The 44,857-nt window shown below is 60.4% G+C and carries 31 protein-coding genes and 1 pseudogene; 23 read left to right on the forward strand and 9 right to left on the reverse strand.

All coding sequences use genetic code 11. From position 1 onward, the window contains the following. The 3 genes and pseudogenes from J6525_RS37425 to J6525_RS37435 form a co-directional block, all read left to right on the forward strand. A pseudogene (locus J6525_RS37425) lies at positions 1-292 on the forward strand (IS701 family transposase); the annotation flags it as partial. Positions 293-669: 377 nt separating this feature from the next. Beyond that, on the forward strand, positions 670-1,752 hold the full coding sequence (locus tag J6525_RS37430) for an IS630 family transposase (protein ID WP_225648382.1): 1,083 nt from the start codon (positions 670-672) through the stop codon (positions 1,750-1,752). A gap of 383 nt (positions 1,753-2,135) precedes the next feature. Next, positions 2,136-4,397, forward strand: a complete 2,262-nt coding sequence (locus J6525_RS37435) for a T3SS effector XopP-like protein (protein WP_225648383.1) — start codon at positions 2,136-2,138, stop codon at positions 4,395-4,397. Positions 4,398-5,270: 873 nt separating this feature from the next. Here J6525_RS37435 and J6525_RS37440 read toward each other — a convergent pair. Both J6525_RS37440 and nopM read right to left on the reverse strand, forming a co-directional pair. Beyond that, complete coding sequence (locus J6525_RS37440) at positions 5,271-5,786, reverse strand: hypothetical protein (protein ID WP_225648384.1); 516 nt, start codon at positions 5,784-5,786, stop codon at positions 5,271-5,273. Between the two features lie 607 nt (positions 5,787-6,393). Next, entirely contained in the window at positions 6,394-8,103 is a 1,710-nt protein-coding gene (gene nopM / locus J6525_RS37445; RefSeq protein WP_225648385.1) for a T3SS effector NEL-type E3 ubiquitin ligase NopM, read from the reverse strand. A gap of 638 nt (positions 8,104-8,741) precedes the next feature. On the opposite strand from nopM, the gene J6525_RS37450 reads away from it, so the two are divergent. The 4 genes from J6525_RS37450 (at position 8,742) to J6525_RS37465 (ending at position 15,463) form a co-directional block, all read left to right on the forward strand. Further along, positions 8,742-10,565: an NEL-type E3 ubiquitin ligase domain-containing protein gene (locus J6525_RS37450; RefSeq protein ID WP_225648386.1), complete on the forward strand. Its 1,824-nt coding sequence runs from the start codon at positions 8,742-8,744 to the stop codon at positions 10,563-10,565. A gap of 1,123 nt (positions 10,566-11,688) precedes the next feature. Beyond that, on the forward strand, positions 11,689-12,063 hold the full coding sequence (locus J6525_RS37455) for a hypothetical protein (protein ID WP_225648387.1): 375 nt from the start codon (positions 11,689-11,691) through the stop codon (positions 12,061-12,063). Between the two features lie 939 nt (positions 12,064-13,002). Then, positions 13,003-14,667, forward strand: a complete 1,665-nt coding sequence (locus tag J6525_RS37460) for an ABC transporter ATP-binding protein (protein WP_225648388.1) — start codon at positions 13,003-13,005, stop codon at positions 14,665-14,667. 616 nt (positions 14,668-15,283) lie between these two features. Beyond that, on the forward strand, positions 15,284-15,463 hold the full coding sequence (locus tag J6525_RS37465) for a hypothetical protein (RefSeq protein WP_225648389.1): 180 nt from the start codon (positions 15,284-15,286) through the stop codon (positions 15,461-15,463). A gap of 178 nt (positions 15,464-15,641) precedes the next feature. Here J6525_RS37465 and J6525_RS37470 read toward each other — a convergent pair whose 3' ends face one another. Then, positions 15,642-16,085, reverse strand: coding sequence for a hypothetical protein (locus J6525_RS37470; protein ID WP_225648390.1), 444 nt, complete (start codon positions 16,083-16,085; stop codon positions 15,642-15,644). Positions 16,086-16,594: 509 nt separating this feature from the next. Continuing rightward, positions 16,595-17,926: an MFS transporter gene (locus J6525_RS37475; RefSeq protein WP_225648391.1), complete on the reverse strand. Its 1,332-nt coding sequence runs from the start codon at positions 17,924-17,926 to the stop codon at positions 16,595-16,597. A gap of 910 nt (positions 17,927-18,836) precedes the next feature. Between J6525_RS37475 and J6525_RS37480 the strand changes: the two genes are divergently transcribed. Beyond that, entirely contained in the window at positions 18,837-22,247 is a 3,411-nt protein-coding gene (locus J6525_RS37480) for an autotransporter outer membrane beta-barrel domain-containing protein (protein ID WP_225648392.1), read from the forward strand. Here J6525_RS37480 and J6525_RS37485 read toward each other — a convergent pair. The 3 genes from J6525_RS37485 to J6525_RS37495 form a co-directional block, all read right to left on the reverse strand. Next, positions 22,231-22,671, reverse strand: a complete 441-nt coding sequence (locus tag J6525_RS37485; protein ID WP_225648408.1) for a HipA N-terminal domain-containing protein — start codon at positions 22,669-22,671, stop codon at positions 22,231-22,233. The two genes, J6525_RS37480 and J6525_RS37485, sit on opposite strands and share 17 nt — an antisense overlap. A 57-nt stretch (positions 22,672-22,728) precedes the next feature. Beyond that, positions 22,729-22,866, reverse strand: coding sequence for a hypothetical protein (locus J6525_RS37490; protein WP_156436316.1), 138 nt, complete (start codon positions 22,864-22,866; stop codon positions 22,729-22,731). A 208-nt stretch (positions 22,867-23,074) separates the two neighbouring features. Further along, on the reverse strand, positions 23,075-23,272 hold the full coding sequence (locus J6525_RS37495; protein ID WP_225648393.1) for a hotdog family protein: 198 nt from the start codon (positions 23,270-23,272) through the stop codon (positions 23,075-23,077). Positions 23,273-24,099: 827 nt separating this feature from the next. Here J6525_RS37495 and J6525_RS37500 point away from each other — a divergent pair. From J6525_RS37500 to J6525_RS37565, 14 genes are all read left to right on the forward strand, one after another. Beyond that, the gene (locus J6525_RS37500; RefSeq protein ID WP_082653865.1) at positions 24,100-24,477 is read left to right on the forward strand and encodes a TIGR02301 family protein; all 378 of its coding nucleotides are present in this window, start codon (positions 24,100-24,102) and stop codon (positions 24,475-24,477) included. Between the two features lie 167 nt (positions 24,478-24,644). After that, positions 24,645-24,851, forward strand: a complete 207-nt coding sequence (locus J6525_RS37505) for a hypothetical protein (protein ID WP_225648409.1) — start codon at positions 24,645-24,647, stop codon at positions 24,849-24,851. 639 nt (positions 24,852-25,490) lie between these two features. After that, a complete protein-coding gene (locus J6525_RS47630; protein WP_225648394.1) occupies positions 25,491-26,189 on the forward strand; it encodes an alpha/beta fold hydrolase in 699 nt (232 codons plus the stop codon). Between the two features lie 426 nt (positions 26,190-26,615). Next, positions 26,616-28,112: a S10 family peptidase gene (locus J6525_RS37515; protein WP_376708612.1), complete on the forward strand. Its 1,497-nt coding sequence runs from the start codon at positions 26,616-26,618 to the stop codon at positions 28,110-28,112. Positions 28,113-29,302: 1,190 nt separating this feature from the next. Continuing rightward, positions 29,303-30,403 (forward strand): dimethylsulfone monooxygenase SfnG, encoded by a 1,101-nt coding sequence (gene sfnG / locus J6525_RS37520; protein ID WP_225648396.1) that lies wholly within the window; start codon positions 29,303-29,305, stop codon positions 30,401-30,403. A 25-nt stretch (positions 30,404-30,428) separates the two neighbouring features. Next, complete coding sequence (locus tag J6525_RS37525) at positions 30,429-31,337, forward strand: ABC transporter ATP-binding protein (protein WP_225648397.1); 909 nt, start codon at positions 30,429-30,431, stop codon at positions 31,335-31,337. Further along, on the forward strand, positions 31,337-32,227 hold the full coding sequence (locus tag J6525_RS37530; RefSeq protein ID WP_225648398.1) for a branched-chain amino acid ABC transporter permease: 891 nt from the start codon (positions 31,337-31,339) through the stop codon (positions 32,225-32,227). Before J6525_RS37525 ends, J6525_RS37530 begins: the two co-directional genes overlap by 1 nt. Before the next feature lie 3 nt (positions 32,228-32,230). After that, positions 32,231-33,274 carry a branched-chain amino acid ABC transporter permease gene (locus J6525_RS37535; RefSeq protein WP_225648399.1) on the forward strand — a complete coding sequence of 348 codons (1,044 nt, stop codon included), beginning with the start codon at positions 32,231-32,233 and terminating at the stop codon, positions 33,272-33,274. Positions 33,275-33,300: 26 nt separating this feature from the next. After that, the gene (locus J6525_RS37540) at positions 33,301-34,632 is read left to right on the forward strand and encodes an ABC transporter substrate-binding protein (protein ID WP_225648400.1); all 1,332 of its coding nucleotides are present in this window, start codon (positions 33,301-33,303) and stop codon (positions 34,630-34,632) included. A 60-nt stretch (positions 34,633-34,692) separates the two neighbouring features. Beyond that, complete coding sequence (locus J6525_RS37545) at positions 34,693-35,481, forward strand: ABC transporter ATP-binding protein (RefSeq protein WP_225648401.1); 789 nt, start codon at positions 34,693-34,695, stop codon at positions 35,479-35,481. Positions 35,482-35,503: 22 nt separating this feature from the next. Continuing rightward, positions 35,504-36,700 carry an acyl-CoA dehydrogenase family protein gene (locus tag J6525_RS37550; RefSeq protein WP_225648402.1) on the forward strand — a complete coding sequence of 399 codons (1,197 nt, stop codon included), beginning with the start codon at positions 35,504-35,506 and terminating at the stop codon, positions 36,698-36,700. Between the two features lie 219 nt (positions 36,701-36,919). Beyond that, positions 36,920-37,741: a prephenate dehydratase gene (locus J6525_RS37555; protein ID WP_225648403.1), complete on the forward strand. Its 822-nt coding sequence runs from the start codon at positions 36,920-36,922 to the stop codon at positions 37,739-37,741. Positions 37,742-38,592: 851 nt separating this feature from the next. Next, positions 38,593-38,748 carry a hypothetical protein gene (locus J6525_RS37560; protein ID WP_225648404.1) on the forward strand — a complete coding sequence of 52 codons (156 nt, stop codon included), beginning with the start codon at positions 38,593-38,595 and terminating at the stop codon, positions 38,746-38,748. A gap of 256 nt (positions 38,749-39,004) precedes the next feature. Continuing rightward, positions 39,005-39,808 carry a glycoside hydrolase family 12 protein gene (locus J6525_RS37565; protein WP_141341482.1) on the forward strand — a complete coding sequence of 268 codons (804 nt, stop codon included), beginning with the start codon at positions 39,005-39,007 and terminating at the stop codon, positions 39,806-39,808. A gap of 700 nt (positions 39,809-40,508) precedes the next feature. Here J6525_RS37565 and J6525_RS37575 read toward each other — a convergent pair. After that, a complete protein-coding gene (locus J6525_RS37575; RefSeq protein WP_225648405.1) occupies positions 40,509-42,068 on the reverse strand; it encodes an ABC transporter permease/substrate-binding protein in 1,560 nt (519 codons plus the stop codon). After that, the gene (locus J6525_RS37580) at positions 42,065-42,865 is read right to left on the reverse strand and encodes an ATP-binding cassette domain-containing protein (protein WP_225648406.1); all 801 of its coding nucleotides are present in this window, start codon (positions 42,863-42,865) and stop codon (positions 42,065-42,067) included. The genes J6525_RS37575 and J6525_RS37580 overlap by 4 nt, the downstream gene beginning before the upstream one ends. A gap of 671 nt (positions 42,866-43,536) precedes the next feature. Between J6525_RS37580 and J6525_RS37585 the strand changes: the two genes are divergently transcribed. Beyond that, a partial coding sequence (locus J6525_RS37585; RefSeq protein WP_225648407.1) for an IS701 family transposase occupies positions 43,537-44,857 on the forward strand: 1,321 nt, incomplete at its 3' end.

The following is a 44,857-nucleotide window of genomic DNA, read 5'->3' on the forward strand; positions in this document are numbered from 1 at the left end:
CGGCTTTCATCATCACGCAACGATGTGCATTGCGGCCTACGGATTCCTGATCTCCGAACGGGAGACGATTCCCCCCTCAGGCGCGCGGCGCGCCCGGCCGATCCCGCTCGCTCGCGTTCCCGCAGATTATAGACCCCGCGGATCCGCCGCTGCGGTCCCAACGTCACATTCCAAACTCGATCGCGACGATGCGACGGCAGCTCGAGCATGGGCTCGTCCGAACGCTGTCGAGATGTCCTTGTTGTGCGATCAAGTTCGACCACTACACAGATCGTCGTTTGTGACGCAGTAAGACTAGATGAGCAGCATCTCGGCTTTTCTATCCTGAAAAGGACTTGCACAACGTCGGTTCTGCTCAATTCGAACACGAGAAGAAGAGTTGTTATGACGGACCGTTCCACATCGAGCCAGATCTACGTATCGTTGGATCGGTAAGCTCTTCTCGTTGGATCCGTAAACTCTTCGGTCGAACAACGGCATCTCTTTCCCGGTTAGCAAGAGGTTCGCTGCTGCCGAAAGTCTGCAAATCGTCATCCTTCCGGCACTTCCTTTGCCGCAGTCCTCCAGTCCGTTCCACGGTTCGGCATGCTAGTGTCCTGAATCAAAAGTTCGGCGGACTCCAAATCGACTCGATGATAGCGGACTCTCCTGATTTGGGGAGGATTGGCGATGGGTCGACGCTTTGCTCCGCTGGAGCTTGATGAGGTGGAACGTGCTGAGTTGACATCGTTGGCGTCGCGTCGAAGCACTGCTCAGGCGTTGGCACTGCGGGCTCGGATCGTCCTGGCCTGTGCTGAGGGCGAGCAGAGCAAGGTCGTGGCGGCCCGTTTGGCTGTCGATCCCGACACGGTCGGCAAATGGCGGCGGCGGTTCTCCGAGCATCGGCTTGAAGGTCTTTGGGACGAGCCGCGATCGGGGACGCCACGCACGATTGAGGATGCCCGGATCGAGGCGGTGATCGTTCGCACCCTTGAGACCCAGCCTCCCGGGGCCACCCACTGGAGTTCGCGCAGCATGGCGCGGGCCAGCGGGCTGTCAGTCTCAACAGTACAGCGTATATGGCGCGCTTTCGGCTTGCAGCCGCATCGGTTGGAGACCTTCAAGCTCTCAACCGACCCCGACTTCGTCGCCAAGGTTCGCGACATCGTCGGCCTTTACGTAGCTCCGCCCGAGCGCGCCATCGTACTGTGTGTCGATGAGAAGTCGCAAATCCAGGCGCTGGATCGCAGCCAGCCCATGCTGCCCATGCGACCTGGCCAGCCGGCGCGCCGTAGTCACGACTACAAACGCCATGGCGTCACCTCGCTGTTTGCCGCCCTCGACGTCGCAACCGGCCGGGTCATTGGCAAATGCTATGGACGCCATCGTGCCAAAGAGTTCCGCAAGTTTCTCGATGAGATCGAAGCTGCGGTTCCAGACAATCTGGACGTCCACCTCGTCATGGACAATTACGCAACCCACAAGACGCCGTTGATCCGCAACTGGCTGGCAAAGAGGCCGCGCTGGCACGTCCACCTGACGCCAACCAGTTCATCCTGGCTCAATCAGGTCGAACGCTTCTTTGCACTCATCACCGAGCGTAAGATTAGGCGCGGCATCTATCGCAGTGTGGCGGCGCTACGGGCCGAGATTGCCTCCTTCATCGACCATCACAACGCTGACCCAATGCCGTTCCGATGGACCAAATCAGCTGACGACATTCTCGGCTCAATCGAACGCTTCTGCGCTTACAATCTGCCCGCCAAGGCATAAAATGCCATGAACTTTTGGTTCAGGACACTAGACACCCTTCGGTATTCGGGAAGGCATTGGCAGGGCTATGCCCTAGACAAGCCGCCGCCATCGCCGAGTCCTTGAGGGATCGCCGTCACTGCCATAACGCGCAGCCTGGCAGCGCGCATTTCTATTGGTCACGGCGAGGCAGCGCCGAACGCGGACACGCGTTAGAACCGAGCGTCCCGCGCCTCATGGGTCATCCCTATTGCTGCCTCCAGCGCCACAACAGCTTCCATGAAATTGGAACTCGGGCGGCTGGGGGGGCTTTGTGCATCCGCAGAGCATCCTTCGTCAGCCAACCGTCAGCCAGGCGGTCTATCCAGGGAGGCTGCGCATTGTTGACCGTATGGGAGATGGACATGACGGGCATTGGCCGACCTGGCGAACCGTATGTTGGGGCTACAGGAGCCGACAGCACGTCGGGATCGAGTAGTACGCCTTCGGCGCCCAATTTTGTCCCTGCGGAAGGCAACCGGGTTTTCGACTCCGTCGTGGAGCGGATGCGCTTAGCGCCTGAAGATAGAATAGCGACGCTCGCGAGCCTGCCCTCAGGTTCGGGTGTGGCAGTCCCCATTTCCTCAAGCGGTGAGGGGATCAACGCAGCGAAACGAAATATGGACGGCCTGCTTGAGGAACTTGATGCTTGCCACAGTGCTGCCATGGGCGCTCAGAGCTCGTCTGAGGCGCAAGAGCTGATCGATCAGGTTGTCAAAGCGGGCGCAGCAGTTCTGGACTACTACGCGAGCCTGCCCCCAGATGTGGCGCGCGGCATTCTTTCCGACGATCAGGCTCGCCGAGTTCGTGACCAGACGCTGGATGCGGGGAACCAATGCAACGCGCTGGCCGCGCCGACTATCTACGCCTTGGAGCAGAGTAGGAAGAATGCAGGAAAGATACTCGAGCGGATGCGCCAATCCAATGCTCCGCCGGACCACCTGATCCGAGCGGCTTCTAGTGCGGCGAAACACTATTTGGCCTGCACGGAGTGGTGGGGAAAAAAGGCATTGCGCTCCGAACGGATGCAGTCCGTCTGCGGAGCCACTGCCAACTTGCCAAGTGCAACGGCCGAAATACGACAGGCCGAGCAGGCGACACTACGGCTGCACACCGGCTGGGCACTGTATACGAAGTGCGTGCATCTGCAGTCGCAGGTCGCTCTCGCGCGGGTCATGATTGAGTCGCAGGCGAGCACGCTCGACCCGGCCGTCAGGCAAATCCTCTTGGGTGAGAACGGTCGGGCACGTCTACTCGGAACCTTCATGGAGGATGTCATTCCGGCGTTCCTCTCAACGGGCGACGCTGTTCTGAACAGCAAAGGGCAAGCCCTCGATGCAGCGCACTGCGCTGTTCTGGAAGGGGTCATGGAGCGCCTATCGGAATTTGCGTCGGCATTGCCCAACATGGTTGCCGAGCTAAGGAATAAGGTGGCAAGTCCCGAGCTTCCGTTGGAATTGTTGGATCAGATCGTGGAAGGAGCGTGGGTCACTGCCCATGAGGTTATGCGCCTCCTGGCAGTGCAGCCGAAGACACCAGCCATCATTGCACCGCCAACGGAGGCTGGCCTTGCGATACCGGCCGACGCCGCCGGCAGGGCCCCGGCGGCCGAAGACAGTCCAGCGCGCAGGAAAGGGAAGGGAAAGCGCAGGCAGGCCGGAGGTGCGGGAAGTTCGGCAGCCGGGCGGCGGCCCGAGCCGCAGCCCGCTATGCCCGACGCCGACACGGCGCGAGCCGCCAAGGTTATTGTGCTCTCGGATCTGGGCACGAAGAAACTCGCGAGTGCGGAGGAGGCGCATGCGAGGACGTCATCGTCGGCGAGGGGACACTTGGCGATATGGCAGGCTCCGCCATCGAAGGAGGCACTGACACGCCTGCTCGAACGGTTGGACGAACTCTTGCAATTCGATCTGGGCAGTCAGCAAAGAGCCATTTCGCAAGCGCGCCACATGAAGCCGGAAGATGCCGACCACGTCGTGGACACCGTGGTCGAGCGGCTGCAGAGCCAATCTGCGGAGATAGAGGCGTGTGTAGCCGCGCTCGACGAACCTCGCCGACGCGGCCTACTCACGCCTGTGCAAGTGCCGGAAGTGCACGACAAAATAGTCCGCCTCAAGGCGATGTTGTCGGAGGTTCAGGGGCAGATACATGCTTTGAAGGCACGAAAGGCGTCGATCGAGATCGATTGTATGAAGACCTACGCGTTCCCCTCGCAGAAGTACCTCGAACGGTTGCAGACGGCCGAAGAGTTGGCTCCCTTGGAGCCACCGCGCGCGTTGAAGGGCGAGCCAGGAAAGCTGTTCGAGATCAAGCTGCAGCCTGCGCCACTGGTCAATGGTGCGGTGCCACATCCGATGTGGGTGCACATCCATACGAAGCGGCCGGTCCATGCATGGCAGTTGGCGACATTGGATGACGCCGAGTTCGCCGCTTGCCACGTGAAATCCAACGAACAGCGCGGCTACAATCGCCTCTGGCAGAACGCTCGAGCTGCAACAGGCCACGATGACGTCGTGATTCACCGCGGCAAGCTCACGCCTGCGTTCTGCAAATCCTTGTTAGGTGCCGCTTTGAGCGGCTACCCAGGCTATCCTTTTACCGAGACGGAGCACGGGATACGCAGGTGACTCGACACGAGACCAGTCAAGGCGTCTCTGCAGAGTGCCGCTTGTGGTGACGGCATCTGTCTTCTTCGCATCCGGATCCAGTGTTCGAATGAACCGCACCTTGGGCCCGCGGGCTCCAACTCCTGGGAGAATCGAGGCGCGGGAAGAGAACACGCGCTCTATCTACACGATCGCAGGCAATCCTTTTCGATGCCGCGCGAGCAAGCCCCCACTACGAAGCGATTCGACCGAGTGCGAAGACCAGCGCTCGGGTGACAAGCGGCCCCATGGCACGGTGTGCTTTAGTTGGAGGGACAAATGTGTCCGGTGCCGACGGCGGTCCGTTCGAATGTGATCACGAACGGCGGCAAAGACCTGTCATATCCTTGCGAACTGGCGGGCAAACCTTCGGCGGGATTTTAGGGCGCTTTTGCATGATCCGCCCCCAGGAAGACAAGTATCCTGGGCCAGTTTGACGAATCGAATTGGCGATGCACAGTGCGGTTGCCTATCCATGCTACTCTTGGATGAGGCTACGATGGCCCCAGCATCCCGGCTTCCACGGCCCCCAGAAGGTGCTGGGGCTTTTCGTTCTTCCTTGAGCGCGTTGCGGCGCGCCCGATCTCGATCCACGCCGGTGCTGGGTCCATGTCCGGACGATCCGTCGTTCGGTGGCGCACCGGCCCGGCGGCATCAATATTCCCACGACCGCTCGGCTGAATATCCTCGGGCACATCTGGCTCGATAACGCCATCCTGTAGGCAGACGCCTATGACGGATGGCGGCTCCCCCCCTGATCGATGCGGGAGGTCAGTAGGCCGCCACCGTTCCGGCCAGGGCCGAGTCGCATCTGGTCGAGGGTCGGGTGGCTCAGCATCACGGTCATCACTTCCTTCATTGATAGTAGCCCGCCACGGATGCTGGCGCGGCAAAGGCATGGCTTCGACGGGCGCGTCGCGGGCTCGTGTGGTCGAGCCCTGCCTTGAAGACGGCGCTCACGGAGGAGCCGCTGAATCGCATTGAGCGCCCTCTCGCAGGTTGCTTCCAGCCGATTGCGCTCGTAGCGTCGCGCAGAGCGATAATGCTTGTGGCGAAATAAAAATACTGTTCGGAATACGGGCGCTCGCGCATCAACCGCTCGACCGGCATGGCGAGGCAGACGCATTCCGCGCTGCCATCTTGATCAAGCTGGCCGGCGTCATATTGACGTGAGGCCGATGGGATTGGGGTGTGCTCGTTCAACGTAACATGGCGACTGCGCTTGGAACGCCGCGCTTGGCTGGCGACGTGGTGATTCTGGAAGATGTCGACCGCGCGATGGCAGGCCAGATGTCCACCTGACGACTGATCAGCCGGCGCGGCGCCAAGTAAAAGGTCTTGTCGACTTTGACACGACAAGCGGGTGCACATTTGCCGTTTTCCATTCGGCATATTCGAATAAGGATTTCGTCGGGAGTGGCGCCAATGGCGCGCTCGATCTCTTCGAACATCTCCCGGCGGGATTTTCCGCCACGGCGCATCGGCCGGCTGGTTAGCGCCTAAAGCAATTCACCAATCGCGCTATTGAGACGGCCTCGCCCAGCCCACGCTGCGAGAACATCGGCAATCCAGGTTCTTGGGTTGACCCAAGTGCGGCTAGCCAGTCATGGCGGGCAGGCTCGCCTGCTACGTATGGTCCCTAGCTCAGTTCTACCGTGCTCAGGCCTGAGCATCTAGCGTCCTCGGGTCTGGCCACATCGCGCCACGTCCGGCAGTCCATAGCTCGACCTTCCAACGCTTGCGAGCACTTCAAGTCTCTTATGCTGCCACTGCGCGCCTTCGATCCCCATTTGTGCCGGCTCGATCCTTGCTCATCACTCGTGAGCGAGCCCGACGTTGCTCGTCGGCGTGCGTTATTCGATCCGCTGACCAATCTCGATCGGTGATGGTCAGCGGCAGTTCGAAGATGATGTCAGTTGACACAACCGATCAGCGCTGCAGAGCAATGAAGATATCTGCGCGGCGGCTCTGAGAAGTCTTATTGTTCGATCCCGCGGTCTGCGAGCAGCCGGTGCATGACTTCGCCTTTGATCTCGCCAGCGATTTGGTTTCGGATTTGAGCTCCGAGCACCCGCTCGGCATCTGGGTCGCCTAGCAGACCGTGCTCGGCCAAGCGCTGATCCAGGCGGCTTTGAAACTCCTCGCCCATGGCTTCGACGAGCCGATCTTGCATTGCTTCATATTCGTCCGGAGCGATGCGCCTCAGCACCGTCTCCCAGGGTTGCCAGCGGGTTGCCATGTAGTCGGTGAATTGGTTCGCTTCCTGCTCCCGAACCAGGTCCAGCGCCCGCGCCGCATCATCCGGGGTCACGTGAGAGACCGACAGGAAACGCATCTCAGGGGCGACGTGACTGAGCTCCAGCGGCTCGCGCAGGAGGTGTTGATAGGCAAGGTAGACTTCGACATCGTCTACGTTCGGGTCGACGCTGAGGAGCGATTCAACCCTGTCGCGCGCGATCCCGTCCAGCGCCTCGAGGCGAAAAGCAACGCGGGCGCGCTGGATCAACTCGCTAAGCCGGTCATCATACGACCCATTCTCGACTTCAGCATTGAGGCGCGCGGTCCGCATACCGTTCCAGTGCAGGGTAATACGATCCTCGCAGCTCGCGTTGGCCTCGGAAGCCTGTGTGAAAAACTGCTCGCGCAGTCTCGGATCCGCCGCCGCCTGCCGCAGATCGTCAGCCACTGCCTGCCGAAACTCGTCGCTGCCCTGGTTTACGGTCCCTCGTAGCCTCTCCAGGAAGCGGGCGTAGTCCTGAGCGCCCGGCTCATCCGCAAAGTGCTGCCATTCGGCAAGCGCTGCGAGGTCGTTCCCGAGCCAGTGCGCCGCAGCCTCGTGCAGAGACCGTTGTTCAAGATGCGGTGCCGCCAGGTGAGCGCGGACCTCGTCTGGGAGCGGGTTGTCGGCGAACGCAAGCTCCAAATTCGGGTAGTTTAAACTCGATAGGAGATCCTCAGGCAGGCTGGTCAGCCGGTTGCCGCTCAGATTGAGCGATTGAAGCCAGCCGGGAAGGGGTTCGGGGAGGCTGGTCAACTGATTGCTGCTGACATCGATTTCGATAAGCCCCGATGGGAGGACGGGAAGCTCGGTCAGCTGATTGCCGCTAACCGCGAGCGAGGTGAGGCCGGTCGGGAGCGCGTCGGGCAGGCTGACGAGTCGGTTATTGTTTGCGCTTAGGATCCCGAGCCCCGGCGGGAGATCTGCCGGCAGACTGGTCAGCCTGTTATCGTTCGCTTCCAGGCGATAGAGGCTCGCCGGGAGCACGTCCGGCAAACTGGTCAACTGGTTATGGCTAACAAGAAGTTCGTTGAGGCCCGGGGGCAGCCGAGCGGGCAGGCTGCCCAGCTCGTTGTGCATGGCGCGCAGTTCCCTCAGGCGGGGCGGCAGGGCGTCGGGCAAAGCGGTCAGGGAGAGGGATGACAGATCTACCAAATGCGATCCAATGTTCTCCGCAGCCCTAATTCGTGAGCGCCCTTGTCGCCGATTCTCGGCTTCGCCCTGGCCCTCTTCGGCGGCCCAGTTTTCCAGGATGCGCGCACGCGAAGAGGCGGCGGTCCGGTACCCAGTCAATGCTTCGACCCAATCAGCCAAGGCTCGGTTGAAGCCGCCGAGGTAGCCTTCCTGCTCCCCTTCTTCAAAAGTGTTCGGGGCGGAATTTGCGCTCTGCTGTGCCTGTCCTGTGTTCATCAACTTGCTTCACTGTTAGAATCAAAGAGTATGCCTGCCGCTTCTCAAGACCGCGAAGCAGGCAGTTGCGTAGCGCAATGATCTTTCGAGCGAGCGCAGATGCGCCGGGGCTAGCGACGCCTGGCCGAGCCGGTAAGCTTCACACGAGGCCCTCCGAGGCAACTGGATCGATCCTGCTGCCAGGCTTGCTGCCACTTCGTTGACCAGATAAGTCCTGAAGACCGTCAACGTGGAAGCCTTCTACCTTAGCAGGCCTACCTGTCGATCAGCTGACGAGTGTTGCTGCAGGACAGCCAGTTCACTCAACTCTTGTTGCCAAAGCAGGTCACACCGACGGCTGAGCGGGTCAACATCTTAAGATGAATCGGCGCCGACTGCTTGTTGCTTGGGGACAGACGCCGCACGCTCGGGGGATTGCAGCGCCTGCTGCTGATGCCCGGAACGTACAGGTAGGAAAGGATCGTATCCTCAGCCAGGACCACAGCCCAGTTTCAGGTCAGGACAGCAATGTCGGCTTTCCGATGCCATCGTTGCCAACTTTTGCCGATCGGACTTGTCAGCTTATGGAAAGCTGGATGTCTTAGGCCCTCCTACATGTCGTCGTGGACTCAGTCTGTTCAGTCTCGTAAGGGGTGGAGATGGATTCTTTTCAGGAACGCCAGATACAGCGCGGCGGTGCCAACCCTTCCGCGTCTTCCGGCCAAGAGGACCGGGAAAACGAAGCGGCGCAGTGGGAGGGAGCTGTGTCAGGCTATGCAGAAGGCCCGGCGGATTCAACTCAGGCGGACGGCGAAATAGACCAAGCGCTTGAGAATTGGGCCGCTGAACAGCAGGTGGGCCCACTCGAGGATCGGGAAGAGGCAGTAAGGCGAGTAAATGCTCGGCATGAGTCCGCGAGACTGGATCTCGAATCGTTATCTCTTACCAGTCTGCCTCGACTTCCGACCGAAATCGTCGTGCTCGAGGTCCCCTTCAATCGGCTGACCAGTCTGCCCGATGGTCTGCCTGCTTCGCTCCAGCGTCTCAACATCAGGGGCAATCAGCTCACTAGTCTGTCGGCTCTTCCGGCCGAGCTCAGAGGGCTTGATGCAAGCTCAAATCGACTGAGGAGCCTGCCCGAGGTCCTGCCTACAGCGCTCCAGTTCCTCGACGTCAGCCACAATCAGTTACCGAGCCTGCCTGAGACTCTCCCTGCTTCGCTCCAGTTTCTCTATGCCAGCCACAATCGGTTGACGGGTCTGCCGGAGGATCTGCCCGCTACGCTCCAGTTTCTCGACGTCTGCCAAAACCGCTTGACGGGTTTGCCGGAATCTCTCCCTGCCATGCTCCGGTTTCTCGACGTCAGCGAAAACCAGTTGGCGAGTCTGCCTGAGGACCTGCTGGCGCAGTTGGGCGCAGGTGCCAGGATAGAGCTGGGTGAAAATCCCCTGGCCGAGCAGGTGCTGACGAACCTGGACACAACCCTCCGCGCCGAAGGGTATACCGGTCCGACCGTCTACCTTTCGCGCGATGACGAAAGTGATTTGTCCGGGACAGACGATGGACAGGCCGATGATCTCGCTGAAACAGTCGCAGCCTGGCTCAGGAGCGATCCGAAGCAGGGCGATCGAGAGGTACTGGCCACTTGGCAGAGCTTTGCAGAAGAGCCGGGCGCCCAAGAATACGCGTTTTTCCTCGAAAAGCTGTTCGACTCGGTCAATTCTGGCAATGAACAATTCCAGCAGTCGGTCGCTGACGATCTGCGCTTGGCGGCCACCAACCCGCAATTGCGCGCGCAGTACTTTCAACTGGCTCTCGACGCCAACCAAAGCTGCGAGGATCGAAGAACTTTGACTTGGAACGGCATGCAAACCGCGCGGCTCATCGCAGACGTCGAGAACGGGGCCTACGACGATACGGCCCGACTTCCCGATCTCGTCGATCTTGGGCGCATCATGTTCCGTCTGGACGCGCTTGAGCGGATTGCGCGCAAAAAGACTCACTCGCTTCAGTCCGCCTACAACGTCGAAGACATCGACGCCGTTGAGGTCTATCTTGCTTATCAGAACAAGCTGCGCGACCGGCTAGGACTGCAACACGTCGCGCCCGCTATGCGCTATTTTGACGTCTCCGGCGTCACCGATGCCGACGTTGACAGTGCGGAGACCTCCGTCCTGACCAAGGAGGCGGCGGAATTCGCCGGCTATTTGGCGACGGACTGGCAACCTTGGGACGGCCTGGTGCGGCGAATCGCTCCTGAAGAATATGCCATGATGCAGGGCCAGCTCATTGATGCAATGGGGGAGGAGTTCGACAACCGGCTGGAGCAACAACTCGCCGACAAAGGCTTGGCCGGGAGTGCATCTGATCTCGTCGAGGATGCCAAGCGAGAATTGGGTGCTGAGATTCGCAAGGAAATCGCCCGCGAGATCAAGGGCGCTCTAAGAGACAAGGTGCTCAATGATCACGGCGTGAAGCTCTGAGGCCGCCTTTGCTACAGCGAGAAGCTAAAGGAAACTTAAGCTGATTGAGCGCGTGGTTGACCGTCGATAAAGATTTCCGCCGCTTTGCCAAACACTTTAGTTTGCCAAAACTTCCTTGTTGGCGCTCTGATTTGCCGCAACTGCAATCTCACGGTTCACTTGGGTGCGGACGCTGGGTCAGACAGAGGAGCGCGATTTAACACGCGTGTTCATAAATCTTTCGTAGACGTCTGGCTCGCCCAAGAGCGATCGCCCTTTTTACAACGCAGCAAATGTCGCAATGGGATCCTCGCCGATTTCCTGAGTGGCGGTTGTCTGGCTTTCGCCGCGCGGTGCTTTTCTCGGCCGCGGCTCAGACTACGCGAACGGCATCAGCATTCATGTACGCAATCCCCGCGCCAACGAAACCACGCCGACTGCCAGAAATAGGCCGTCAGTAAGCCGGCAGCCGATGACAGGGATGTTAGCGATCGCATCATTCCCAGCGGAGGAAGCGGCTCGTATCAAGCCCCCACCGTGCGAGCCGTATGCTGAGAGAAGGAAGGCGCCGAATAGGTTGACGAATAATGCATCAAAGCCCGCAAAGCCAAGGCGACGTCTGGCGGGACAAGGCGCGGGGACCTTATGTGCTGCCGTCCACAGCCCTGCACCTGCGGGAAGCAGGATTGTGCTTGTAAGTGGCGTTCCGACCCGTGCCCGAATCCGGAGCGACCAGATCAGTGCGAAGAAGATCCACCGCCGAACTCCTCAGGCGTTGCTGCAAAGGGGATGGCCAGACTGGTTAGTTGGTTGTCATCGACGGCTAAGCTCCAGAAGGCTCAGGCAGGCTGGTTGCTATGAGCGCGGGGCTCGCGAAGGCAGCCGGAAGGGCGGGAGGACTGATCGATGGGTTGTCGCCGATGATCAGGTAGCCGAACAAACGAACGGAATTCACCGATCTCTGCGGTCATCGCATGCGCCACGAAGAGATCGCTTGCGCACTCGATGGGGGATGTGACGGGACGGCCGGGCGTCACTCGTCCGGTCAAGGAACGCAAGTCACCCGGCCCCGGCCAATGCAGTCACCGCGTTCTCCAATTGCTCCGATTAATGCGTGAGTCCTCGAAGCGCGCGAGAAGCAACCATGATTGACTTCGCTGATTCCGAGCGACTGATGACCAGAGCCGCGGAGATATCCGAATTCATCCATTCCGTAGATGAGCCTGATCAAGAAAATCAATTGTACCACTTATGGCGCCTTCATATATCCGTGGAGGACGGCTTGGGGCCTATCTACGGGAGTGACTCTGAAATGAAAAAATTGCTGTTTGTAACCGCGAGCGCCGCTGCGTTTGCAACGACGGCGCTGCCGGCCTTTGTTGCCGAGGCCGCCGATCAACCCGTCGCCAGCAAGGTGCAGCTAGCCGATACGTCATATCCTCAATGCGCGGAGGACCCGTTGGATGGCATCTGCGATCTGTTTTTTTGTTTGACCGATCCGGCGTGCGTACAGCACTAACGACGGAAGACAAACCAGGCATAGAACGAGGATAGAGGCACCGGCCGCTCGCTGGACGGCGGCCGCGTCCTCCTCCTCCGACTATGCTGGCAGATTGCTAACTGCACCTTCTTCAGCGTTCCCTCCGGCAATAATTCTGCCCCGCAACATTTGGGGGTAGCAATGCCTGCGGATACAGTTACGTGGCATGTTGGTACGCAGCCGGAGCGCGGTCAGGCAGGCCGAGAGCATAGGTGTGCGTAGGTGTTAAGCGGATACTGTTCCGCCGACTGCGTGAACATCGTGGCGAACTTCTGCGCATCGCACTGTCAATGATCGGAATGGTAGCGATACGGCCGGCTTCCTGTTCTTGCCGCGAATGATGCAAACGCTACAAACCTCAATCGCCGTGGTTCCCAATGGTCGTTCCTGCTGGTGGATCGCCGCGATCGACGCCAGCCGGTTGCCTATCACTATGACTCCGCTCCGCCGGATTTTTGGGGGCGCCCGGAAGGACAGCGTGGTTGACAACAATCAGGCAACGCGCGCCGCTGAGCTCCACTTTGTCACCGAGGCCAGGAACGAGATATCAACGCGGTTGAAATCGCTGAGTTAAGACCTCCTGCCTGATGTTGTCTCGGCGCGCTTCAAGGTGAAAACCCATAGCGCTACGTCGAGTTCGCAATAGCCAAACAAAAATCGCAAAATTCGCACTGGTGTTCAGCCAGCACGCCACGAAACATGATCTCTCATGTGAGAAGTCGGACGACAACCTACCAGCCTTGGTGAGTTGATGAGCGTGCTGGATGGTTCGATTTGAAGCCAAGCAATGGTACACGGAAAGTCCCGGCGAGCACTCATCGATCGTTTTTTATGTGAGCTCGCATATCATCATCGTGCAAACGGAGCTATGTCGGCTCTTTCAGCCTAAGCAGAGCTCATTTCCTCTATCCGCTAGATATGTCGAACGACAGCACGTTATCACCGGTTTTCGAAATCTTGCATGCGTATTGGCGCTCCGATCAGTGGTTGCTTCTCGTCGTTGTCGCGGTGGTGCTGATCTCAAGCGCGACCAGCGTCGCAGCGCCCTATGTATTTTCGTGTCTCATTGACCGTCTCCCGCGGGAAGACATGTCGGTGCTTGCGTGGGGGGTCGCAGGCTATGCGGTCCTACTCGGGACAGCCTCCGCATTGCAGCGCATGCTGCAGTATCTGTCCTTCATGACAGCCGAGAACCTGGGCTTCATCGCTGCAACAGGCTTCTTTGATCGCATCCTGAGGAAAACCGCAGCCTTTTTTCTTGAGCACAATCCCGTAGAGATACAGAATGCGGCCGCTCGCGGGCGCAGCGCCCTAACGGCTTTGGTCCAGCTTGGGATCGTCGTGTTCATCCCTGCTGCAACACAACTTCTGCTTACGTTCGCTACTCTCGGTGTGCTCCTCAATATCCAGATCGCTGCAATCGTCATCGTCTATGGCGCAGTTCTGATTACATTGACGTGGAGTTCCACGCGTCGCGCGTACGTGTTCCTGGAACGAGCCAGAGAAGCCGGACAGGACAATGCGCGTTTCGTTGGCAACGTCATGAACTCCATGGACACCTTGCGGTATTTCGGCAGTCATTCCTGGGTGAGCCAGCGCTTTACGATGAAGGCGCGGGAGGTGCGTGACAACTGGCGCGCCTATGTGTTGCAACGCGTCGCCTACATCGCCGTGCTCGGCCCAGCCGTCGCGCTACAATTTGCGGTCACGTTTCTCCTTCTCATACCTGAATACCAGGTTGGGGCGGTCACCATCGGGAATATGGTGCTATTCAACATGCTTCTGCTCCAGCTCAATATGCCATTCGAGATGGTTGCGCGAGCCATTTCTGACGTGGCGCGGTCGCGAGCCGACCTCATCCCTCTAGCTAGGCTATGGGCCGCACCAGAAGAGCGGCGACCATCTCACGCTCAAGATTTTACGCCCTCCGCTGGCCAGCTATCTTTCGAGGGCATTGGTTACGCCTACGACAACGGTCGTGGCGTTACGAACGTCTCGTTTATGGCCGGGCGCGGTGGGATCACCTTCCTTGTCGGTGAATCGGGATCGGGAAAATCGACAATCTTTAAGCTCGTCTTGAAATCGATTGAACCGGACTGCGGTCGTATTTTGGTGGATGGAACCGATATAGCGGGCATCGAACGCGCGGATTGGTATGCCGCAGTTGCTGTCGTGCCGCAGGACGTGATGTTGCTCAATGAGTCGCTAGCCGACAACATCCTGCTAGGACGGCCCCGCAACGAGGTGCGCCTTCGCGCTGCGTCGGAAAAAGCCGCTATTCTCCCCTTAATCGAGGCCTTGCCTGAAGGATTTGACACAGCCGTTGGAGAACGTGGTTTGAAGCTTTCCGGCGGAGAGCGCCAGCGTATTGCTATTGCCCGCGCGCTTTATGGCGAGCCGGCGATCCTTCTTCTTGACGAGGCCAGCTCCGCGCTCGACGAAGAAACCGAGCAGGACATTATGGACCATATCCGTACGCTAGCCAAAGATGTGACCGTGCTGGCGATCACTCACCGCAAAGGCGTGGTTTCTACAAGCGACGTCGTGGTCGACCTGACCGAGTGCGGCTTGTCAGTAACATAGGCGAGGGCAATGATCGGCCCGGCGCGTTGACGCCACACAGAAGGTGCATTGCCGGACGAGATGCGTTCGCAGTTCAAGGAGCGACCCACGTCATAGAGACGATCCTCGGCATCTATGAAGGAGTTGGCGGCCCCGTGCTCCGGTAGACGTGAAACATTCTAGGGTGCCGATTGCCAATATGCGATGCCGGGCGGCAGGGACGGGTGTAAGATTGGCGATCGGCCGGCTTGCGGTCAGAGCAGGCTCCTTCGTCTTGAATTCACGCTGCACCAGACCGGAATTCTGCGCATATGTGCCGAGATTGATGAGTTCGTCGAAGACAGACATCGACTCACTTCCCATTACTTGTGTCCGGACGGCAACATCGGTCACGATGCCTCCGCGGGCATTGGCGAGATGGACATGGTCCTCCGCCGTCACGCTGATCACAGGCGCCGCCCTTGTACGCATACGCTTGACCACGAGCTTGGGTTCGCAACTCAGAAAGGCGGTAGATGCGATCTCTTCCGGAGGGCAGGCGAGTGCTTCGGGGCGTGTCGCCGCGTGCCGACGACGTTTATCTTATCCCGGCGAGCAGCCGCCTTACTCATGGCGTCCGCTTTGCCGATCGCGGGTGTTGTTCAACAATCGCCCGCCGAGATTCTTCAATCGCGGACGGCGCGATGTCGGTCCCGCCACCGACGCGGATTTTCTAACGAAGCTCTGGCAAAACGGGATCGAGTTCTTCCTGCTCAACCGTCTTGGCTCCATCTTCTGCCAGGTACGCTGCCAGCAGCGCGATACCGGACTCTGGTGAGCATCTGGCGGGTCCGGAGTTTTTGGACGGCACTTGTCCCGAGCGCTCGGCAATTTCGACGCTCATCAGGCGGGGGCGGATCGGTCGACCGACGGCGCGCTCGATGGTGTGGAATATCCGGTCCCGTCGGGATCGATGTCCGACCGATGGAAGGTCGGCGTCTGTTCGGATACCGACCCTACGACCGTCCGCAGCGCCTGCTGGGTGGCGAGCGAGGAGTAACCGCCGACGTACGTCGTCGTTCCCAGTCGACGGGGTCCGCCTCGGCAATGTGCCGGTTGAAGCTTGCGAAGTTTTCGATCGTTAGAATGTACGCCGGCGGCTCCCGAAAGCCGACGCGATCTGCTTCCCTGGGAGTGATTCCGAGATAATGTGGAGAAATCCGGGAGAGGTCGGCTCCCTCGAGGTCGAGTTTTCCCGCGAGCAGCAGCGGTGCGCGAAGCGCTCCCGTCCGATTGCCCGCAGTGCCTCGCCCGGGCGGAAACCCCAGGATGCCTCTCAGGAGCCGCACGCCCGCACCCTCGATGCGTTCGAGCGTCTTGCTGTGTCCCACCGTTCGTCGCGAGAAGGTCTTGTAGTCGACGTTGAGATGCTTGTTGTCGAGGATGGCCTGTCTTGTCAATTTGCAGGAACACCTCGGCCTGCCGAAAAGGCACTTACGCCGCGCATCTCGTCAATTTCGAGCTGTTCGAATTGCACCCGTGGCCAGACGCGCCGCAACGCCCCGCTTCTTCAAGGCCATTGCCGAACGGACAGGCTTATAATGGAGCATGCTTTCCTGGCATGTGGTCAAGTAACCGAAGATCCTTGACGAACTGGATCTCACCAGGATCATCTTTGACCACTCTGAGAACCGCGGCTCGGAGCCCGGCTTGGCTTTCGGGCAAACAGGCCACCTCGCTTCGCGGCGGCCGGGTGCTTCGATCGCATCGTGTGAAGCGCTGCGGGCGCCCGACAGTCTGATTGGCCTGATCGACAAGGTCTTGGGTACTCTCGGAGTACTCGGCGCTGTCGCCGCTCTTGACGGTCGCGCGATCGACCTGCGTCAAAGGCAGCAACCTACATTCTCGCCAGACCGCATGAGGCGTCACGCGATCGGCCGGAAGTGACCCGTGACCATATTGTCCAGCCTTATGGCGGGCTTTGCTTGTTTACAGCGCTGTTAATTTTGAGCGGTGCCGTCTCCGGCATCATTAGCATGGCAAGGAGCCCAGCCGCGCTAGCGACAAGCATGTACCAGGCGGGCGCAAGCGCGCTCCCGGTAAGATAGATCAGCCAGGTGACGACTGGTTGAGCTGTGCCTCCGAAGAGCGCGATGGCAAAGGCGTAGATCGTCGCGAAGGCACCACCACGAATGTTCTTGGGCAAACCTTCGGCCATGCTCACATAGAAGGCGCTATATGGAATCGTTCCGATGAGTGTGAGCGCGCCGAGACCCCCGAGAAGTGCGAGGGCACTGCGGCTCTCTGAGATCCAGAAGATCACCGGATAGGTCATCAACAACGCAGCAATCTGCGGCCATATCATGATGTGCCAGCGACCCGCGCGGTCTGCGAGCCAGCCGCCCAGCAGTGCGGCAGCAATTCCTACCGTATTGCTAACGAGCGTGGTGCCAAAGGCGAGAGGTGCGGAAACGTGCAACGTGCTCAGCGCATAGGTGGTCATATATCCCGTGACATAGGTAATGATCGTGCAACTGGCCAAGATGACAAATCCCAAGCTCATGATGCGGCGCGCGGCAGGCGAGTCCCCTACAGTCTGGATGACCGGAGCCGGCGCCTCAGGGCGGTGCAACGTTTCGGGCAGGGAGCTCCGCAACCAAAGTCCGAAGGGCAGCGTAGCGGCGCCGAGCAACAGCGCGATTCGCCATCCGTACACATTGAGCGCCTCGCTTGTCATGGTCAGCGAGAGTATTTCTCCAACAAGCGCTCCGGCCGTCGCAGCGATCTGTTGGCTGGCAGGCTGAAACGAGACAGCAAGACCACGCCCTTCGGCCGGGGCCGCTTCCATCAAATACGCGGTCGTCGGACCAACCTCACCGCCCAGCGCGAAGCCCTGCACCAAACGTGCGAAAATGACCAGCAGCGGGGCGGCAATTCCTATTGTCTCGTATGAGGGCGTAATACCCAACAATAAGATCGCGGCGCTCATCATGGCAAAGCTGACGGTCATCGCGGGCCGGCGGCCGGCCCGATCCGAGTACGAGCCGAGCACGATGGCCCCGATCGGTCTGGTCACAAAACCCGCGCCGAAGGTTGCTAGCGACAGCATGAGGCTGGCGAACGGGTCGCTTGTAGGGAAGAACGCTTGTCCGATCTGGATCGCGAAGAAGCTATAGGTCCCGAAGTCGTAGAATTCGAGAATATTGCCGATCGTTGCACCTAACACGGCGTGGCGGGTCAAGCGTTCGTCTGCGGCATCGAGGACTGGATCCGGCTTCTCCTGAATAAATTGCTTGGCCATCCTCGATCCGTCTGAGGCGCGATCGCCGGCCTGAGCATTTTAAGCAGCCAGGTCGCGCGCGTTGCATTCGGCCTGCTCTACACGTCGTAGAGTATGGGGTAGCCGGCCGCGCGTCCCAGGTGTTTTACATATGCCTGCATGCCAGGACGAAGCTCACGGCGGCGAGTGCAATTAGAATGCCTGCCTCTTGCGGACCCATTCAAACGTTGAACTGATCGCGGCAATCGCCAGTAAAGATGAATAAGGGAACGCGTCGTAACTGGCAGGTGGGGCAATCATTGTGCTCCTGTGCATGGCGAGTGTGCGACAACATTGGTGGGCGCCCAACAAGAAGCGCCTGTTTTCGGACAGAAGGACAGTCGCGCGTGGATGCTGCGTTCAGCTGGTCGCACGCGGGCGGACGCATCAGGCTATTTGGCCCGTCTTTTGCTCCGCTCGTTGTGAGTTGCGCGCAAGCTGCCTGCTTTGTCGGGATTGGTCCGCTGCACACTGCAGGGTCTTTGCGCGATCTAAAGGACAATAGGAGCTCGCATTGTTGGCGGTACCATGAGAACGATCGGCATCGCCTGGCGCCGAGGGCTTCGGGCGGTCATTTTCGGTCAGGCGCTAGCTGCTCGGCGGGTCGCAAATGGAAAGCGTAACGCGCCAGAGTTTGAGCTCCAGCAAGTCGAAATCAAAGTCACGAACAATGGGGAACACACCTGCGTGAGTGGATCTGGTTTCATCGAGATCGGCCCAGGGAAATAGCCTTCCGTATTGAAGTGCTGCCGTCAGGTTTGGGCACCGAGGGCGCGCAGCTGGTGTCTGATCGATGACGGCTGCGCTTTCGCTGTCGCATCTGCCTCCACGCGCGCTCGAAGTTGCACGGCGAAGCACGCCGGCAATCAATGTCTTGAATGGAACGTGTAGCATGAAGACGAAGACAATTACGACCATCGTGCTTGCGGTGGATGCGTTGCTATGTTCGCCGAGTAGGGCCCTTGAAACTTACGATGTTAGCGATTCGAACGGCGTGCCCTTCATCCGAGCACGGATATTCGGTCCCGGAGATGGCCCTTTCTGTTGTGGCGGAGGTGACGAGCCGGCGCATTCAGTTCGGAATCTACCGCAATGGGAAAAGGACCATTCGCTCGCAGCGATCCGCTATTGGGCCGAAATCATAAGGGTCAAACCCGGGCAGTCGCCGGCCGTCGTCAACATCGGCGGAATTCAGGGCAACACGGCATGGGCCTCAGTCCAGATGTCGCCTGATGGCGAGAACAAGATGCAGGCGGCAGTCACCGGTCAGAATCCGGGCGAGTTGAACCATGGCGCACATGGTATGGTTGCGATCGGCGAAATGGGATTTTCATCCGAAGCGTACATGCCATCGCAATTACCAATGACGCCGAAGATCGGCCTGGCACCTGTTATGATTCATGAGTTCGCTCATCAGCTGGGAATGGCCGGTACCATTGACGGCTATGATGGTTGGCCCACCGAGCCGATATCGCCGTACTTCCCTAAAGCGATAAATGCCTGGACTAACCATTTGTATGACGACAACGGCAAACAAGCCAGGCCGGGGCAGGTGATCTATTGCTCCACCTGCCTGAATCCTCCAGCTGATGACGTCTTTGACCTGCGCCGTGATCGTGGCTACTTCGCCGGAAAGCATGTGAGCGAAGTGCTGGCCGGTGCCATGCCAGGTATTCCGGTGCGAGTGAAGGGTGAGTACGGTGGGCTGGATGTCCCCTTTGTCTCGCATAGCGAGCTTAAGAACAGTCTGTTGAGCCACCAGCAATACCGGAACTACACCGCCCCGATGGAGGCGGAGATCGCCGCCTTTCAGGACATCGGCCAAAGCATTGATCGGCGTAATCTGTTTGGTTACTCCATCTATGGCACTGGTCGCGATCTGATAAACGACAATCCGTTCTTCGCTCGGAATGCTGACGGTACCGCCTATCTGCCAAATACGTACAATACGGCTACTCTCGGACTGGGACTGCACGTCTATGGCAGCAGCAACACTGTAGTCCAGCGCGCCGACCTGCTTTCGCAAGGATCAGGGGGCGCCGGCATCCGCGTCGACGGCGAAAACAATCAGATCATAATTCCGCCCGGGACCCGCGTGTATGCCGACGGCGCCTATGGGCGCGGTGTCATGTTCGCCTATGGCAGGGATCACGCGTTTATTCAGCGTGGGGACGTGCAGGCTCTCGGCGAGCATGGCATCGCGGCAAGTTTCGATTTTGGTAACAATGCGATGGGCAATAACTATGAATATCGTGGTTCGTATATTCGCACGATTGGCAATAGCGCGGCGCCGATGCTGAGCGAAATCGACGGTCCGCTCGTCAATAAGTTTGATCTGACCGGCCGCCTGGCTGGCAGTCATGCAGCGATGTACATGTCGAACAATGGTTACGTCGGCGAGATAAATGTGATGCGTGGCGCAATGCTGTCGGGGGATATCCTGTCTGATTACAACCAGGTTGACGAGAACGGTTCTCCGCGTCTGACCAAATTAACGTTCGGTTTGACGCCTGACGCGAGCGGTCACTCAACGCAACAGCCCGATGCAAGCTTTGCAGCCCGCTATGACGGTAATATCATTGGACGCAACAACCTGTCGCTGCAGGTGTCCGGCGGCGTCGTGTCGTTTACCGGCCATCACGAGGTGTACGACGCAACGGTTGCGCAAGGCGCAACTCTATCAGGCAACGGCAGTTATCTGCTCAATGCTAATGGTCGCTTCAAAAACAGCGGTGCTGTCGCGCCGCTCATCGGCGGCCTTGACAACAGCATAATGGTGAACGGCGACTATCTGCAAACCTCGACCGGTGGTTTGCAGGTCGCCGTAAACGATGCTGGCGCGTTCAGCCGCCTCATCGTGAACGGCAATGCAACGCTCGACGGTACGCTCACGATCACCCCGCAGCGCGGTTGGTATGGCAGCGGCTTTAGCGTCTCCTCAAATCAATGGCTGAACGCAACAAATCTTACAGGCTCGTTCGCGAACGTGACGACATCGCTGCAATCGCCAACCTTGCTGGCGAGTGCTACGGCTCAAGGTGATAACATCTACGCCTTGACACTCTCCCGCCCATCCGATGCCTATTCGCGTTATGGGGCTGACGCCAACAGCCGCCAGGTGGGCGCGGCGCTCGATCGAGTAGCTGGCAACGGGGCTACAGGGCTACACCCGCTCGTCGCGGCACTCGACTTTTCCGCGTCGGATGGCACGGCGGTGACATCGGGGCTGCGTCAGCTTTCGCCGTCCATCTATGCGTCGGAGCAGAGCAGACGTGTCAATGACAGTTTCTACGCGCGTTCGGCAGTCTACAACCGTCTTGAACAGGCGTTTGGGGGCGCGTCAACCTCAGCGATGGCGGTGATGGGTTATGGTCCTGAGCCGAGGCGAGACGGCAATTCTGCTTCTGCCATTGGTTTGGTCGGCCCGGCTTCTTCTGATCTGCCATCATATGACCTGCAAGGTTATGCGGCGTGGGCTTCTGCTTTTGGCGGATGGACGACCCAATCGGGTGATAGCAATGGTGCAAGCACCAGATCCACCATCAGCGGCTTTATGACCGGGATCGACACGTCGGCATTTGATGACTGGCGTATCGGTATTCTTGCAGGCTATAGCCGTTCCCTTTTCAAGGTCGGCGCTGCTTCGTCGTCAAGCCGCAGCGACAATTACACGTTCGGGACCTATGCCGGCACCGAGTGGGCCGTGCCGGAAGGGGCCATCGCGTTCCGCTCAGGCATTGCCTATACATGGCACGATCTCGAGATGACCCGCAACGTTAGGTTCCCAGGATTCAACGATAACTTGATCTCGGATTACGATGCAGGCACTTTCCAGATTTTTGGAGAACTTGGCTACAAGCTCCATCTCGGCGACGGGTCGGTGATCGAACCCTATGCCAATCTCGCTCATGTTCATGTCGCGACGGATGATTTCAGGGAGAGGGGACTGAACGGAGCGGCGCTTAGTGTTCACGCTGACACGATGGATACGACGCTTTCCACTCTCGGCGTTTACGCGAGCGCCCGTTTTCAACTTGGCCAGATAGCCACGACTGCGCGAGCCGATATTGGCTGGCGTCATGCCGTAGGTGACCTCATTCCGCTGTCGGCAGCCAACTTTGCTGCTGGATCCAGCCCTTTTGCAGCTTCAGGCCTATCCATTGGCAAGGACGTGGCACTCGTCGAATCCGGTCTGGACTTCCGGTTTTCGAGCAACAGCACCCTTGGCATCGCCTACCAGGGTCAGTTCGGTTCAGGCATCACCCAGAACGGACTGAATGCCACCTTCAACGTGAAGTTCTGACACGCACGCAATGCATTTTGGCCCGGCGTGCTGCACAGCAATGAGAGCGCGTTGATTTCAATCCAGATCTCGTCGACAAGAACCTGGCGCCGTCGATCGAGGTCAGCCTACCTGAGCGCCGGTGCTCCCCGGGCGAATCTGCGTTGGCGGCCATCCACTCGTCGGTGACGATCTGGATCGCGCCCGCGTAGTCCTCTCCGACCTTCGACAGCAGAGCGAACGCCCTGTTCGGCGACACGCCGTAGATCTGTCCCCATTTCTGCGGGGTCCGGTCGTTGTCCGGAAGCAGATTCCAGAGATAGTTGGCCACCTTCGCGCCGGAGTGCTTCTTGGCGGCGAGCGGCAGGGACATCGAAAGCGGAATCTGGACCCTGTCGGCCGCGAGCCAACGATCGGCGTACTCGATGGTCGAGGACGCCGGTATCCTTCTGCTCGAGACGGCCGATCGGGACGCCGCCCATCAGGACGTTCATGAATTTGCTCATCGCCGCCGTCCCTTGAGGAAGCTCGGCTCGTCGAGGGCGAGATCACCGGTGTCTAGGTCGTCGTTCCGGGCGGGATGACCCGGCAAGCTGTCGATATTCAGGTCGATCCCCAACGTGGCGAAGGCCTTGAGCACCGTTCCGAGGCTCGGGTTCTCCAGGCGGCCGGTCTCGAACTGCGAAATCGCTCCTGAGTGGTCCCCAGCGTCTCGGCGAGTTGCTTCTGGGTCAGCTTTCGCCGATTCTATTGGAACGGTCGGACAAAGCTTTTCAGCTCCGTGCCCAAGGACGTAGTCATCAGGTAGGTCTGAGCGGAAGGCATCGAGATATTCAACACAAGCGGGCTTAAGGTGTCAGAGCCGTCCTTCTCCCCCAGCCGGACGCGGTGCTCATTTCGGTGCCGCGACGATCAGCCAGACCTTGGTGATCTGAACAAACTTCGCCGCGCTGGTTGCGCGTCTCGCCGCGGGCGACGACCGTGCCGCGGTCCGGATGCGTACGCGACGGGATGATCTCGACGTTTTCGCTGTCGACGTGCAGCACATCGCCTCGCCGGGGGCCATTCGAACTGGACACCGCGTCCGATCGGATTTGATGTCGTTGAGAACGGTAGCAGCGCTTAGCTCAGCTATCCATTCTGAAAGAACGCGTCGCGTCCGCCCCACTTCGATCATGTTTTGCTTCCGTGCGATGGCGAGTGTACGACGATAATGGTGAGCGCCGCACAGGCAATGTTTGTTCTGACACAGAACGGTCCGCCGCTCGCGCATGCTGTGTTGAGCCGGTCGGGCATCGGCAGAGGTGTCAGGCGAGTTGGTCCGGCTTTTGCTCCGCTGCTCATTGCGAGCAGCCGTCCGGTTGTCGAGTTTGGTCTGCTGCAGCAGGAAACGTTCCGCGATCTGGCGGTAGAATCAGCGCGGAGCCGTCATCGTCACGAACCGTGATAGAGCAACGCGGCCTATTACTGATCTGTCGGCTGGAAACGCTTATGCTTGCTTATGGCAGACGCAGACCGGAGTAGCTGAAGTTACGGCTGATGAGTAACATCGCGAGATTGAACGAATGTTCGCTAGCTCCGGGTGTTGCGGATTGATTGATGGCATGGCCGCCCGGCGCCGATGATGCCGAGACGGCCCGCAACGATTGATCATGACATCGCTCCGCGCCGGGCCTTCGGCGAGCTAATGTTGAATGACGAGGACTACGATTTCAAGCGCCTGGCCCGAAGGCGATTGGCTACTCTAACTGTCACGGCGGACTGCACGAAGTCATTGCGTCCGCCAGAGAGGCCGGCAGGGGTCGTTTCTAGGGCTGTTTGGGCTTCTCCGCCTTGCCTGGGCGCATTGAGGGAACGGACTTCCAGAACGCCTGTGATCAAAACCTTTCTCGCGGTTGCGATTCTGATATCGGCGTTCCTTGCGATGCCGACCCGCGCGCAGGACGCGGCTGCTCCCTTCGATGGCGACCTGCAGCGGCTGGCCGAGATCCTCGGCGCGCTGCACCATCTGCGCGGCATCTGCGGCTCCAACGAGGGGGCCAAATGGCGCAACGAGATGCAGGCGCTGATCGATGCCGAAACCCCCTCCGGTGCTCGCCGCACCCGCATGGTCGCGGGCTTTAACCGCGGCTACAACGTGTTCGCGCAGACCTACCGAAGCTGCACGCCGGCAGCTAACCTGGCGATCAGACTCTATATAGAGGAAGGGCTGAAAATATCACGCGACCTGACGGACCGCTATTCCAACTGATAGGCGGTCTCCTCGGCGTTTGGTCCGCAAGACCCGAAACGAAACAAGCGGCAAAACGCGAGCAGCCGACATTGATTCTCGCGATATGCTGCAAGTCCGACGCCACACATGTCCGGGAGCTCCAAGCGGATGCGAGACACCCATAATCGAACACCAGGATGCGATCCATGCTGCGCACCGTGGACAGCCGGCGCGCGATCACGATCGAGGTGCGGCCCTTCATCAGCCGCTCCATCGCATGCTGGATCAGCGCCTCGGACTCCGAATCGAGGCTCGAGGTCGCCTCGTCCAGGATCGCAGCAATCGCTGCGCAGCCAGATCGCGATCGTGCAGCAGAAGCCGATCCTGTTCCACCGCCGAGCGCTGGCGATTGAGCGCTGACGTCGCTTACCTGCCCTGGACCGATTTCATCGGGCGGGGCAATCACCTGTTGCGCGACTTGACTACCTTTAAAAGGGTGACGTGCCCGATCTGTTCGCGGGCAGCATTAACGTAAAGAGCACCCGCGCTACCTCGCGCCAATCTGGACTCTCAGCATGACACTCGCGTTTGATGCCGAACGCGTGGCGATTACCCGGCGCGACCCTGCCAAGACGAATTATTGTTCGGATAACGTGGGTTCAGGAATGACCGCGGTGCCGTGTTTGGCAGTTTGGTATGAGGCGCTATGCATCTATTTGATGCTCATCTTGCGTTGTGAATTCTCGTTTCGGGCATGTCCCCGTTAAGCGATGGCTGACTGATGTCCGGTCTACCCCATCAGCGGCTCAAGAGGTTTAGGTGCTCCGAGCTCGTAGGTGGGCCAACGGTCGTCACGCGGGACACGGTTGCTCTAGCCTTGCTGCGTTGGAAATCCAACCTTCCAAGCATGTTGCACTACCTATTCATGTACTTGCCGAGCGATGAACCTGCGCGTTCATATGCCGCGTAGCTGTCATCGCAGGCATCTTTGTTAGGTGGCAGTGCTATCCGACGAGTGGTGCACCGGCAGAACTGCCTGGAGTAAAACGCGGATGACGATCGTTCTCGTTCACGGAAATCCTGAAACCGAGGCGATCTGGGACGATCTGGTACCGCTTCTGAGCGACCAGAATATTGTCCGTCTCTGTCCACCCGGATTTGGATCAACTGTCCGACCTGGCTTTGATTGTTCTGTTGATGCTTACCTCAGCTGGCTTGTGGGCGAACTCGGGAAGTTGGCGCGACCAATCGATCTCGTGGGACATGATTGGGGTGGGGGACATGTCATGCGAGTCGCAATGGACTATCCCGCTCTGATACGATCCTGGGCGACCGATATGCTGGGCGCGTTCGACCCCGATTACGTCTGGCACGACCTGGCGCAGGTCTGGCAGACGCCACAGGTCGGCGAGCAAGCGGTCGCGCAGATGGTAAGCATGCCCGCCGAGGCGCTAGCCCGAGGGTACGAGGGCCTGGGCATGACCGCGGCGATCGCACGAAAGGTGGCTGCTGCTGCAAACGGAGACATGGGCAGAGCAATCCTGGCGCTATACAGATCGGCCGTGCAACCGATCATTCGAGATCTCGGGGCCGGCTTGCCGCGGGCAGCCGCCAAACCTGGCCTAAGAAGACCGCTACTGCGGCGGGGAGACGCTCACGCGCCGATGTGCCGAACGCGCCGGCGCGAACATTGCTGTTTTGGAAGGGGGCAGTCATTGGTGGATGTGTCAGCAGCCAAAGCAAGGTGCTGACGCGATCAATTCGTTCTTGGCAAAGCTGAACTAGGAAGCAGACTTAATTGATCGCCAATAGGTGACGATGGCGGCGCGGTGCACAGCCGGAAAGTCTCTCGCACGTTCGCCATAACGGTTGGAACGTATCGGAAACCCCTTGGGCCGGCGGAACTAGCTTCAATAACATTGCGCGCCTCTGTAGCAGCGTCGATTGAAGCTGTGGAGGGGCACTCTGTTGGATCTGTCTGGAACGGCAGGTTTCGCGTCGTGAATGATAGGGCACCCGGCGATGGTGACGACTACTGGATTCAGTAGGTTTGTTGTTCCCGGCCACGAGCTAGTTGTTGGCGCGGTTTTTGATAGACGCGCCTCGCACACACAAGTGCGCGCCGGGACAGGAGAAATTCGATGCACTTGATCGCGCCGCACCGCACCTCGCTTGCGATGATCCTGCTTGCCTGCGGGGTAATGGGAAGCGCTAGGGCCGCAGAGCCGCCGCCGCCCGCCCAAGCCACGACTCCGGCCGGGCAGCAAGGCGGCGCCGGCCAGACGCCGAGCATGCCGTCGGCGGCCGAGCGGCATCGCCTGCCACCAGACTCCAGCACCAAGCACTCGCTTGAGCTCCCTGGGCGGACGCTTTCTGTCGTCGCGACCGCCGGCTCCATCCGCCTGTTCGACGACAAGGGCGAGCCGCTGGCCGACATCGTCTATACCTCCTATCAGCTTGAGGGCACCGATCGCGGCACGCGCCCGGTAACATTCTTCTTCAACGGCGGACCAGGCTCATCATCGGCCTGGCTGCAGCTTGGCAATGCCGGACCGTGGCGGTTGCCGATCAATGCTGACGAGGTCACGCCATCGACGTTTCCAGAGGTGAGGCCAAATGCGGAAACTTGGCTCGATTTCACCGATCTGGTGTTTCTCGACCCCGTAGGCACCGGCTACAGCCGTTTCGTCGCGACCAGCGATGATGCGCGCAAGCAGCTCTATTCCATTGAGGGTGACGTCAACGCGCTCGCGCTGGTGATCCGCCGCTGGCTCGAAAAGCATGACCGGCTGCTATCGCCGAAGTACATCGCGGGTGAAAGCTATGGCGGCATTCGTGGGCCAAAGGTTGTCCACCAGTTGCAGGTGCGGCAGGGCATAGGCGTCAAGGGCCTGATCATGGTGTCGCCAGCATTCGACTACAGTGCGCACAGGAGCCTGCTGCACTACGCCGAAACGCTGCCCAGCTACGTCGCGACCCTGCGTGAAGCCGAGGGTCCAGTAAACCGAACCGATCTCGCTGACGTGGAAGCCTATGTACGCGGCGAGTTTCTGGTCGATCTCATCAAAGGCCAGGCGGATAAGGAAGCGACTACGCGTCTGGCTGACAAGGTCGCGGCGCTGACTGGCATCGACCAAGCGGTCAGTCGTAGGCTCGCCGGCCGCTTCGAAGTCGCCGAGTTCCGCCGCGAGTTCGACCGTAAGAACCGCAAGTTGATCGGCCGGTATGATGCCTCTGTGCGTGGCCTCGATCCATATCCGGAGTCCGATTTCCAACGTTCCGGCGATCCCTCTGGCGATACGCTGGTGGCGCCTCTGACCAGCGCCACTGTCGATCTCCTCACACGCAAACTAAGCTGGCGGCCGGACGGCTCCTATGAACTGGGCAACCCCAAGGTCATGGAGGCTTGGGATTTCGGCCGCAGCCCTCCGGAGTCAGTTTCGGAGCTGCGGCAAATCCTGGCAACGGACCGGAACATGAAATTGCTGGTCGCGCACGGGCTGTTTGACCTCGCCACGCCGTATTTCGGATCACAAATCGTGCTCGATCAATTGCCGCCATTTGCCTCCACTCCGCGCATCAAACTTGTGGTCTTTCCGGGCGGCCACATGTTCTATTCACGAGACGCCTCGCGGCAAGCTTTTCGCGCGGAAGTCGAAGCGATGATGAAGTAACGCCGCCGACGGAGTCGGTAACAAGCAACCTGGCGTTCGCGCAAACATCCACGATTTCTCGAAATGCGGATGGAATCCTGGCGCCGCTCCGATCATCAGACGCCTTCGGCTTCAATCAGGTATGGCTCGAGGCCAATTTCGTGTGTGAACCAGGTATCTCTCAATGGCTTCCAACATGACCCCGTGTTGTGGAACGTAATTGCAGCGTTCCAAGCACAATGCGGCGCCCGATACCGATGGGAGTAGCTCGTCAGGCGCATGAAAAAAATGTCAACTACTTGGTGTCGATTGAGCCCTGGCGACCTCATCTAGAGGAGCGGAAACGATCGTGCGTGAAGGTCGGTACACTGGAACTACCAGTGGCTGGTCACAGTGATTTTGACGGCTTGATATCGAGCCAGCTTAGATCGGCAAGTTTTCTGGCGGCAAAAGGAGCGGCTCGTTCTGATCATGGGAACCGCAGCGCCCAGCGAGCTGTGCAAATGTTAACGACGTGCAGGACATCGTCCCCGGCGCGATGGTGAAGTAGGCGCCGCTCCCTGTATCACCTTTCGACCTCGGGAACGCGATCGTTCCCGAGGTGTTGCGTTCAGCGATCGTCGACGATGCATTTCGACCAGAAAAGATCGCTCCGAGAAAATGTCTCAAGCGTTATCCTGATTTTACGTAGCTGCGCCGGGCGCGCAAACGTTTGGTAAGGAGAAAGCGGTTCTCCTGCACTCATTTTGTTCTCGGATCTTGAGCGGTCGAATCTTACTTGCGCATCATCGTCGACGTGATTTCAGCCGCGCAGGAACAAACCACGCATTTCGTTTTGAAGAAGAGAATACCGCTTTCCCGGACTGGGCAAAAAAGAGTTTGGCTTGGACTCGCTCGCCCGCAATTTCTCTGAGACACTTGATCGTCAGCCGATGGTGCTTGCGAGGGGAAATTCTAATGATTTGCACCGACGTCTTCGACGAAATCAACGCCTGCGCATTGCGAACGTCGTGTCGCACGATCTGCTGTTGACGCAATGGTCGTGCGTCGCGGATCGGAATTGCTGACCGCTCCGACCTTTCAAAAACATCCGAACTGACAAATTGTCAGTCGGTCATTTCCCAACCCGCTGTCCCGCGCAGCGTGAATGCATCCTGCTGCCACCTCCCGTGGCGCGCGTCGTCACATCCCAACCGAATGAGGACATTCGAATGACCGCCAGCAATGATCCGATCAAGTTCGCCTATTGGGTGCCCAACGTCTCGGGCGGCTTGGTCATCAGCAAGATCGAGCAGCGAACCGGCTGGGACATCGACTACAACCGCCGCCTGGCGCAGATCGCAGAGCAGAGCGGCTTCGACTATGCGCTGAGCCAGATCCGCTTCACCGCCGGCTACGGCGCCGAGTTCCAGCACGAGCCGGTCGCCTTCAGCCACGCTTTGCTCGCCGCAACCACGAAGCTGAAGGTGATCGCGGCGCTGCTGCCCGGACCGTGGAATCCGGCGGTCGCAGCCAAGCAGATCGCGACAATCAGCCAGCTCACCGAGGGCCGCGTTGCCGTCAACATCGTCAGCGGCTGGTTCCGCGGCGAGTTCACCGCGATCGGGGAGCCCTGGCTCGATCACGACGAGCGCTACCGCCGTTCCGAGGAATTCATCCGCGCGCTGCGCGGAATCTGGACCCAGGACAATTTCACGTTCCGTGGCGATTTCTACCGCTTCTCCGACTACACGCTGAAGCCGAAACCTGCGCATCCATTGCCCGAGATTTTCCAGGGCGGCAGCTCGCGCGCCGCGCGCGACATGGCCGCGCGGGTATCGGACTGGTACTTCACCAACGGCAATTCGGTGGCGGAGATCAAGAAGCAGGTCGACGACATCAGGGCGAAGGCGCGCGCCAACAATCACTCGGTCAAGATCGGCGTCAATGCCTTTGCCATCGCGCGCGACAGCGAGGCCGAGGCCCGCGCCGTGCTCGACGAGATCGTCGTCAAGGCTGATCCGGAGGCGGTCAATGCGTTCGGACATGAGGTGAAGAATGCCGGCAAGGCTTCGCCGGAGGGCCAGGGCAATTGGGCGCAATCCAGCTTCGAGGATCTCGTCCAGTACAATGACGGCTTCAAGACCAATCTGATCGGCACGCCGGAACAGATCGCCGAGCGCATCGTCGCGCTCAAGGAGGTCGGCGTCGATCTCGTGCTGCTCGGCTTCCTGCACTTCCAGGAGGAGGTCGAATATTTCGGCCGCCGGGTCATTCCGCTGGTCCGTGCGCTGGAGGCGAAAACCGCCGCGCACGCCCAGGCCGCCGAATGATAGGGAGCCTTTCGACGTGACGGCGATGGCAACGAATGCTGACGTCCTTGCGCTGGAGGCGGCTCCAGCGCAAGGCAAGCCGCGTGCAATGGGGGTGGTCGATGCGCCCGAACGGGGGCTCGCGCCGGCCGCCGATCGCGCGGTACGGCCGGTCCTGGCATTGAGCGACATCGCGCTGACATTCGGCGGCGTCGCGGCGCTGCGCGACGTCGACCTTGCGGTCGCGCCGGGTGAGATCCGCGCGGTGATCGGGCCCAATGGCGCCGGCAAGAGCTCGTTGCTCAATGTTATTAGCGGGCTCTATCGGCCCGACCGCGGGCAGGTGTGGCTTGGCGAGCGTGCGTTCGTTCAGGTGCCGACGGCGCGATTGGCTGCGCACGGCGTCGCGCGCACGTTCCAGAACCTTGCGATCTTCAAGGGGCTGTCGGTTTTCGACAATGTCCTGATGGGGCTCGCGCATCGCGTCCGCGCAGGTTTCCTGCGCCAGATCATCGGCTCGCCGCTGGCGCGCCGGATCGAGGCGGAGAACCGCGCCGCCGCCGAGGATGTCATTGGCTTCCTGCACCTCGGCGACGTCCGTGAGCGCGCCGCCGGAACCTTGCCCTATGGCTTGCAGAAGCGCGTCGAACTGGCGCGGGCGCTGGTCGCGCGACCGACGCTGCTGCTGCTGGACGAGCCGTTCGCGGGCGTCACGTTGAGCGAGAAGCTCGAGCTGTCCGAGCACGTGCGCAATGCGCGCGACAGCTACGGCGCCACCATCGTGCTGATCGAGCATGACATCGGCGTCGTGATGGGCCTCTCTGATCGCATCGCGGTCCTCGACAACGGCCGCAAGATCGCCGATGGCACGCCCGACGAGGTGAGGACCGACCAGGCCGTGATCGACGCCTATCTCGGCGTCGCGCATCAGGACGTCACGGAGCTCGCCGTCTGATGTTCGACTATCAGTTTTTGATTGAGGTGCTGGTTGGCGGCCTGCTGTCCGGGGTGATGTACTCGCTGGTCGCGATCGGCTTCGTGCTGATCTACAAGACCTCGGGCGTGCTCAATTTCGCGCAAGGCGCGATGCTGCTGTTCGCGGCGCTGACCTTCGTCAGCCTGATCGAGCGCGGCATCTCGTTTCCGGTCGCGTTCCTGGTCACGCTCGCGATCATGGTCGTGCTGGGCGTGAGCGTCGAGCGAACCGTGCTGCGGCCGCTCGTCAACCAGCCGCCGATTACGCTGTTCATGGCGACGCTCGGGCTTTCCTATGTGATCGAGGGCGCGGCGCAGCTATTGTGGGGCACGCAGGTTCACGGCCTCGACATCGGGATCAGCGACGTGCCGCTCGACATCGCCGGGGTCTTCATCAGCCGGTTCGATCTGTTCGCCGCGGCGGTCGCGGGGAGCCTGGTGACGCTGTTCGCGCTGTTCTTCCGCTACACCCGAACCGGGCTCTCGTTTCGCGCCGTTGCCGACGATCCGTTCGCGGCACTTGCCGCCGGCCTGCGGCTGCCACGGGTCTGGGCCAGTGTGTGGACCGCTTCCGGCATCGTCGCGCTGGTCGCCGGACTGTTGTGGGGCGCGCGTCTCGGCGTGCAGTTCTCGCTGTCGCTGGTTGTGTTGAAGGCATTGCCGGTGCTGGTGCTGGGCGGTTTCGATTCGATCGCTGGTGCGATCATCGGCGGTCTGTTGATCGGCGCCATCGAGAAGCTCGCCGAAGTCTATGTCGGGCCGCTGTTCGGCGGCGGCATCGAAGCCTGGGCCGCCTACGTGGTGGCGCTGGTGCTGCTCCTGGTGCGGCCGTCGGGGCTGTTCGGGCAGAAGCTGGTGGAAAGGGTCTAGGAGATGAGCGCAGCAGCACCGGCAGGATGGCTCGCGCCTGGCGTCGAGACCATTGCGATCGCCACCGCAGCGGGGATCGCCTTTGGCGTCATTCCGGTCGCTGGCTCGGATTACCTGTTGGATGCGGTGCTGACGCCATTCCTTGCGCTGGCGCTTGCCGCGGTCGGGCTCAACGTGCTCACCGGCTATGCTGGGCAGGTGTCGCTGGGCTCCGCCGCATTCCTCGCGGTGGGCGCCTATGCGACCTACAACCTTCACCTCCGGCTGCCGCAGCTGCCGCTGATCGTTGACCTTGTGCTCGCCGGCCTCGTCGCGGCCGCGATCGGCATCGTGTTCGGATTGCCGAGCCTGCGCCTGCGCGGCTTCTACCTCGCGGTCTCGACCTTGGCCGCGCAGTTCTTCGTGCAATGGACGCTCACCAAGTTCGGCTGGTTTTCCAACGACAGTCCGTCCGGCGTGATCGATGCCCCGGTGCTGAGCGTGGCCGGTTTCGCCTTCACCAGCCCGGCCGGGCGCTATGTGTTCTCGCTGAGCGTCGTCGTGGCGGCGACGTTCCTGACCCTGCGGCTGCTGCGCGCGCAGAGCGGCCGCAACTTCATCGCGGTGCGCGATCACGAGCTCGCGGCCAGGGTGATCGGCGTGCCGCTGCTGCGCACCAAGCTCCTGGCCTTCGCCGTCTCCTCGTTCCTGATCGGCATCGCCGGCGTGTTGTGGGCCTTCGCCTATCTGCGAACGGTCGAGCCGGCCGGCTTCAATCTCGACCGCTCCTTCCAGATCCTGTTCATCATCATCATCGGCGGGCTCGCCTCGCTGCGCGGCGCGTTTCTCGGCGCCGCGTTTATCGTGGTGTTTCCGTTGATCCTGTCACGCGCCGGCGCGGCCTTGCTCGGCGGCGTATTCGATTCGGGCGTGCTGGAAATGAGCCAGCGCATCGTTCTCGGCGCGCTCATCATCGCCTTCCTGATTGTCGAACCGCGCGGCCTGGTCGCGCTGTGGGACCGGCTTTGGAGTGCCGTCACGCGGCCGGCCGCCATTAGCAACACATGACGTTTCGCACCACTGGAGAGTTGAAGATGATCAAATCGAGATATCTGAAAGTTGCCTTTGCCGCAGCGCTCGCCTCCGTGGTAGCCGCAACACAGGCGGCGCGCGCCGACGAACAGTTCTTTCCGCTGCAAAGCTACCGGGTCGGCCCCTATGCGGCCGGCGGCACCGGCTTCTTCGGCGGCTTCATCGACTATCTCAATCTGATCAACATCCGCGACGGCGGCGTCAATGGCGTCAAGCTGACCTGGGACGAGGGCGAGACCCAGTACGAGGTCGAGCGCGGTGTCGAGGTCTATGAACGGCTGAAGGGCCGGCCCGGCGTTGCCGCCTGGAATCCGCTCTCGGTCGGCATCGCCTACGCCATGATCGACCGCATCACCAAGGACAAGGTGCCGCTCATCACCATCAATCATGGCCGCACCGATTCGACCGACGGCCGCGTGTTCCCCTATGTGTTTCCGCTGCTGCTCAATCCCTACAGCGAAACCTCGGGAATCGTGAACTACATCGCGAGCCGCGAGGGCGGGGTGGAGAAGCTGAAGGACAAGAAGATCGTCGTGCTCTATCACGGCTCGCCCTACGGCAAGGAAACCATCCCGATCTACAAGCTCTTGGCCGACAAGTACCAGTTCAGCCTGGAGCAGATCGAGGTGCCGCATCCCGGCAACGAGCAGCAGTCGCAATGGCTGTCGATTCGCCGCGCAAAGCCCGATTACGTGGTGCTGCGCGGCTGGGGCGTGATGAATCCAGTGGCGCTGAAGACCGCGCAGAAGGTCGGCTTCCCCGCCGACCACATCATCGGCAACGTCTGGTCCAATTCCGAGGAGGACGTGATCCCGGCCGGCGACGCCGCCAAGGGCTATATCGCGATCACCACGCAGGCCTCCGGCGAGCAGTATCCGGTGCTGCAGGAGGTGATCAAGACGGTCTATGGCGCCGGCAAGGGCAATCTCGACGACAAGAAGCGGATCGGCAGCGTCTACCACAACCTCGGCATCGTGAACGGCATCCTCAATGTCGAGGCGATCCGGATCGCGCAGGCGAAGTTCGGCAAGCGCACCTTGACCGGCGACGAGGTGCGATGGGGCTTCGAGCATCTCCAGCTCGATCCGGCGCGGGTTGAAGCGCTCGGCGCCAAGGATCTGTTCCATTCGATCAACGTCACCTGGGACAATCACGAAGGCGACGGCCGCGTCACCTTCCAGCAGTGGGATGGCGGCAAATGGAAGGTCGTCTCCGGTTGGATCGCACCGGACTGGGCCTTCCTGCGCCCGATCATTGAGAAGTCGGCGGCCGCCTATGCCAAGGAGCACGGCATCAAGGTGCGGACCTCCGGTGGCGAAGCCGTCAGCAATTGAGCCGCGCGCGATGCGGGAGCGATCCGGCCTCCCGCATCCGCCAACGCCATGGATCACGTGATGAGTGAAACCCTGCTCTCGGTCGAAGGCCTGGCCGCGACTTACAACCACGCGATCGCGGCGGTCAGCGACGTCTCGCTTGCCGTGCGGCGCGGTGAGATCGTCGCCGTGCTCGGCGCCAACGGCGCAGGCAAGTCGACCACATTGCAGGCCGTCTCGGCGCTGCTCGCTGCCCGCCGCGGCCAGATCACCGCCGGGCGGATCGTGTTCGATGGCCGCGATGTCGCAGGCACCTCGGCGGCGACGCTGGTGCGCGCCGGGCTCGTGCCGGTGCTCGAGGGGCGGCATTGCTTTGCCTCGCTGACGGTGGAGGAAAACCTCATCACCGGCGCGATGGGGCGCGATGCGCGCCGGGCGGAGCTAGCCGCGGATCTCGAGCGCGTCTATCAGCTGTTTCCGCGCCTGAAGCAGCATCGCCGCACGCTGGCCGGACTGACCTCGGGCGGCGAGCAGCAGATGACGGCGATCGGCCGGGCCCTGATGTCGCGTCCGCGGCTGCTGGTGCTCGACGAACCGTCGATGGGCCTGGCGCCGCTGGTCGTCGAAGGAATCTTTCGCGCGCTCCAGCAGCTGAACGGCGAACAGGGACTGTCGATCCTGATCGCTGAGCAGAACTCGACGGTGGCGCTGCGCTTTGCCGACCTCGCGGTCGTGCTCGAGAACGGGCGCAGCGTGCTGGCCGGCCGCGCGGCCGAACTGCGCCAGCGCGCCGATATCAAGACCCATTATCTCGGCGGATCGTCGCGGGACGATCAGGGCCAGAGCCAGCCACGCAAGGCTGTCGCATGATTGCAACCCGGAGAGACTGACCATGGCCAACGACAATCTCGCACGCAAGATCGACGACGACGTTTATGCCAGGCTCGATGCTGCCATCGACGCGACAGTGAAGGTGAATGCCGACCGCAACGACCGCGAGAGCCGCTTTCCGCGCGAGAATCTTCGTGCTCTGGCGGAGGCCGGCTGGACCGGCGTGCTGAACGAGCCGCAGTTCGGCGGACTCGGCCTCAGCCATCTGGATTTCGCCGAAGCCGCGTACCGGATCGGACAGGCCGATGCCTCCACCGGGCTCATCTACGTCATGCATGTCGGCGCGGCCCAGACCATCAACCTGTTCGGCAACGCCGACCAGAAGGAGCGCTGGCTGAAGGCGAACAATGGCGGCCTGCTCGGCACCTATTCGACCAGCGAACGCGCCACCGGCGGTCACTGGTGGTACAATCTGTCCGAAGCCTCGCGCGACGGCGACGATTATCGTGTCAATGCCGAAAAGTCGTTCACGACAAGCTCGGGCCAGGCCGACTATTACCTGGTGCAGACGCGCACGCCTGGCGCCAAGGACCAGGCCGATATCATCTTCTTCATTGTCGACGGCAAGGCCGAGGGCATCGTGTCCCCGCCCTGGGATGCGCTCGGTGTGCGGGCCAACCATTCCGGGGCGATCCGCTACAGCAACGTGCATGTGCCGCAGCGCGACCGGCTCGGCGCCGAAGGACAGGGCAAGGAGATCATCTATGACGGCGTCTCTCCGGTCTATCTGATCGGGCTCGGTGCGGTCTGGGAAGGCGTCGCACGCGGCGCGTTGAACGCGGCGATCGCACACAGCACGAGCTTCGTGCACAAGGACCGGAACAAGAGCCTGTCCGACTATCAGGCGATTCGCCAGGAGCTCGGCGCGGCCAAGGTGCTGGTCGAGACGCTACGGCCGTGGCGCAACGAGCTCGCCGGCAAGCTCGATGCGCTTTGGCGCGCCGGCAAGCCGCAAAGCGAAATCCTCATCCCGCTGACCGAGTTCAAGGTGCACGCCGCCGAGGTCGCCAACAAGGTCGCGGCGACGGCGCTGACGGTGACGGGCGGGTATGGCTATCACCGCGGCCCGATCGAGCGCGCCTATCGCGATGCCCGCGCGGCGATCGCGATGGGGCCGTCCAATGTCATCGCGCGCGACTGGATCGGAAAGGCGGTGGTCGGCCTGCCGCTGGAACTGTTCTACGAGGGCGGAGAATAGAGGTTGGCCGCGAGGCTGCCCCACAGGTGGTCGAAGCTACCTGGTGGCGCAAAAAGAACGTGCGGAAAACTCTGTCGCCGCGCCTACCAGACCGTAGGGGCTGTCGCACAGCTTGGTATCGTGATATCCAGCTGGGCGGGTCATGACCATGTTGTCGCGGATCGCACAGTTGTTCTTAAGCACACTCCGCTCGTTGCGGCAGCGAGTGGGGCACTGCATGTGCTCACCTTGACAGCTGCGACGGCGGGTAAAACTTGCTATCTTGGGCCAGCCGGATCATGGACACACCAAGCTTGCCTTGAGCTGTTCGGTCCGTCTGACCTAGCCCCTATGTCCCAAGAGGAATTGCTCTCAGCATACCAAAGTGGGAATATCGACCGCGCCTGCCTGCCCGTTACCACGTCCCTGGTGGGAGCTACCCCGTATCTGGATCCGATCCTGGACCTGCCGAATGTAAGGATCGTGGCCGAATATCCCAAAATGCTCGGTTATAGCCTTCTTGTTCGTCATGGAGCGCGTCTGGAGGATATTAGAGAGGTCTTCGGGCATCCGGTTGCCCTTGACGAGGTTAAGCCTTGGTTAGATCACCGGCTGCCGCAGGTTCGACGTACCGCGGTGGCGAGTGGTGGCGCCGCGGCGCAAGCCGTTGCCAACAGCGAAGCCTTGGACAGGGCTTCTATTGGCCCCAGAATTGGCGCGGCGATTTATGGGCTGGGTTCGCTGGTGGCTGGGATTGAAGAAGGCCCGCACAATGTGACGCGCTGGTGGGTGCTAGGCAGGGATATGCCTCGGCCAACCGAGAACGACAAGACGTCGTTGCTCGCGACTGTAAGTGATGCGGATTTTGCCTCCTTGCTTGCTTCCTTTGCTGGTGCCCGAGTCCAAATCCTGACGATTTACGAGCGACCGGCCAAAACGGGCCTTGACAGCCATCGGTATTTGATTGAGGTCGCGGGGCATGCGCAGACGGATAGCCTTGCCGGATTGCTTCGAAAGCGCCCGGACATTCGCGTGCTCGGGTCATATCCGCGCCGGTACTGACAGCTTCTACTTGGCGCGATCCGAGCCCTTTCGGAACTCTTCAGTAGCTCTACGAAGGAGATCGTGGAGCCGCTCATGGGGAAAGCGCCTGCAACTGCCGCGCGACAATCATGAACTGGCAGAATTTGTCGACAATGCGTTGCAGAACTACCTTGAGAATGAGGATAGGCTGCAAGCTCTCGCGCCGCCAGCGGGCCCGCTCGTAGTAGGGACCGAGATCGAAACGACGGGCGCGAACCGCATCACAATCCGAGATAATGCAGGAGAGATCGCAGAAAGTACGAGCGAGCGTTCCGCTCTGCTGCGATCCCCACTGATAGCTCGGGCCTCTCCGAATTCGGATGGGGCAGGAAGAGCCCGGCCTGCTGGTTCTCGCCTCGGTCGTATGTCCGCACGAGCGCTCTTGGCAACTCGTCGAGCGGACGGTCTGGTTTGATATCGACCGCATTGTCAGGGATGACATCACTGAGCTCGTCGGGAGGAGCGCCCGCCGCGCCTGACGAGTCACTTTACAAAGGTGAGGCTCGAAGAACTCCAGCGGCCGCTGATCCGACGTACCGCTGGGAAGATCAAGGGGCACCTGACAGACATCTTCCGCCTCTTCCTGCGGCGGGGCTGATGCAGCTCATCGTGAACGGCCGGCGCCGTACTTCCGCACTCCGGATGCGACCCAGTCATGTGGCGCAAGGGCATCTAGTTCGCACTTTTCCGCCGCTCGCGTTTGATCCAGGGAAGCGCAGACGAAGGCTAGGCGCCGATGAAGGCCAAATAGTGCTCGACAATCTCAATCATTCGGCCGGAGTGCTCAACAGGCCTTTCCCGCCGCCGACGCGCGGCGGATACTGCGCCGATTGGAGTCACCTAGACACGCCGGCTGTCTGAATATTGTTGAGATCGAGATCGGCATTCTCGTCGCCAATGCCTCGATGGGCGTCGACAATTTCCCCGACCTGGTCACCGAGACCGCCGGAGAACGGCGCAATGCCGATCGCGATCGCGTCAAGTGATTGTACACAACCGAAAAGGCTCGCGCAAAACGGCGCTCGACTGTCCGAGGCCCTCAACCAAATCAAACCATCTTCAACGAATCAAAAACCTCTGTGTCGGGGTACTGGTCAGCTTCTCGAAAGCCAACCTTCCTAGCATTCGAACCTGATCTCTAGATGCCGATGCCGCCTATAACTGAACTGCTCACGGACCCAGGATACCCGCTCGGGTGGTTCGGCGAGAGATTTTGTTACTCATCAGAGCAAGGAGAGCATTATGAATTCCAATCGGATCAACGATGCCGGCTCGCCAGGATCCCAAACCGGTTATGTTTCCAGACAGGAGGATCATAATCTATTTAGGCAGGCCGTGAATGAAGCCAAGTCACTGTCTGCCGCGCCTGTACCGGCGAGGGCTCCGATTTGGAGTTCGAGCGCTCCATACGGGAACTTCTCACGCGATGGCTACTCTTGGAACAACGACGTGTGGGGCAAGGGTGCTGGGCCTCAGACGATTTCGGTGCGTGCAGTCAACCAGTGGAGTGTGTGGTCGAACCAGCCTAATACTGCTGGCATCAAAAGCTATCCGCACGAGGCTTTCAATATCGGGAAACCGCTCAGTTCAATCAACGCTCTGAGCTCGAACTTCAATCAGGATGTTCCGACTAGCGGTGCCTGGGACGTCGCCTACGATATCTGGGACAGCTCAAACCAGCATGAGATAATGCTCTGGACGAATTACACTGGAAATCCAGACGGCAGCGGTAACGTCAAACCAATTTCTTATCATTATCGCCAGGATCGTTCCGGGGCGGCGATCCCGGTCTACACCAACGTCGATGTGGGCGGAGCGACTTGGAACGTGTTTGAAGGCTTCAACGGTCACAAGGTCATCTCACTCCTGCGCACTTCGAAGACCAATAGTGGAACAGTGGACATCAAGAGCATCCTGCAGTGGATCAAGTCGAAGGGCTACTTCGGCGACATAAACGTCGGCAGCGTTCAATACGGCGTCGAGGTCACCTCATCCCCAGGAGGAATGAACTTCAATTTCAACAACTGGAGCGTGACCTCAAAGTGAGGATCCGCGTCAGTGAGGTGATGTGAGAGACTTCGGCGCACGGGGCCGACGCATTATGCGGGCCTCAACGGTCACGGTCCATACCACCGTGCAGCCGAAGTCCACCAGTTCCCAAGACGCCACGCTTGACGCTCCGCGACAACCAGATCCAACAAAGCTCTCGCACCCGACAACCTTTGGGCAATCATCGATATCCCGGCTATGCCGCCCGCTATCCTGATCGCTGCGTTCTTCGCGCCAGATCGGCGTGCAATCTTGCTTAGTTCGAACATAGCCAACTGCTCGCAACAGATCCCGTTAATGCTTAGCCATCCACTTGACGCGAGCGAGATGGGTTATCGTAGGCATGGGGAGCGCGCTCCGGCTCAGGTTTAGGATCTATGCGCAACACGATCTCGGCGGCTTCGCTCCAGTCGGCGTCTTCCCCGTCTGCGTCTAGGAGACGCTAATAGATGACGACGTGTTCTGGTCGTAGGGAGCCAGGATCGAATCAGTTGGCGCCGCATCGTTGACATTCGGATCGAACGACGGATTTTACTGGCAATCTCCAAAAGAAGTAGATCGGTTCAATGACAATCCTCGGCTGTTTCGAGCCTTGAGGAGACCCCGAGCCCCAGTTGGGCGCGCGTGCGTGAGCGGCCGATGCGTAATGGGCAACCGAGCCGCGTTCATGCGTTCCCAGCCAGCTATGGGCCGGCGTCTACTGCCCACTGATCCTCTGCCAAAGCCAGCGCGCCACCGCGGTGGGCGAGGAGTTCGCGTTGCTGCCACTGGCGCGCAAATTGGCTTCGCGCATCGTCGCAATGTCGATCCGGTCAAGCAGTGGCTTCAGCGCGTCCTGCAACGCCGTATCATGAGCGCGCCGTGGTGCAAGTAGCAGGACCGCATCATAGGGCGGGACCGCGTGCTTGGGATCGGCCAGCGTCACCAGGTCGTATTCCTTGATCCGCCCCTCGCTGGTATAGCCCGCGATGACGTCGACGTTGCCGCTCGCCACTGCCGCATACATGAAATCAGGCTGCATCTGTCGTTGCGTACGGAATGAGAGTCCGTAGGCCTTGTGCAGGGCAGTCCATTCCGGGCACGAGAAGAACTCGTAGTCGCCCGCAATCGACAGCGTCGGCGCGTGCGCAGCCAGGTCGGTGATCGAATGAATGCCGAGTGCTTCGGCGCGCTGCCGCGGCATCACCAGGGCGTAGGCGTTTTCGAAGCCGAGCGCGCCGAGCAGGGTGATGTCCTGCTTTGCCAGGATTTTCTTCAGCTCGGCGAGCAATGCTTCACGCGGCAGCATCTCGCTGCGGTGAAACTGGTTGACCCACAGGGTGCCGGAATAATCCACATAGACGTCGATGTCGTTGGCCGCGAGCGCCTGAAAAATCACGCTCGAGCCGAGACCTTCGCGCGTCGAGGCCTGTAATCTCGCGGCCTGCAGACGCTGCTCGATGAGCGCGGAGAGCACATATTGCTCGGCAAAGGTTTTGGCGCCGATGATGTAGGTCGACGGGGCGCGCGAGACCGAAGGGATCAATGTGGCCGCGACCAGTGCGGCGATCCCGACGCTGCCGAGCGCAGTGCGGAGGCGCTTGCGCTCGCGCAATCCGCGTTCGATCAGCGTTAAAAGTTGATCGACCGCTAACGCCAGCAGCGCTGAGGCGACGCAGCCAAACAGCACGAGCACCCAGTTTTGGGTCTGCAAGCCGGCGAAAATGTAATTGCCGAGGCTGGTCTGCCCGATCGGCGTGGACAATGTCGCCGTCCCGATCACCCATACCGCCGAGGTGCGGATGCCGGCCATGATCACCGGCAGCGCCAACGGTAATTCCACCGTGAACAACGATTGCCGCGGCGTCATGCCCACCCCTCGCGCCGCCTCAAGCAACGCGGGATCGACGCCGTTCAGGCCGGTGATGGTGTTGCGCAGCACCGGCAGCATGGAATAGAGCGCCAGTGCCAGCATGGAGGGCAGAAATCCGAATGCGGAAAAGTCGAAGCCGAACCAGCGAAGCGTCAACGATGCAATGGCGAGCAGAAGCGGGTAGAACAGCGCCAGCAGGGCCAGTCCGGGCACGGTCTGGACGATGCTGGCGAGGCCCAGCAGGATGCCGCGGTTCACGGCATGATTGCGCGCCAGGATCGCGAGCGGGAGGCTGATCACGAGCCCGAGCGCTAGCGCTGCCAGGCTGACCTGAACGTGGCTGCCAAGATAGTCCGGCAGATGCGCCGCCGCGTCGTGCCAGCGAGGGTCGGACAGGAAGCTCATTCCGCGCTTGCTCCCGGGAGCAGGGCGTTCAGCCGCTCGGCCTGCCGCCTGGGTGTGCTCAACAGCTCCGCCACGTAGGGATCCTTGTTGTTTGCCAGCTCGGCTGGCTGGCCTTGCGCCACAACCCGTCCGGCCCGCATCACCGCGATGCGATCGGCAAGCAGCAACGCCTCCGTCATGTCATGGGTGACCATTACCGTAGTCAAACCGAGCCTGCGATGCAGGGCGCGGTACTCCTCGCCCATGGTGTAGCGGGTCAGCGGATCGAGCGCGCCAAAGGGTTCGTCCATCAGCATGATACGCGGACGGGCGGCGAGCGCCCGCGCCACGCCTACACGCTGCTGCTGGCCGCCCGACAATTCATGCGGAAAGCGATCGCGATGGAGGAAGCGATCGAGCTGTACCAGGTCGAGGAGCTCATCGACCCGCACGGCGATCTCGGTGGCGGGCCAGCCGAGCAGTCTCGGTGTGACGGCGATGTTGTCGGCGACGCGCATATGCGGAAAAAGCCCGCTGCTCTGGAACACGAAGCCCATGCGCCGGCGCAAACCCACCGGGTCGACGTTGCGCACGTCCTCGCCCTCCACGATGACGTGGCCGCCGTCGGCATCGAGCAGGCGGTTGGCGAGCCGCAACAAGGTGGACTTGCCGGAGCCGGAGGTGCCAACGATCGCCAGGAATTCGCCCGCGGCAATATCGAGCGAGACATCATCGACCGCGTTGACGCGCTCGGCGTCACGACCGCTGGCAAAACTCTTCCCCACATGGGCATAGGTAATCAGCGGTGCGAGTGTCATGGTTGTGCTGGACCAGTGCGCGAGTGTTCCGGATCCGAACTTCGCTTCATTCAGCGGCGGCGCACGTTAGCGAACTTCGAATTCGAAGGACACTAGCAAGTCCATGCGGCCCCACGGCGACACGCGGCAAGAGGGTTGGTGGTTTGAGATGTCGAAATTGGTAATGGCGTTGCAGTCGTTCGGTACGAAATGTACCGTCGTGACTTCATTTGGGATTGGCTAGCCGGAGGGGCCGTGCCCGTTCGTTCGGGTCGTACAAAGTCTGTTCGCGTGGCGATCGCGAACAATGTGGCGGGGCAAAGGTCTCCAAGGAATGTAGTAGTTTATCTTATTTCTAACCCGACCGACCGCTCCGCAGCAGCTGCCACATGTCTTGCCGCACACTTGGCACGAGCGAGATGGGTTTCGTACGCGCGGCGGGCACGCTACGGTCGCTCGACCACGGGCATGAAGAATTCGGCGGGCCTATCGCGCAGACACTAATTGCAAATTGTAACAGTTGCGCCGCCGAGCACCATACACAGCGAGCGAATTATCTCAGCTACAGATTGGAGCGTTTCGTACAGAGATATTCTTGTCACTAGCTCTGACTTTTGGATGCCGAGCATAGCACTACTTTGGCAGATTGTTGATTTTGCCGCGTTTTATAGGATTCCCGAATCAATTTTTCAATGATTCATGGGTGGTCGGCTCTGGGAGGGCTGACCATGCCCGGATGGGAAGACGAACTCGAACGTTGGCTGATGCCGTTCTTGGACCGGCTGGGTCATAAGACCCGGCAGCGGATGTGTCCTCTGTATGTTGCGGGATTGATCGGTCCGGGCGATCGCAAGAGCGTTCAGCCGATGGCGGAACGCCTTGCCTCGGGCAACTACGACCAGTTGCACCATTTCATTGCGGACGGTGTCTGGGACGCGACGCCGCTGGAGACAGAGCTGCTCAACCAGGCGGACCGACTTGTCGGCGGCAGGGATGCGGTGCTGGTTATTGATGACACCTCACTTCCCAAGAAGGGTGAGCGCTCGGTCGGTGTTGCGGCTCAATACGCGTCGGCTCTCGGTAAAACGGCAAATTGCCAAACGCTGGTGTCTTTGACGCTTGCTCGCGGCGAAGTGCCCGTGATGGTCGCGTTACGTCTCTTTCTGCCTGACAGTTGGACAAGCGACATATCTCGTTTGAAGCGCGCTCGCGTGCCAGTCGAACATCGAACGGCACGGTCCAAGCCCGAGATTGCTCTAGCCGAGATTGACCGCGCGATGGCAGCCAACGTGCGCTTTGGATGTGTGCTGGCGGATGCAGGATACGGCCTCAGCGCACCGTTTCGACAAGGGCTAACAGAGCGCGGGCTGACCTGGGCTGTCGGCATCCCTCGGCACCAGAAAGTGTATCCGGTCGATGTGAAGCTCATTTGGCCGATTACCAAAGTCCGCGGAAAACCACGAAAGCACCACGTGCCCGATATCTTATCGATTGCCGCAGAACAAATGCTCGCCAGCGCCAAATGGAAAACCGTGAGTTGGCGTAGCGGGACGAAAGGTCGGCTTAAAACCCAATTTGCTGCTCTCCGTGTCCGGACCGCCGACGGCCCTCCGCAGCGGATATGGGATAAAGGTCAGCAGCATCTCCCAGGCGACGAAGCCTGGCTCATTGGCGAGCAACGTGCGTCCGGGGAGAAGAAATACTATCTGGCCAACCTTCCGGCGGCGACGGATCTGCGCACGCTGGCCGCCACCATCAAGGCACGGTGGATTTGTGAGCAGGCGCATCAGCAGTTGAAGGAGGAACTTGGACTTGATCACTTCGAAGGGCGATCATGGCAAGGTCTTCATCGCCACGCCTTGATGACAATGATTGCCTACGCCTTCCTGCAACATCGTCGCCTCGCATACGCGGGGCGGAAAAAAAAGAATCAACGGGCCTCCGCCTCAGCCAACCATGCCAGCCGTACGTCACGCCATCGTCGATCTCATCCTTCGGCCGCCGTCTCAGCAG

It is taken from the genome of Bradyrhizobium australafricanum, assembly GCF_020329495.1.
GTDB lineage: Bacteria > Pseudomonadota > Alphaproteobacteria > Rhizobiales > Xanthobacteraceae > Bradyrhizobium > Bradyrhizobium australafricanum.

What these genes read in the sequence shown, in the direction of transcription:
- J6525_RS37480 (WP_225648392.1), top strand. Translation starts at nt 18,837, where the DNA reads ATGAAGACGAAGACAATTACGACCATCGTGCTTGCGGTGGATGCGTTG.
- J6525_RS37545 (WP_225648401.1), top strand. Translation starts at nt 34,693, where the DNA reads ATGAGTGAAACCCTGCTCTCGGTCGAAGGCCTGGCCGCGACTTACAAC.
- J6525_RS37550 (WP_225648402.1), top strand. Translation starts at nt 35,504, where the DNA reads ATGGCCAACGACAATCTCGCACGCAAGATCGACGACGACGTTTATGCC.
- sfnG (WP_225648396.1), top strand. Translation starts at nt 29,303, where the DNA reads ATGACCGCCAGCAATGATCCGATCAAGTTCGCCTATTGGGTGCCCAAC.
- J6525_RS37430 (WP_225648382.1), top strand. Translation starts at nt 670, where the DNA reads ATGGGTCGACGCTTTGCTCCGCTGGAGCTTGATGAGGTGGAACGTGCT.
- J6525_RS37440 (WP_225648384.1), bottom strand. Translation starts at nt 5,786, where the DNA reads ATGTGCACCCGCTTGTCGTGTCAAAGTCGACAAGACCTTTTACTTGGC.
- J6525_RS37530 (WP_225648398.1), top strand. Translation starts at nt 31,337, where the DNA reads ATGTTCGACTATCAGTTTTTGATTGAGGTGCTGGTTGGCGGCCTGCTG.
- J6525_RS37455 (WP_225648387.1), top strand. Translation starts at nt 11,689, where the DNA reads ATGATTGACTTCGCTGATTCCGAGCGACTGATGACCAGAGCCGCGGAG.
- J6525_RS37580 (WP_225648406.1), bottom strand. Translation starts at nt 42,865, where the DNA reads ATGACACTCGCACCGCTGATTACCTATGCCCATGTGGGGAAGAGTTTT.
- J6525_RS37505 (WP_225648409.1), top strand. Translation starts at nt 24,645, where the DNA reads ATGCTGCGCACCGTGGACAGCCGGCGCGCGATCACGATCGAGGTGCGG.
- J6525_RS37540 (WP_225648400.1), top strand. Translation starts at nt 33,301, where the DNA reads ATGATCAAATCGAGATATCTGAAAGTTGCCTTTGCCGCAGCGCTCGCC.
- J6525_RS37575 (WP_225648405.1), bottom strand. Translation starts at nt 42,068, where the DNA reads ATGAGCTTCCTGTCCGACCCTCGCTGGCACGACGCGGCGGCGCATCTG.
- J6525_RS37515 (WP_376708612.1), top strand. Translation starts at nt 26,616, where the DNA reads ATGATCCTGCTTGCCTGCGGGGTAATGGGAAGCGCTAGGGCCGCAGAG.
- J6525_RS37525 (WP_225648397.1), top strand. Translation starts at nt 30,429, where the DNA reads ATGGCAACGAATGCTGACGTCCTTGCGCTGGAGGCGGCTCCAGCGCAA.
- J6525_RS37435 (WP_225648383.1), top strand. Translation starts at nt 2,136, where the DNA reads ATGACGGGCATTGGCCGACCTGGCGAACCGTATGTTGGGGCTACAGGA.
- J6525_RS47630 (WP_225648394.1), top strand. Translation starts at nt 25,491, where the DNA reads ATGACGATCGTTCTCGTTCACGGAAATCCTGAAACCGAGGCGATCTGG.
- J6525_RS37565 (WP_141341482.1), top strand. Translation starts at nt 39,005, where the DNA reads ATGAATTCCAATCGGATCAACGATGCCGGCTCGCCAGGATCCCAAACC.
- J6525_RS37535 (WP_225648399.1), top strand. Translation starts at nt 32,231, where the DNA reads ATGAGCGCAGCAGCACCGGCAGGATGGCTCGCGCCTGGCGTCGAGACC.
- nopM (WP_225648385.1), bottom strand. Translation starts at nt 8,103, where the DNA reads ATGAACACAGGACAGGCACAGCAGAGCGCAAATTCCGCCCCGAACACT.
- J6525_RS37460 (WP_225648388.1), top strand. Translation starts at nt 13,003, where the DNA reads ATGTCGAACGACAGCACGTTATCACCGGTTTTCGAAATCTTGCATGCG.
- J6525_RS37475 (WP_225648391.1), bottom strand. Translation starts at nt 17,926, where the DNA reads ATGGCCAAGCAATTTATTCAGGAGAAGCCGGATCCAGTCCTCGATGCC.
- J6525_RS37450 (WP_225648386.1), top strand. Translation starts at nt 8,742, where the DNA reads ATGGATTCTTTTCAGGAACGCCAGATACAGCGCGGCGGTGCCAACCCT.